Here is a 42,315-nt window from a genome sequence, read left to right as displayed (position 1 = left end):
CCAGCCTCCCCCCGTTGGGGGGAGGAGCCGGACTCCCTCCCCCAGCGGGGGAGGGTTGGGGAGGGGGCGAGGGTGTAGCGCAAGACTGTGTTTACAGAGGGTGGAACAAAACGGAGGTCTGCGCCCGCCCCCCAACAGGTGCGCAAGAGGCTGCGCAGCGCAACCATATGCCTGCTTGCTACACCGGTAACACCCGCTTGCTACAATGCCTCCGGTAAACCATCGCGCAGAAGGGAGCCTCGATCGTGTGCGGCATCTGCGGCATCTGGCGAAATGACGGGCAGCCGGTCGAGCGCGCGGCGCTGGAGCGCATGAACGCCGCGCTGCGCCACCGCGGCCCGGACAGCGCCGGGGTCTTCCTGGCCGGGCCCCTGGGCATGGCCATGCGCCGCCTGGCGATCATTGACCTGAGCGGCGGCGATCAGCCGATCTTCAATGAAGACGGCAGCATAGCCGTGGTCTTCAACGGCGAGATCTACAACTTCCGCGATCTGCGCGCCGAGCTTGAGCGCCTGGGCCACCGCTTCGCCACCCACAGCGACACCGAGGTGCTCGTCCACGCCTACGAGCAGTGGGGCGACGCCATGCTCCTCCGGCTCAACGGCATGTTCGCCTTCGCCCTCTGGGACGCGCCGCGCCGGCGCCTGCTGCTCGCCCGCGACCGCATGGGTGAAAAGCCGCTCTACTGGAGCCACGGACCCCGGGGCCTGGTCTGGGGCTCCGAGGCCAAGGCCCTGCTGGCCGTGCCCTGGGTCGAGCGCGAGGTGGACCTGCTGGCCCTGCACCACTATCTGACCCTCCAGTATATTCCCGACCCGTTGACGATCTACGCTGGCATCCGGCGCCTGCCGGCAGCGCACAAACTGGTGCTCGAAGCCGGCAAGGCCCCCGTGGTCGAGCGCTGGTGGCAACTGGCCTTCGAGCCGAAATGGAACCTGAGCGATGAGGAGGCAATTGAACAGGCGCGCCTGCTGCTGCCTGCCGCGGTCGAGCGGCAACTGGTCAGCGACGTGCCCCTGGGGGCCTTCCTCAGCGGCGGGATCGACTCGTCCATCATCGTGGCCCTGATGGCTGAACGGACGAGCGCGCCGGTGCGCACCTTCTCCATCGGCTTCGAGGAGCGCCACTTCTCCGAAACCGGGTACGCCCGGCAGGTCGCCGTCCGTTACGGTACGGAGCACCACGAGTTCATCTTCCGACCTGCCGATCTCACAGCGGTGATCGAAGGCGTGGCGCGCGCGGTGGACGAACCCTTCGCCGACCCGGCGGCTCTGCCGCTCTACGAACTGGCCCGGCAGACTCGCCAGCACGTGACGGTGGCCCTCAGCGGCGACGGCGGCGACGAGACCCTGGCGGGCTACCGGCGCTACGTGCTCGACGGCTGGCTGCGCCCCTACGCCGCCCTGCCGCGCTGGGTGACTCAGCAGGCCGTGCCGGCTGCGGCGGCCCTGCTCCCTGAGCCGGCCTGGCTGCCCGAGGATCGCAACCCGCTCACCGGCCTTAAGCGCCTGGGGCAATTCTCGGCCACCACCCACAAAGCCTCGCTGGCCCGCTGGGGGTCGTACTTTACCCATACCGAGAAACTGGACCTCTACCAGCCCGAGTTGCGCGCGGCGCTGGCCGGGGTGGACAGCGCCGACTGGATCGCCGCGGCCTACGACGGCGCGCGGGCCGAGAGCCTGCTCGACCGCACCCTGGCCGCCGACCACGTTACCTACCTGGCGGGCGACCTGCTGCCGAAGACCGACCGCATGACCATGGCCCACTCGCTGGAGGCGCGGGCGCCCTTCCTCGACGCCGAGTGGGTGGAATGGACCGCACGGCTGCCGGCGCGCTTCAAGGTGCGCGGACGGCGCGGGAAGTGGCTGCTGCGGGCGGCCTTTGGCGACAAACTGCCCCCGGCGGTGGCGGCGCGGGGCAAGCAAGGCTTCGGCGTGCCGGTGGGCCAGTGGCTGCGCGGCGAGTTGCGCGACTGGGCGGAGGAGCGGCTGCGGAGCGAGGCGCTGCGCACCTGGCTGCGCCCCGAAGCGGTGCAGGCCCTCCTCGCCGCGCACCAGAGCGGGCGCGCCAACCACGGCAAGAAGCTCTGGGCGCTGCTGATGCTGGAGGTGTGGAGGTGTGGAGGTGTGGAGATGTAGAGGTGTGGAGGTGCGGGACCGGGCAATATTTCTACAGCTCCACATCTCCACACCTCCACAGTTCCACAACCTAGAACCAGGGAGCCATGGGTTACTCGCATTCATCAACCACCACGCCATCTGTGCCGGGCTTCGACTTCGGGGCCAACTGGCAGGCGTTCTCGGATGCCCTGATCAACGAGCAACGGCTCACGACGGCCATGCAGTCGCTCCGGGAGTTATTGCAGCGGGATCGTCTGGACGGCGCCTCGGTCCTTGATATTGGTTGCGGCAGCGGTCTCTTCACCATCGCGGCGCACTGTCTTGGCGCCAGGCAGGTAGTGGGCATTGACATCAACCCGCGCTCGATTGCGGCATCGGAAGCGAACCGCGCCCGGCTGCGCCCGGAGGCGCCCATCACCTTTCTGCAAATATCGATTCTGGATCAGCAGGCGCTCGAAAAACTCGGACGTTTCGATCTGGTCTACGCCTGGGGCTCGCTGCACCACACGGGGGCTATGTGGGACGCCATTCGCAACACGACGCGCCTGGTGGCGCCGGGGGGCGTCCTGGTCCTGGGGATCTACAAACGGCACATGACGTCGCCAATCTGGCGCATTATCAAGCGATCCTACAATCAGGCTCCCGCCTGGGTGCAGCGAGGGGTGATCCCGCCGTTTGCGGCGCTGATCTACATTGCCGAGCTGCTCGTAACCCGGCGCAATCCGCTGGAAAAGCAACGGGGGATGGACTTCTGGTACGACGTGATTGACTGGGTGGGCGGCTATCCCTACGAGTACGCGACCGCCGACGAAGTTGCAGCGTTTGTCACCCCCCTGGGCTTTCGCCTGCTGCGGGTCGTGCCGGACGCGACGCCGACGGGGATCAACGAGTTTGTGTTCGAACGTGGGGAAGATAAATCAGTTTTTTAGAACCATAGGACTGAACCGATATGGATATCGACATTCAAAACTGCATGGACGCAAAAGATTACAATGATCTATGGCAAGTCTGGGATGAAATGAAGCGTTATGGTCCTATGTCTCGCCACATTCGGCGCAACATCCTCTCTCTGGTGAGGCCGCTACAGTTTGATACAGTGCTGGATGTTGGCTGTGGACAGGGATCATTGCTTGCTGAGATGCGTCGAGAATTTCCCCGGGCCAGGTTGTACGGCGCTGACTTCTCGACCTCTGCGATACGCATGGCGCGCTGGCAAGTACCCGGCGGCACGTATCTGGTTTTTGACCTGGAGCGTGGGAACCTGAACCATCAATTTGATCTAGTTATTTGCAGCGAAGTGCTGGAACACATTCCTGACGATCGAGCGGCGCTACGCCACCTGGCTGCAATGACTGGCAAATACCTTGTGATATCAACAGTTCAGGGGCGAATGCGTCGTTTTGAAACTAAAGCGGTTGGCCACGTGCGCAACTATGCTTATGGCGAGCTAGTTGGCAAAGTTGAGGCAACAGGCTTACAGGTGCGCAAGGTTGTCGAATGGGGATTCCCCTTCTATTCACCGCTTTATCGTGACGTTCTCAATCTTACGGGAGGTCGCGGAACATCCGGATCTTTTGGACCGACCCGGAGACTGATTGCCAACTTGATCTACGTCTTATTCACACTTAATTCCTCACGTATTGGCGACGAAATTTTCGTTCTTGCCGAAAGGAAATAGTTCATCCCAGGATCATCCTGCAGCCCTCGGAGATCGTTTTAAACAGGCATTTGCATGATCAATAAAACATCCTTAATCCGGGCAATCCAGATTATCCTGACATCTGGACTATTACTTTGGTTAAGCGCAACAACCGATTGGTCCTCTCTCGAGAAAACGGCCCGCAGTGCAAACTGGAATTGGCTATTCATCGCTATATTGTGTGTATTATTTAGTCATTTGATCAATACGCTTCGCTGGAAACTACTAATTCCGCCAAGATGTTTATCTTTTGCGGTTATACTCAGCTACTACGGCGCCGGTATTTTTAGTAATAACTTTCTGCCTACAGGCATCGGAGGAGATGGCATTCGCGCAGCGCTCCTGAGCAAACATTTATCATTCTGGCAGGCTATCTGGTCTGTTACACTTGACAGAATATTGGGCTTGCTTGGTCTTTTGATATTTATTGTGCCAGGACTTGCTCTTGGTCTTCCGCCTTTAGCAAAGGATATATTTAATAGCATGTCATCGGAGCGATTAAAAATTCTTACACATATATTTCTACTGACTGGCATGATCATATTAATCCTGATCTGGAAGCGAGATTCGGATATTATAAGAAGCTGGATACAGAATTATCGCTCTAAACTAATCCCCAATTCTGTAACAATACAAGAACTAGCAAGAACTGAACGGTTGCGCCTCATCCTGGCATCCTATGGCCTCTCAGTTCTATCGGCCTTATTCCTGGTTCTAGCTCATGCCAGCACTCTTTGTGCTTTAACACTATATTATGCACCGGAAATGGCTATCTGGCTTGTTATCGGCGGGTCATTAACTTTGCTTATTCCGATCAGCATAAATGGCCTGGGAGCAATGGAAGGCGCTTACGTCTTGATCCTCACCAGCTACGGTGTGCCAATGGCGGGCGCCCTATCAGTTGCATTAATAATTAGATTTTTGATCATCTTCTACAGCCTCCTCGGCGGCGTCCTGTCCCTGCGCCTGCGCTGGTGGGACACGTCGATCGCCAAACCGACAGGGTAATACGATTTTGGATTGGGGATTTTGGATTTTGGATTGCCGGATATGGCATCCCGGTGAGCGCTGGCGCTGATGTGCGCGCACGGCGTTCAACGGACGTTGGTATAAGCGGCCCCTCACGGCGCCGGCGCCATTGCATAGACGAGGAGCCATCCGACCTCGCCCGCCGCCATCTCCCGCTCCTCTACCACGCGCCCGTGAGCGTCCAGCCAGGACGTGACGGCGTTCCACGTCTCCGGATAGGTATAGGGCGTGCCCAGAACCCAGATCCGCCGGACACGCCCGGCGTAGGCTGCGGGCGGGCCGACCTGGTCCGGGGTGTGCCAGCCCATGAACGCCATCCGGCGTTGCCAGTAGGCGATGTCGGCTTCCGATGAGCCGACATAGACATCCGGCGCGTCGGGGTACAGCAGGGCTGTAAGGTCGAAACTCTGCCAGTCGAGCACGATAACTGCGTCGCCGGGTTGACGCTCGCGGAAGACGGTTTCGATGAGTGGTTGGAGCGAGTGGGGTCGGGGGCTCACCGGGTACGTCAGGGTCAACCCGATGAGCACGCTGCTCAACGTGGCGACCGCAGTGATGCGGGTCAGGGGACGCGCCCAGCCACGAACGGCGGTCCAGCCTAGCAGGACGAAGAGCGGCCCGCTGACGCCGATCAGCGAGCGGTCGAGGAGGATTGGCCGCACCGTCAGCGAGAGCAGCGTGGCCGTCAGGCAGGGCGTGAGGATGGCGAAGAGCAGCAAACTCCAGCCGCGCCAGGCGGGATCGGCCCGCCGGCAGCCGCGCAAAGCCACGCTGGCCGCCAGCACCAGGGCGCCGGCGGCTGCCACGTAGAGGAACAGCAACACTCCATATGGCGCGCGCCCATCGAGGGCGGTTGCGTTGTTCAGGATGGCGATCAAGGCGAATAACCAGTCGAGCGGCGTGTTGGCGCGGATCCAGAAGTTGCTGACCACGCCGCCGGTCAGCGCGAGCATGGTCGGCAGGAAGGGGACAAACAGGAGCACGGCCACGCAAGTCGCGAGGATCAGGCCCGTCCAGGCCCGCTGGTCAATCCGCCGCTGGCGGGCGCTGACGTAGATCGCCCACAGGCCCAGGCCCAGCGCCGAGAAGCTGAAGTAGACGTGCGTGTAGAAGCCGGCAGCCGTCGCCAGGGCGAAGAGCGCCCAGCGCCACACGGCTCCTTTCTCCCAGGCATGCCAGAAACTGAGCAACGCCAGTAGCGCTGCGAGGGTGAGCAGCGGGTACATCCGCGCCTGCTGGCCATGAAAGATCTGAAAGGGGGAGAGCGCCATCAGCGCGGCGGCCAGCAGGCCCGCTCCGGGACCGGCGAGAGCGCGACCCAGCAGCCAGGTGACCGGAATGCACAGCGTGCTGAGCACGACCGAAAAGAGCCGCGCGGCTATCAATTCATAGCCGAACAGGCGACCCCAGAAGTGCAGGAGGATGTGGTAGAGGGGCGGATGGGTGTCACTGGCGGTGATTGAGCGGTAGATCTCACCCGCGGAGGCCCGAGCGGCGAAGATGGAGATCACTTCGTCGTGCCAGTAGCCAGCGTAATGCAGACGAAACAGGCGCAAGCCCATGCCCAGGAGGGTCAGCCCCGCCAGTAAGGCAAGGCTGCGCCAGGCGGGCCGCAGGCGGCTCAGAGCGGGAACGGTGGGGGCAGAGCGTATGTCCGTGAGCATCCCCTGGACTCCGCTATCAGGCATCGGTTCTATTATAGTGGAAGGATGTTTCCAGGGATGATCCACACGCGACTTCGGAGGCAGGCAGGTTACGCCTGATCTTCCTCCGTCTTCCACTGTTCCGCTTCGGCGATGAAGCGGAGCCGGGCCAGTTTGCGCGCCAGCACCTCACGTGACACGCCGCACCTCCTCGGCGTAGCGCCGCAGGGACTCCTCCAGAGCGCGGCGGAAGGGCAGCGCGTCGTTGTAGGCGTGCCAGAGCCGGGCGCGCCAGGCCGCCCAGTCCCCCGGGCGGGCCTCGTAGAGCAGGCGGCCATTGCGGGCGATCTCCCAGCCCAGCACCGGGTCGGTTTCGGGTGACAGGAAGACCAGATCCACGTCCCGGTCGAGGATGGCCTCCAGCTCCGCCTGCCAGTCCAGCCGTTCGGCGGGAGGGGGGGCGGGGGTGAGCGCCAGGTCGTAGTCGCTCTGCTCGCTCGCGCGCCCGGTGGCGCGCGAGCCGAAGAGCGCCGCGACCACGATCCCACGCTGCGCGCACCAGGCACGCAGGGCCGCCAGCCGCTCCGGGGCAATCGCGTCGGTCATCGTGCCTGCCTCCCAGAACTCACAGATCTGGCAAGCCGGTGAGGTCCGAAGAAGTTTTCTCCTGGGAGGGTTTCCCCCTCCCGGACCCTCCCTGCGGGCGGGAGCACGGGGAAACCGGGTTTCCCCGCGCCCTCCCCAACCCTCGCTTCCGGCACTATACCACAATCGCAGCGCACACCAAGCCGGAGAATGCTACAATACGCATCGCATTCGATCTTCCGTTTGAAGGGCGCCGGTACGCCTGCATCAGCAGCGCCGGAGGAACCATTGATGCGCCGCGCTCCCTTCCCGGACCTGGAACATCCGGCGAACATCTTCGCGCGGTATCATGATCCGGCCTGAGATCATCTGATGATCTTTAAGCATTAGACTCCGGTACCGCCGAACGCTGCGGGCTAATTACTCTGTGAACGAAGTTTTTCGGCGCCTCCGCCCCCTCCCCAACCCTCCCCCGCTGGGGGAGGGAGTCCGGTTCCTCCCCCGACAGGGGGAGGTTGGGAAGGGGGGCGGAAAGGCAAGCAAACTTCGCTCACAGACTACTAATGAAGATTAAGAATATAAACCGGTATTCGCCCTATAGCCCGGCGGCTGAAGCCGCAGGCTACCGCTGAAGCCCGCCTGCGCGGGGGCTATACCGGATTTAATTCTTAATCTTCATAAGCCCTGGCTGATTTCAGAAAAGTCCCTGAGGGCGTTAGCCCGCAGCAGGCCGGAGAAGCCGGAAGAGCATCTGGTGATCCCGCGCCAGTCGCAACGGTGCTCGTATGACGAATTCGCTACACCTCCACACCTCCACACCTCCACACCCCATTATCCAGCGCGCCCCTTTAGCTTGCTGGTACGCTCCGTAGGGTACACTGCGGGTAAAGGATGTCGCTTTCGCGCAAGCACGGGAACGTTATGGCCCCCTCATCGCCGCCTGCCACTGAGTCGTCGGCTCTTGAAGCATCGCCTGCGACGCCCTCATCCGGGCGCCCACGCCGCCGGCGGATGCCGGTCGCCATCACCCTGGCTCTCGCCGGACTGAGCGGCGGGTTTTACGCTATGCTCCTGACCGGCCTCCTGGCCGACCCCTGGCTGCGCGGCGTCGATTTTTTGAGTTTCTATACCGCCGGACGGCTGGCCAATACGGCGCCGCTCAGCGAGTTGTACGACCTGGACCGGCAACGGGCCATCCAGCATGCCCTCGTCGGCGGCGCCTTCTTTGCGAATGGTCTGTTGCCGTTCAATCATCCACCATTTCTCGCGCCGATCCTTGGCCTGTGCATTGACGGTGATTATCGGGCCTCGTACCTGCGCTGGGTGGGGATGATGACGGTAGTGGCGGCCATCGCGGCCCTCATTCTCGCCAGAATGCACCTTCAGGAAAGCGCGCCCGCCAATGCTGCGCCTGATCCATCGAGACGCGCCCGACGACCAGCATCAGGCGATGCGCTTCTGGTGCTCGTCGGGCTGCTGATCTTCTACCCAACCTTCATCAGCCTATTGAAAGGTCAGGACACCGCCCTGATTCTGCTGGGAATGGCCGGCTGGATGGCGGCACTGCGCGCCCAACGCCCCCTGCTGGCGGGGCTGGCCCTGGGTCTCACGGTGATCAAACCGCATCTGACCCTGGCCCTGGGCGTGCCGATGCTGCTTGCCCGCCCCCGCGCCGCGCCAGGGTTGCTGCTTTCGGCGGGGGGCCTGGGGGCGCTTAGCGTGGCCCTTGTCGGCGTGGAGGGCGTGCGGGACTACCTGGCGCTCATCGCCTTGAGCAATGCGGGCGAGGGTTTTGGCCTGAACCAGGATGCAATGTACAACCTCACCGGCGCGCTAGCACGCGCGGCGCCCGGCCTGGACCCGACGGCGCGAAACGTGATCAAATGGGGCGCATTCCTGCTGGGGATCACGGCCATCACATGGCTCTGGCAACGAGGTGATGCGCGTATGGAGATGACCAGCGTCGGAGCGGCCGTTGTGCTGACCCTGCTGGTCGCGCCCCATCTACACGCCCACGACCTCAGCCTCCTGGCGCTGCCGGCGGTGGCGCTGGCAGCCTGTGGTCGCTTCTCCAGGGGCGCGTTCGGCGCCTGGGCGCCGGTACTGCCGGCGATCCTCTCGGCGGCGCTGTTGAGCGCGATGCTTCTTCCGGAACCATGGTCATACCGGGGCGTCTACCTGATTATGGGCCTGTTGCTGGTCGGGTTGATGCGCTGTACATCTCACACCTGGTTCACACCTACGTTCCCGTCGGATGGGGGCGGGGAGGCGCCGCCCGCCCGCAACCCCTGTTGCGCCTGCGGCGGGCGCGCGCCATGGCACAGCCAGGACGAGTCTGCCGCCGCGAACGGAACCAATGGATCGCAGAGGGCTGCGCCCTTCACAGCGCCCTCGGACTGTTACTAAAACAGCCCCGCAGCGAAACCGGGTCTCAATGGAACATTCAACACCGGCATACATAGAACGGGACGACATCGCGGTCAGGGCGCGGCCGTTGCTGGCATGGGCCGCTCTGGCCCTCGCGCTGCTGGTGGCAGGACTGTGGAACCTTGATGGCCCGCCGATCTGGTGGGACGAGGGCTGGACACTCTCGGTGGCGCGCACCTGGGTCGAAACGGGGCACTACGGTCGCCTGCGCAATGGGCAACCCGCCGCCCCCGGGCTGGAGGCGGCCTTCACTACGACGCTGCCCGTCGGAATGAGCATGCGCCTGTTCGGTGTCGGGCTGTGGCAGGGCCGACTGTTTGGCGTGCTGTGCGCCGTGGCGTCCATCCTGCTCCTGGCCGCCCTCGGCGCGCGCCTCAACCAGGGGCGCCTGGCCTGGGCAACCGTCGGCGCCGCGCTGCTGCTGACCATCCACCCTCAGATCCAGCCGCTGTTGCAGGGGCGGCAGGTGCTGGCCGAGCTGCCCATGCTGTTCTACCTGCTGGCCGGCTACCTGGGCCTGTGGGCGACGCTGGGCGGTTCGCGGGTCGCGTTGCCGCCCACGGTGCTGCTCCTCGGGGCGGCCTGGATCAGCAAAGGGCAGACCGCGCCGTTCCTGCTGGCTTCGTTACTTGTGCCGGGACTGGCGGCGCTTTTAGCCCGCCGGTGGCGCGTGGCGAGCGTCTTCGCCCTGGCGGCGGGCGGCGCATTCCTGAGCGCGAACCTGCTGCGCTGGCTGGGCGCGGCGCTGCTCTTCGACCCGGCGCTCTCGCCCCAGCCGGTTGAGGGGCTGCTAAGCATGCTCGCCATCGTGCCGACTGCGTTTCACCGCCTCTATGCCTTGCAGAACCTGGTGTTCTTCGGCTTCCCGGCCCTGTGCGGGCTGCTGTGGGGAACATGGCGGCTGTGGGGCGAACGAGCGTCAGCCCGCGCCGGGGCGCCGGCCTGGTACATGCGGCTGACCCTGCTGGCCTTCTGCGGGAGCTGGCTGGCCTGGTTCCTGGGTCTCTCCGTGGGCGTGCCACGCTACATGGCCGTCCCCGGCGTGGTCGCCAGCCTCTTCGTGGCGGAGTTGCTCTTCGCCCTGAGCGGCGGATTCGCGCTTCGCGAGCGCCTGCTTGCCCTGGGCGACCTGCTGACGCTGCGCCGCCCGACCCGCGCCGGCGGCGCGGCGTTGCTGGCCGTGCTGCTGATCGCCGCCGCCGCGCCGCTCACCATGCTCAGCCTTGCCAGAAATTACGCCGCCGATGACCGCTCGGCGCAGCGCATCGCGGCCTGGCTCAACGCCCGGCCGCCCGGTTCGCGCGTCGAGACCTATGAGAGCGAACTGCACTTCCTCTTGAACCAGCCCTATACCTTTCCGCCTGACCAGATCCACGTGGCCCTGGGTAAACGCTCCTTGCAGGTTGACCCGGAGGCGCGCGTGGAGTATGATCCTCTGGCCAGCGATCCCGACTACCTGGTCATCGGCCGTTTCGGGGAGGACCTGTACCTGCCTGTTCTGGCCACGGGGCAGTTCCGCCTGGTGGCGCGGGAGGGCATCTACCGGCTCTACGCGCGGGTGCGGTGACGGAGGACCCGTGATGCTCCAACGGCTGACGGTGCGCACGCCGGCACAGGCGTGTCTGGTGGATATTACCGGCGAGGTGCGAGACCTCGCGCGGGCGGCGGGGGTGACCGAGGGCACCGTGCTGCTCTATGTGCCCCATACCACCTGCGCAATCACCATCCAGGAGAACGCCGACCCCGGCGTGCAGCACGATATGCTGATGGTGCTGCGCCGGCTCATTCCGCGTAACGACCCGGCCTACCGCCACATTGAGGACAACTCGGCCTCCCACCTCCAGGCCAGCGCCATGGGCTTCTCGCATTTCGTCTTCGTGAGCGGCGGGCGGCTGGTGCTGGGGCGCTGGCAGGCGATCTACCTGGCCGAGTTCGACGGCCCGCGCACCCGCGAGGTGCTGGTCAAGGTGCTGCGCGATGCTTGAATGGTGTGGCAGGGCGACGCCGGGCTATGTAGCGCAACCCTCCAGGTTGCGCTATATGGTCAGGCAGCTTCCCCTGCCAGAATCCTTGCGCGCGCCCATTCGTAGCGCGCGATGCGTTCCAGCACCTCCGGGGTGGACGGAAGGCGGGCGCTGTTGGCCAGGTTATCGGCGAGATCGAGGAGCTTGACGGCGCGCGCCAGCGGGTCGGCGCTGAGACGGGCGATGTACTCCTCATACGGCTCGCCCTCGCGGCGCGTCAGGTGGTCCACTGCGGTGATGATGCGTTCATCGTAGCCAGCGCGCCGCAGATCGTCAAGGGTGAGGTGGGTATCCTCGACGACGTCGTGCAGGGCGGCGACGATCCGCTCCTCCTCGGAGCTTGCCTGGACCACCAGGCGGAGCGGGTGCAGGATGTAGGGCTGGGGCGGCACGCTCGGGTAGACCTGGCCGGCATGCGCCGTCGCCGCCAGACAGATGGCGTCCTCCAGCCCCGGTTGCGCATTCTGGTTCATAAGAGAGGTTCTCATCAATGGCAAAACCCGCCGGGACGCATGGCGGGTTTCGTCCTCAGAAGCCAGAAGAATGGAGCGGGCGACGCGACTCGAACGCGCGACCATCTGCTTGGAAGGCAGATGCTCTACCAACTGAGCTACGCCCGCACTACCGCAACTGTACCACACTCTGCCCCGGTGCGCAAGGGCAGCCCTGGCGGCAACGGTTCACACTTCTCCTGGGAGCGAGGGCTTCCAGCCCTCGTTATGGCTTCGAGGGCGAGACGCCCTCGCTCCCAGGCTCTACTGTTACCCCAGGTGTGAACACGCACCCCTGGCGCACGTTCAGGTCTACCGCAGAGAGGCGCGGAGGACGGGCAGGCGGGAACCCTCTGCTCTCCTCCGCGCCCTCGGCGGTAAAAACGTGTTCGGCAGGTGTGAACGCTATCGCTGGCGCCTGCTGGCACGCATCGCGCCATCGCGCCACCCCCTTGCCAGCCCCTGGTATAATCAGGGAAAGGCACGGTTCAGAGACGGGCGTTCCAACCTGGCCGCTGCTCTCCGGCTCCAGATGACCGGTCCGTAGAGGTGTGGAACTGTGGGCTTGCAGGCAAACCCCATTTCTACATCTCTACACCTCTACACCTCCACACCTCCACACAACTGAGAGGATACAGCGGGGCGCAAAGGTCAATGTGTTGAGCGGATTTGAACCGTAGTTCAGGAACCGGACGTTCCAGTGCACACGTGAGGAGGGCCGGATGGTTGCTCCCGCCTCCACTCCCGGGGCTGCGCCCGACCGGCCAGCCATTCTGATCGTTGACGATGAGCCCAACGTCACCCGCTCGCTCGCCCGCAGCCTCCGTGATCGGTTTACCGTCTTCACTGCCACCACTGCCACTGCGGCGCTCGACATTGTCGCCCGCGAGCGCATTGCGGTGATCCTCACTGACCAGCGCATGCCCGACATCAGCGGCGTGCAGTTGCTCGAACGCGCCCGCGATATTCGCCCCGAAACCCTCGGCATTCTGATCTCAGGCTACACCGATGTGGCCGCGCTGGTGGATGCGCTGAACCTGGGCAATGTCCGCGGCTTTCTCCCCAAGCCGTGGGACATCCACCAGTTGCGCCGCCAGTTGGAACAGGCCGTCCGCGATTATCAGGCCGGCTTCCTCGAACGCGACGTGCTGCGCAACACGGCCGAGGCCGTGACGCGGGCCCAGGAACAGGTGGCCGAGTTGCGCAAGGCGCTCGACGAGATCGCCTCAGGTCATGGCGATGCGCTCTTCGCCCAGTGGGAGCGCACTAATGCCCGAGCCCACCACGAGCCTGCGGGCATGTTCAATCACCCATTTTATAACGGCCCGTCCTCCGAAGCGCCGATCAGCCAGTACGATCCAACCACCTTTAACGGGCTGGTCGCCGAATACGGCGACCTGCTGGACCAGGCCGTCGAGCAGCGCTTTTTCCAGGGCCAGTCGGCGGTGCCCGACCACCTGCGCGCCCTGAGTGAGCGCCTGGGCACCCACTGGGCTGGCCCCCGCGATGCTGTCGAGATCCATACCACTGCGCTCAAGCGCCGTATCGCCGCCGCCCCCGCCGCCAGGGTGACGGTGTACGTGGAGGAGGCGCGCCTGCTGCTGCCGGAACTGCTCGGCAACCTGGTCGTGTTCTACCGCGCCTGGCTCGCCACGACCCTCGCCGGACGCCGGCCACCCTCGCCATCGCCATGAGCAGTCGCCCGCGTTCCCTTGACCCGATGCTTGCCCAGGCGACGCTGCCCTTCGTCGCGCTTGACGGCGCGGGGATGGTGCTGGCGCTGAACCTGGCTGCCGCGCGGCTCTACGGCCGTCCCGCGGACGCGCTCATCGGCCTGCCCTTCGTAGAAGTCGTTGACCCCTTCAGCCGCGAGAAGGCTGCGCTGATGATCGCCGAGGCGCTCACCCAGGGAGCCGCCCATGACTGGGAGTTGTATCACCCCCAGACCGACGCCCCGCCGCTGCCGGTAAGTTACACTGCCTGGCGCTGGCGTTCCGAACCCGCCGCGCGCTTCGCCGTCGCGGCCATCGGCCAGCCGCTGACCGCAGCAGTATCGCTGGCCGCGCAACTCGCCGCTGCCAATCAGCAACTGGAGGGCGCCCTGCTGCAACTCGAACGCGCCCACGCCGACCTGAAGAACGCCCAGGCCCAACTGGTGCGCTCGGAGAAGCTACGCGCCATGGGCCAGCTCGTCGCCGGCGTGGCCCACGAACTCAATACGCCCCTGGGCTTTGTCAGCGCCAATCTGGAGTTCCTGGCCGAGCAGTTGCCCGCTCTTGCCGCTGCCAGCCCCGATCCCGATCTGGCTGAGGATCTCGCCGACGCCCTGGCCGAGAGCCGGGAGGGTCTTGAGCGCATCGCCGGCATCGTGCGCGACCTGCGGAGCTTCGCCCGCCCCGATAGCCCGACCGTCCAGGCCGCCGATTTGAATGCCAGCCTGGCCGCCACCGTGCGCATCGCCCGCACCCTCTGCCCGCCCGGAGTGACCATCGTTGAAGACTACGGCCCGCTGCCGCCGGTGGTGTGCGCCCCGGGTCAGATCAACCAGGTCGTGCTCAACCTGCTCACAAATGCCATTCAGGCCATTCCGGAGAGCGGCACGGTCTCGATCAGCACCGCGCGGGAGAACGACCGGGCGGTGATTACGATTGTGGACACGGGAGTAGGCATGGACGAGGCAACCCTGGCGCGCCTGGGGGAGCCATTCTTCACCACCCGGCCGGTTGGCGCCGGCATCGGGCTGGGGATCGCCGTTAGCATGGGCATCGTTGAACGCCACGGCGGACGCCTGGAGTTTGCCAGCACGCCCGGACAGGGCACCACCGCGCGGCTCAGCCTGCCCCTGGGGTGATGGGATTGCTGTTTCCCGACCGGCGCGGGCAGAGAGGAACCGGGTGTGCCTCTACTATTCCAACGAAGCGGGTCAGAGCGCAGGTTGACAGACTCTAGCGCGTCCTAGCGCGACAAAACGCCCCTCGCAGTGGTAGACTGAGGCAGGCTCTGACGCACGGCTCATCGGCGATTGTGGAGGTGATAGAGCACAGAGCGGCGAGAGCGCCAGCGAAGAGGGTATCTTCATGGGCGACGCCCAATTTACCGACAAGGATCCAGAAGCTGAAGGTGACGAAGCAAAGCAGGCGAAGCAACAGACAATGCGCATGCTCCGCTATGCGTCCTCGCCGGATTGTCAGTATGGAATCATCACCTACATGAACTTCAGAGGCCTGAGGCGCCGATTGCATACTTCAGGCCTCTTCGCTCTCGTTGTCAGATCCTACCGACGGATAGTGGGGAAATAGACAGTGCGAGTACTCCCTATCTGGATCCGCACCCTCCAGACGTCGTAATCCAGTGCAGGCCTGCCGGCCAAGGGTTTGGCATACACCGCCATTGCGTCAGCCTGAGTTGGAGCGATGGCTAGCGCTATAGAAACCTGATCACGAGTATCATTGTCTATCGCATCACCCACGCCAGGACTGGATCGCACTGTGCCATTCATCTGGATCAACTGTCCATCTTTACTCACTCTCTGGGCAAGCGCGAAGCTCTTGTATCCCCACACAGTTTCACTATGGATCGTGATCCCTACCAGATACTCTTGAATACCGGCCAGGTACCCGCTTGCCAGAAACCCGGTGGGCGGCTGGTCAGAATGCGCTTCGGCAAAAGGCACTTCTGCTATCGTAAATTGATTGCCTGCAGCTACTCCATCGCTTGAAACGACTCGCCCCCGCACGAACCATACTATCGCGTCCTCTTCCTCCCTACGTTCAAACCAGGATGCCTGGAAGCGTCCCTCGCCCCCGGAAACGACGGGTCTGGGAGTCCAGGTTGTGGTTGTGCCATAATTGGTATAGTCATTGTTTGTTGCCAGCGGAATCTCGTTCCCGATGCGCGTCAGATCTGCATCAAGGATCTGGGCGAACACATCAAAGCGATGCGTTTGTCCACCCGCGTCGCGCCGATCCTCCCACACCACCAGATACCGGTTGGCGCTCAGCGCCAGACGGGGCCGGAAGGCGCCTCTACTGCCAGCGGAAACATCAACAGCAGCTCGCCTGATTACCGGACTCTCCCCCTCACTGCTAAAGTCAAACTCCAGCGCTCGAATGCGACTTGTGCTCGAGGCATTATTGCCGCAGTCGCTCGTCTGAGCGCCCAGGAAGGTCGGCGCCTGGTAATCGTCCCCCTCAACAAAAGCCAGTACATAGCGCTGGTTTGTAGCATTGTATACTAGCGAGGTCGTATGCCGATGCCCTGTGCCTTCAACCAGCGTCCTATCCGGGCGGGACGAACTGTCGGCGATACGCTGGACAGCGATCCGACACGGGTTGCCACGCACTGTCCATACAACTGCAAATTCATTGTTGCCAGCGGCAACAGAGGGAGGTGCACTGCGCGCCACGGTGTTGCTGTCGGAGATCCGGAACTCATTGCCAACCGGACTGCCATTCTGATCGAGGAATACACCGTACACATCCAGACCGTCTGAAGATGACCAGGCATTGCGCGGCGAAAGCCATACTACTAGATAGCGCCTTCCATCATGCGCAATCGCAGGATAAATGTCAGTGTCACGCTGGTCGTTTTTGTCGCTCCCCCCTCCGATCCGCAGAGTTTCGCTAAGGATCGCTGGACGAGCAGTGGACGAAGTCAGGGTTACTTCCTGGGCCAACCCCACTACCGCCATGAGGAGACCTGGCAGGACGACGCAGAGCCAGGCGATCCAATTCAGGTATCGCTTCATGGGTTTTGTCCTTATTTTGACTGCCGTACAGAAAACATGTTCGGAAAGGAGGGGTGAAAGGAGTACGTGCCAACCATGACAGAATAGCCATCGTCGAACACACGCCTGGTGGTCGAGCCTGTGATAAGAGCGCGGTGATGCGCTTACGGCGCTTCCTCAAGCACGATGAGATGACGGTGAAGCGCTAGATGTTGCCAGTTACTCAGGTGCTCTTCAGCCTGCTCGTGCGTAAAGGGCTAGTGTTCGTCATCGCTGGCAGCACCGCCAGACGTGGCCGGATATGCCTGATGCTTAGCGTGCTCTACTAGCGGCGAGCACCGCCGCTCGTTTGGATGGCAGTCAAAGCGAACCGAGGCCATGTGCCGCAGACGCTGCACTGCGAGTTGCTTGGTCAGCTTACTCCCCTGGTTCCAGTTGAGGCCGACGTAACGACCTTGGGCAGTGACGAGTTCAACGGAACGTTTAGGCAAGCCGCTATCATAGCTCAAGGCTCGCACTGCGTGTGTCGTACTGCGCGAGACGTTCTACTCACTCGCAACAGCGAAACCAGCGGCAATCCGCGACCTGACACTCAAACGAGGTGAAACGGTCACATGCAACCGGGTTTGTATGACCGCGGCGTACTTTTATAGAGACGACCTCCTCAATCCTTCTGGGAGCAGTCCTCCTGAGAGGGAGTTTGATCGCCCGTAACGGAAACTATAGAGTTTCGTAGTCACAGGCGATCGCATCAGCGCTAACGCATCACGAGTGGCAGATATACGCTGCCTGCCATTCGTGTCTGAATATACTGCCAGGCTTCCTCATAGGTCATGCCGATCAGTCGGTTCCAATCAATCACTGCCCGTTCGCGCTCGATAGTATTAGCCAGTTGACCGCCGCCTGCCTCGCGATCCGCCTGGGCCAGCCGGTGGAGGAACGCCAGGGTATCCTTGACCAGTTGTGGCGTCACGATCTGTTGATCGCCCCGTCCGTCCATCAGACCGTTCAGTCCTGGCAGCACCGCCTGCACCAGGTGGGCGCTGTCCGTCCACAGATCCGGGTTCCGCATCAGCAGCTCGCTGATCCGCCCGGTATGTTCCTCATACAGCACGCGGTAATGTTCGCCCGCCTCCGTCGCATTTAGCATATGATCACGGAACCGATACAGCGTAGAGGCGGCCTCCAGGGCGGCCAGAGGCCCGCTAAACACGGCCTGGTTCGTTAGCGCGACAGACGCTGCACAGGTGCAATTGTTACGCCGCGGACTCCATTGCCCGTTCAGACCCACTGCGCTGAAGCCATCACGAACTTTGGGGTACTCAGCGCTATCTATTCTGTAAAGATCCTGCGTCGCCCGTAATGCAGCAGCGCGGGCATCCTCCAGGCTGGAGTTCGGGCGCAGGTAGACTGTCAGAGCCCGGTAAAAGATCCGCTCGGCCTTGTCCTTGCCGATGGCCTGAGCGATATTAAAGTAAGCCTTGTTCACGATGCCGGAGTTGGTATGCACGCCTTCACTGTCGGCGCATGTTTCTAACCAATGGCGGGTATGGTCGGGTTGCCCGAAGCGTGGGGGGTTGGCGAGATCGCGGACGCCCTCGCGTCCGCCCAGAATGAATGGTGGCAGATCCTCACCTATCAGCCAGTCATTCCGATCCACCATTGCCGCGAAAATGTCCGAAAAGCTCTCGTTGAGCGCTCCTGACTGCCAGCGGTATTCGAGATCGGCCGAGTGATCGGTTACGGCGTGGGTCCACTCATGGGCAACAATATCCAGGACTGCCATATAGTCACCATAGACCGTTTGCTCGCCGTTCCAGAAGGCGTTCCGGTAACCTCGACCATAATTTGCAGTCGAGATCATTCGTGCGCCCCGGTTATTGAAGCTGTCACGGTTATGGGTGTTGCGGTAGTAATCGTAGGTGGCGCCGGCAAAGTCGTGCGCGTGATCCACATCAGCATCCCCTGTTGGATTCTGTCCCTCGTTGCGCACCAGCGTACCTGGCAAACTGCGCCGATTTCTAGCATCATATGTATTCCGGATGCGGCCTTCAAACAAGCGACTCCGAACTTCAACAATGGTCCCGTTGAGCGCATCAATCACATACAGGTTGCGCGCTGGGAGATCATCGTCGCGGAGTTCGACCAGCCAGGCCAGAACCGCCGGAGCGCCAGCAAGATGATCAGCAGTGGGGTAGACTGCTAGCCGCACTTCTGAAGCGAGCACTCCATTCGGCAGAGCCTTACGGGCGGCTGCCAGCGCCTGATCAGCCGTAATACGCGCCTGAGTGTCGGTCAAATGAATGTCAGGCACGAACTGATTGCTAAGGGCTACTACCGTCTCACCATCGGCGCCAAAGTGGACCGCCACCGTCCCGCCGTAGACGTTAATGCCACGATATACCTGTTGGAAGAGGAAGTGGTGCATCCCTAACTCGTCAGTCTCTTCCTTCACAACGGTGAGATCGCGCTCGGCATCCGCGATGCCCAGGAGATCAGCGTACCGCTCGACCACAGCCAGCGCCTTAAGCGTCGGTGTTGCCTGCTCCTGCGCTCCCGTCACAGCCGGAGCAATGTTCCCGCGAATAAAGCTTGGCGTACCTGTCTCGGGATTCCAGGTGATCTCCAACTCGGCGCCATGGGCGTCCTGACTGAGGCGTTGAAGCGCTGAATCCCGAGGCGATTGGGACTGCGCCGGCACAGCGGTGATCAACACCGCCGATGCCATCAGCGTGGCAGCGATGAGGGCGACCCTCTTCATAGTTGCCTCCTCGCACTACTGGTGACTCTCGACGATCTGATCGAGTTGCTCCAGAATTGGATCGAGCGCGGGTGGAATAGCACCGTCCATGGTTCGCACTGTATGACCTCGGTAGGTCACCACGTAAGTGAAAAGATCGGGACCTGCACGCTGAGGCATGTACTCCTTACGGAGTTGCATGAAACCGGCGGTGGTAAAGAGGTCGGCAAGTTGGTTCACGGTGGCGCGATCAAGTGTGAAGCTAAAACGCCGTTCCTTACGGGTCAGGCTTGTTTCACCATCCTCTCTGATGATGAGACGATCATCGAGGCCGACAAACCCGCCGCTTCGGTGATACTCAATCAGAACACGTGATCGGCTAGATGCAGATTGCATGCACCCACCCAGTCCGCTTGCCAGCGAGATGGCGATAATGGTTACCCAGAGGTAACTGATCTTTATTGTCATGGTTGGTCTTCTGCTTTCAGCAGGTCTCTAGCGATCTTACCAGCTTGATTGAGCAGGATAGAACCTCAGTTAGAATATCATACAGAAATACATCCTTCAAGCGGATCTTTGACTTGACTCTATAAATATATATTCATCGTATTAGTTAAAAGTTAATAGTTTCACCAATTTGTTCAGTAACAGGCCATCGGGTAACCTCCCCCTTACGTGTTGAGCGGTTTGGGGGCAACAACGGTGGAGAGGATGAGGAGTTCCGTGATCGTCCGACGGTGGACGGTCCGACCCGTCTCCATCGCCAGCTTCTGCCGCCGTTAGCGGCGACGTCCCTGCTCGTCCCGATCGGGGATCGAGAGGGTGTCGACAGTGCGGGTGAGGTTGTAGACCCAATCCTTCCAGGCGCAGGCCGCCCCCAGCGCTTCTTGCCGCTTGGAGTAGGAGAGAGTCTTGCGTACACGCCGCCCGTTCATCGGTTGCGCCGTCAGGCTAGTTGAGGCCCGGTCATAAATGCTTAGGCGGCTCTGAGAAACGCTTTCACGCCGACGCGGAGGTTCAGGCCATGCTGGTGGCAGCGCCACACCGTCAACTGGCAGACAAACACTGCGCCGAGCGCCCGGCGGCGAGGGTTGCGCAGGCCCTCGGTCGGCGTCTACCCATGGCCATCGAAGATGCCCTTAAACTGCTCGTTCAGGTTCTCGATAGCCTAAGAGCGCACCGCATGCAAGATGCGATGTACGTCCACTTCCAGGTCAGTGTGAAGGTATGCGCCACGCCGCATCGTCACGACTACCTGGCCCTGCGCTGCACCCAGGGCTGGCTGCCCAACGCGAAGCGCATCTCGGCCGGCAGTTTCCGCGGCAGGCCTGGAGCCGGCGTGTTGTCAGCCGCATTGGCAGCGGTCAGCTCAGCCGCCAGAGGAATCCAGACCGCAGCACATGGTGGTGACCAGATGCGGTTTCCGGCCGTAGATCCAGCCATGCCAGTCCAACCTAGTCTAGTGGGCTTCCGTATCCATTGAGGTGTGGGGCACAACCTGCGCTTCGCGGTCTTGCTTATGCCACACGCCGCCGCGGACGCGCAACACTGTGCTATGATCGCTGCTGCGCGCCCATATGCGGCCCACGGCTAGAGCAGGGCGACCCGGGGTGCGCTCCGGGCAGCCAATCTGGGCCGGCGAGCCGGCAGGGATGGCGGCCGGGCGTCATTACCATGTACGCCGGCCAGGAAAACGCGCATCCACGAGACGCAACGCGCACAGCCGCCGCATCTCAGCGGTCGGCTGCGCCAGGATGCTGAACAGTTCGTGGGGCATGTGCAGGTGGCGGACGATATATGATCACCAGTGCTTGCAGGAACAGATTTTCGGGCATCCACGGCCACGCCTGGGCGGCAGTAGAATCGGAATGCGGCTAACCAGCTTGACCGGGGTGACACGCAGCGACTCCTGTCCCATCATTTAAGGTTGCCTCCGTGTTAGCTGGTGTGGCAACCACAATGAATCGGCGGTGGCCGCGTTATGGTCAAGCCCTATACGGCCTTCTGATTTACGATCAGGCCTCAGTAAATTCTCATAAGACGCAGGCCAGGGGATGCGAAACGCGCTAGCGCGGGCTGGAGCGGATTAATGTCTCAAAGAACTTCAAGCATCCTCGGCGACCACCTGGTTGCGACCGCTGCTTTTCGCCGCGTAGAGGCGTCGATCCGCCACACCCACGCCCTCCTCAGCCGAGTCGCCTCTGACATCCGCCACACCCAGGCTAATTGTGACCCGCAAGCGCCGGGCGAGGCTGTTCCAGTCGTAGCGTTCAACCGCCAGGCGCAGGCGTTCGGCAAAGGACGCCGCCTCGGTGAGGGGCGTGTTGGGAAGGGCGATCAAAAAGGCATCGGGGCCGTAGCGGGCCGCCACATCGCTGGGCCGGCAGGTCGCTCGTATAACCCCGGCGACGATACGCAAGACCTGCTCGGCCGTACTTTCCCCGCACCGTCGGTGGATCTCGGCAAAATGGTCCAGATCCGCGCGGAGCACCGACAGGGGTTGGCCCGCGAGACGGGCCTGAGTCGCCAGTTCCGGCAGGCGCTGGTCAATATACTGGCGGCTGGCGAGATGCGTGAGAGGATCCTCGTTCGACGCCCGTGCAGCCTGAACCGGCTGCGCCGGGACACTGGCAGCGTCGGATGGAGCAGGCTCCTCGGCCGCCTCGTGGAAATCGGCCCGGGGCAGGTGCACCCGGAGCTGATCGGTAAAATCCTCGAGATTGTCGGTCGCGATGACGGCATCGGTTGCGCCGCGCTCACGGGCGGCCCGGGCGGCCGGCTCATCAGCCACCACGGCGATAAAGCGGGCAGGTGCAGGCAATGTCCGCCAGAGATCCCAGACCGCCGGGTTGGACGTGTCGGCGATGAGCAGAGCCGGGTCGGGCGTGCGGGCCAGTTGGTCCTGGGCCTGTACCACATCGGCGGCGATGAGCAGGCGGTAGCCTTGCAAGCGCAAGCTGGTGGCGATTGAGGCCCGCAGCCCCTCATGGGGATAGATCAACAGCGCGGCGGGACGCGGCTGCCCACGCCGTTCGTGCGCATACGGCTTCGTCGTCAGACGCCGGTCGAGCACATAACTGCTGCCGGCGATGCTCTTGGCCGCGCTCTTCACTTCAGCGGCCACCTTGCTAATCTCGTCCACGCTGCGAAACCGCCCGCCCTCGGAGGTGACAATTGAAATCGAAAGGCTCAGCAGACCAAACTGCCGGGGCACTCCATGGCGGTCAACTCCCTGCAAGTACCCGCGCTGCAGATCCTCGGGATCGTAGAGGGCGCGCACCCGTTCGTCGAACGTGCTAATGATCTGTTGGGCCAGGACCTCAGGGAAACCCCCATAGTGGATGATAGCAAAGTCGTCGCCGCCGATGTGGCCGAGGAAATCATCGCGCGGGGCGGTACCGGCGAGAACGCTGGCCAGAGTGTGGATGGCCCGGTCGCCGCGGGCGAAGCCGTAGGCGTCATTGAAAGCCTTGAAATTGTCGAGATCGACATAGAGCAGGGCAAAGGGGGTCTGCTGGGCGATCTGACGTTCCAGTTCGGCCTGGAGCAGCACATTGCCCGGCAACCCGGTAAGGGGGTTGCGCACAGGCAGCTTGGCGGCGCGCCGGAGGTGGCTGCGGATGCGCGCCAGCAGCACATCAATATCGTATGGTTTGACAATGTAGTCATCGGCGCCGCTGTCAAACCCGATCACCACTTCGGCCGAGGTGCTGCGGGCGGTCAGTATGAGCATCGGCAGATGCGACGTGCGCGTATCGTTACGCAACTGGCGAATGGCCTCAAAACCGTCCATCAACGGCATGATGAGATCGATCAGCAGCAGATCCGGCGGATGGTCCTGAGCCATGCGGATGAGCTGATCGCCATCATTGGCAATGAGCACCTCGTACCCGGCCTCTTGCAGCGTCTCGCGCAGCAGGAGACACATTGCTGGATCATCATCCGCCACCAGAATGCGAGGTTGGGATGTCATCGCCCGCTCTGTCAGGATGTCGTCGTAAATACGGGTTGGCGAAGGACGATAGTCTCGAGGATCGCCGGACGCCAGACCGCCAACTATGGTACAGAATACCATACTGTGTCTACCACCGACTACCAGATAATTAGATTCAGGAGAAGGCCGAACAAACCGGTTTCCCGACGCCCCGGCCCGATGTGCACGGCTGTCCGGGCTATGCCCTTTCGAACCGTCGCTGGATAACTTTAGTCATCCAGGCAGGCTCGACGCCAGCGTCACTTGCGTAGTGGTAATAAATATAAACGACGACGGAGCGACGATTTGCATCTTCTGAACGTAAAGAACCGTCCGGTTCAGGGCCTGGTCACCCGGCTGCAATAGCTCGTGCTATAATTAATAAGCGAACGCTGACGTAACTCGGTTGTTCGCGCAGTTGCGCCAGAGCATACAGAAAGGTTCCTGTTCCGCTCATGACCACCTTTGAAGCCCTTGGGCTGAGTGAGACGCTGCTGGCTTCGCTCCGCGAGCTTGGCTACGACGAGCCGACGCCGATCCAGGCGCAGGCCATTCCCGCCATGCTTTCAGGGCGCGACGTCATCGCCCAGGCCCAGACCGGCACCGGCAAGACCGCCGCTTTTGCCCTGCCCATTATCGAGCGGTTGCAGCCCACGCGGGCGCCCCAGGCGCTGGTGCTGGCTCCCACTCGCGAGCTGGCCATGCAGGTAGCCGAGGCGGTCTACCGGTATGGCAAGAGCCGCGAGGCTCGCGTGCTGCCGGTCTACGGCGGGCAGCCCATCGAACGGCAGTTGCGCGCCCTGGAGCGAGGGGTGCAGGTGGTGGTAGGCACTCCCGGCCGCATCATGGACCACATGCGCCGCGGCACGCTGGTGCTCGACGCGATTCGCACGGTTGTGCTCGACGAGGCCGATGAGATGCTCGATATGGGCTTCGCCGAGGACATCGAGTACATTTTGCAGTACACTCCTCCGGAACGGCAGACCGCCCTCTTCTCGGCCACAATGCCCGAAGCCGTACAGAGTCTGGCCCGGCGCTACACACGCGATCCGCTGCACATCAGCGTGGTCAGCGAGACCCTGAGCGCTCCGCGCATCAAACAGGTTTACTACGATATTCTGCCGCGTGAAAAGCTCGACGCCCTCTGCCGCGTGCTCGATGTCGAAACGCCCGCCTCGGCGATCATCTTTTGCCGCACCCGCGCCGAGGCCGACCAGCTCGGCGAGAGCCTGCAGGGTCGGGGCTACCTGGCCGAGGTGATCCACGGCGACCTGAGCCAGGCCATGCGCGACCGGGTGATGAAACGCTTCCGTGAGGGACAGATCGAACTGCTGGTAGCCACCGATGTAGCCGCTCGCGGGCTGGACATCCCCGATGTGAGCCACGTGATCAACTACGATGTGCCGGGCGACCCTGAGAGCTACGTCCACCGCATCGGTCGCACCGGGCGCGCCGGGCGCGCCGGCGTCGCCATCACGCTGATCACTCCCCGCGAGCGCCGCCAGCTCCAGCTTATCGAACGAGCCACCCGCACGCGCATCCAGCCGGCGAAATTACCCACCCTGGCCGACGTGGCCGCCCGACGGCGCGAGGCCTTCCGCGAGGCCCTCCGCGAGGTGCTCGCCAATGACAATCTTGACCCCTACGTGCTGATGGTCGAGGAGATGACCGAAGAGCACGATGTCACCGAACTGGCTGCCGCGGCCTTCAAACTGCTGCTCAACGAAGTCGAACAGGAGGATACGCTGGTTAGCGTCGAGGGCGACAGCGCTGGCACCGAGGCCGGTATGACGCGCCTGTTCCTAGATGTTGGCCGCTTTGATCGCATCCGCCCCGCCGATATCGTGGGCGCGATTGCCAATGAGGTGGGCCTCTCCGGCAAGCAGATCGGCGCGATTGATATTTACGACCGCTTCGCCTTCGTCGAGGTGCCTTCGGATCAGGCCCAGCGCGTGCTCCACGGCCTCGCCGGAGTAACCCTGCGCGGCCGGCGCGTGCGGGTGTCGCTGGCCAAGCCGAAACGCTGACGCCCGCGCTGCGCCGGGCCCCGCTAGGGGCAAGCCCGTTTCTCCGGCGCCTCCTGACCGGCGTCAGGACGAGGCGCCCGCCCGGTGGGCGCAGCCTGGCGAAACCCGGCGTTATGAGCAGAACGAGTGCCTATGGATGACGGCCAGCCAACTGGCGCGAATACCCCGCCGCTGTACATTGTCTCAGGGGGTGCGGGAGGCGTGGCAGCCGAGGTTGCACGCCTGGTGCTGACCCAGTTCGAGGGCGTTGACGTGCCCCTGATCGTGGTGCCAAACGTGCACGATCCGGCCCAGCTTACCCAGGTGGTAGCCCAGGCGGAAGCCACCAACGGCACCATCCTGCACACCCTGATGGAGCCGGACTTGCGACGCGACCTGGTGCGCAAGGCTCGTGAGCGCCATGTCTACGAGATTGACCTGGTGGGGAGCGTGCTCTCGCGTCTGGCAACGGTGCTCGGTCGCGAGCCGGTGGGCAAGGGCGGTCTCTACCGGCAGCGCCGCTCGGCCTACTTCGAACGCCTGGAAGCCATCGAGTATGCTATGCAGCACGACGATGGCGCGCGCCTCAGTGATCTGAGCGACGCCGAAATCGTACTGGTCGGGATCTCGCGGGTGGGCAAGACGCCCCTGAGCATGTACCTGGCCGTGCTGGGCTGGAAGGTGGCGAATGTACCGCTGGTGAAGGAGGTCGCGCTGCCCCAGGCCCTCCTCGACATAGACCGCCGCCGGGTCATCGGCCTGATTGTTGACGCCGAGCAGATCGCCGCCCGGCGCCGCTGGCGCCAGCGGCGCTTCGGCGCTTCAATGGGCCAGAGCTACATTGACTTCCAGGGCGCCGAAGAAGAGGTCGAATGGGCCCGGCGCCTCTTCCGCAGTCATGGCTGGGCCACTGTTAATCTGACCAACAAGTCAATTGAAGAAGGCGCTGACGAGATTATCGCCCTCGTCACGCGCTGGTTCAAGCATGACGGCGCTACCTCCAATCCGTTCTAATGGCGAATACCGGATTATCTTCTTAATCTCCATTAGCCGCCGGGCAAGGGGTGTCGGCAGAATGTTCCGTGGCCCCGCCGCCGAGCCTCTCCCCTCCCTCCTGCCCCGTGAGCATGCTATACTTCTAAGGTGAAAATAGGCCCCGCACGGGAGACGTTGCGAGCGTTGCATCTGCCCGCGAACATCCTCCCCTTTCCACCGGGGTCGTTCATCTGACCTGTCGCTGCACGAGAGAAACGATGAGCGAGACCCTGAGCGCTGAGCCGATACTCATCGTCGGCGGCTTCGGCAGCAGCGCCCCTCAGTATGAGACCCTGCGGCGCCACCTGGCTACAGCCAGCGGCCGCCCGGTCAGCATCGCGCCGATTGGCCTGCTCGACTGGGCCAGCGTCATCCCCAGCGATAGCTACGGCGCCCTCTTGCGCATCATTGATCGGGCCGTGCGAGCAACCCTCGCCGCGCATCGCGCCCGCCGCCTGACCATCGTCGCCCACAGCGCCGGTGGCATCCTGGCGCGCATTTACCTGGGCGACCGGCCCTACGGCCCCCGCGGGCTGGTCTACAACGGCTTCGAGCGCGTCAGCACCCTGGTGACCCTCGGCACGCCCCACAGCACCACCCGCCGCGGACGTCTGGGCGGTCTGAATCAGATCGCCTTCGCCGAAGCGCAGTACCCCGGCGCCTACTGGCGCTTCATCCGCTATGTCAGCGTAATGGGCAAAGGCGTCTTTGGCAATCGTGACGGCTCCCCGATCGAACGGAGCGCCTGGCAAAGCTATACCCTGATTACCGGCGAAGGCGCCCAGTGGGGCGATGGGGTCGTGCCGCTCTCCAGCGGCTTGCTGGAAGGCTCGCGCCGCGTGATCATCCCCGGCCTGCGGCACGATCAGCGCCCCGGCCAGCCCTGGTACGGCGCCAGCCTGGCTATCGTCCAGACCTGGTGGGAACAGGTAGAGCTTGCGGAACGTGCGCCCACTCCAGGCCGGCGCCAGTGGTCGCCCCGTGAACCATAGCCCGTCCACCTACGTAACAGTTCCACAACTTTTCGGCTACGGTTGTTGCGTGAAGGTGCATCGCCGTGTACTATACGTACACAGTGTGCCCTGGTGCAGTTCGAGGCGCCCTGTTCAGGCATCAGCACGACGCCGACCGCATCCAGATGCGTCGCGCCAGATCCGCGATCGAACGTCCGCGATTGACCATTGCACGAGAGACAGGTCCTGCATGCGTATCTTGTTCTACACAGGTAAGGGCGGTGTCGGCAAGACCAGCGTGGCTGCGGCTACAGCCCTGCGCTGTGCGCAACGCGGCTATCGGACGATTGTCCTGAGCACCGACGCGGCCCATTCGCTCGGCGACTCCCTGGGCGTTGACCTGCGGGCCGAACCCATGCCGGTGCTGCCCAACCTCTGGGCCCAGGAGATTAACGCCCTCCACGAACTTGAATCGAGCTGGGGGGAGGTCTCGCGCTACCTGTCTGAACTCCTCGCCTGGCAGGGGGTCGAAACCATCGCTCAGGGCGAGTTGTCGGTCATCCCCGGAACGGAAGAGCTGTTCAGCCTGCTCCAGATCAAGCGCCATTATGACGAGCAGAAATACGACGTGATTGTCGTTGACGCCGCGCCCACCGGTGAAACCTTGCGGCTCCTGTCGCTGCCCGACATTATGCGCTGGTGGATCTCGCGCCTTTTCCCTATCGCGCGGGCCTTGCTCAAGGTGGTGCGCCCGGTGGCCAAGCGCGTCACCGATATGCCCATCGCCGAGGATGAAGTGCTGGCCTCGGCCCAGCAGGCCATTGACGCCCTGGTTGATGTGCGCCACATCCTTACCGATCAGCAGGTGACGACGGCGCGCATTGTAATGAACCTGGAGAAAATGGTCATCCGCGAGGCGCAGCGAAGCCTCACCTACCTCTCGCTGTTTGGCTACGCTGTGGACGCGGTCGTGATCAACCGCATCCTGCCCGCCGATGTGGATCGCCACTTTGCCGCCTGGCGCGCTATGCAACAGGAGTACGCTCCCCAGGTCGAGGAGATGTTTGAGCCGTTGCCCATCCTGCGCGCCCCCCACTTTGACCGCGAGATTATCGGCCCCGATCTGCTTGACCAGCTCGCTGATCGCCTCTTCCACGATCGCGATCCCGCCGAGTTTTTCTACCGCGGTCCTGTGCAGCGCGTTGAAAAGATGCACGACGGCTACGATCTGATCGTGCCCCTGCCGTTCGCCTCGGAGGACCAGATCCATCTCGCTCAGAGCGAAGACGAACTGCTGATCTCCGTGGGCTGGCACCGCCATCGCATCGTGTTGCCGCAATCCCTGGCGCGGCTGCGCGCGCGAGACGCCTACTTCGAGAACAGCGCCCTGCGCGTGGCCTTTCGCAAAGATAGGGCGTGATACGCAACAGGGCCGTGAGCTGCCCCCTTGCTTGATGCTGGCCAGTGTGCTACAATTTCGGCCAGTGCGCCGCTCGGGCGGCGTTTTGCTATGTTAAGAAGGATTGAAGGGTATGGCTTCGAAGAAAGGTAATCGCATTATTATCAAACTTAAGAGCACCGAGAGCGGCCACACCTACACGACGATGAAGAATCGCCGCAACGATCCGAGCCGTCTCGAGCTGCGCAAGTATGACCCGATCGTGCGCCGCCACGTGATCTATCGCGAGACCAAATAGCCCTCTCACGGAACCTTGCGTCGGCGCATCAGCGCCAGCTCCCCCTGCAGGCGGTCCCGCTCGGCGAGCAACTCACGATAGGCCGCTTCGGCTGCGAGTTGCGCCGCGCGGGCCGCATCGCGTTCGGCGATCAGCACTATCATCCGCCGTCGCAGCGCCAGCAGATCCTGTTCGGAGCGAAAAGCCTGGCTACGGGCCTCAACCGCTTCCCCGCGCCGGGCGACAAGCTCGCCCTGCAGCCGATCTCGTTCGCGGCGCAGGAGAGCCAGTTCATTGAGCATCAGGCTAAGCCGCGGAACCACTATCCCTCCAGCAATAAGCACCCCCAGGAACACTCCCAGAAGCACAGCGATAACCGCAAGCACGTCCCCCCCTTTCTCTCTGCGGCGGCCACCGCGACATATTGCCGTGCCAGAAAGGTGCTGCTTGTCGAAGTGCGAAGCATGGTAAGAACGTTGCGCAGAACACCAATGCAAATATGAACGCGATTGTACTATTTTACGCAAGAAAAGCGAACATGAAACCATGCTAAAGCAAAATTTTTGCCAATTACTGTTGAAAACTGCCCATGCGTCCCCGCTCTCGTTGAGACACCATATCTCGAAAATGTAAAATCCAACATCCGCAATGCTACTATCCCCGCCCTGCCGCAACCGTCTTTTTCGCCGGCGCTGTCTGCGCGGCCGGCTGAAGGGCGGCCTTCTGGCTGCTGGCGCGTTCGGCCAGCATCACCAGCGAGCGGGGCTGGATGTGATAGATTTCGCTGCTCGGCACTCGCTTGCCGTTCTGCTCAAGGTCGGCAGTGTCAACCAGCACCTCCCAGAGCGGATCATCGGGCCAGTCGGGCAGGATGAAGGCGATCGGCTCATGACCGGCGTTGAAGAGGATGAGAAAGACATCATCGTGGATTGCCGCGCCCTGCTCGTTCTGCTCACGCATCACGCGGCCGTTGAGCAACAACCCGAAGCAGCGCAACTCGGGGTTGTTCCACAGGGCGGGGCCAATCTCCTGCCCGTCAGGACTGAGCCACTCTACATCGTATTCCACTCCGGCGGGCGTCAGCGGCCCCTGGAAGAAATTGCGCCGACGCAGCAGCGGATGCCGCCGCCGCAGCGCGATCATGTTCCGGGTGAAGGCCAGCAACTCCTCGGCCTCCGGATCGGGTGACCAGTCAATCCACGAGAGGCTGTTATCCTGGCAGTAGGCATTGTTGTTGCCCTGCTGGGTGCGGCCGCGCTCATCGCCCGCCAGCAACATCGGCGTGCCCTGCGAGAGGAACAGGGTTGCCAGAAAGTTACGCATCTGCCGCAGGCGCAACTCGCGGATGGCCGGGTCGTCCGTCGGCCCCTCGACGCCGCAGTTCCACGAGTTGTTGTGCTCGTCTCCGTCGCGGTTGTCTTCGCCGTTGGCCTCGTTGTGCTTCGTGTTGTAACTTACCAGGTCGCGCAGGGTGAAGCCGTCGTGCGAGGTGACATAGTTGATGCTGTGGTAGGGCCGGCGACCGTTGTGCCGGTACAGATCCATCGAACCCATGATCCGCGAGGCAAACTCGGCCGCCTGACCGGCATCCCCCTTCCAGAACTTGCGCACATTGTCGCGATAGCGGCCGTTCCACTCCGCCCATGGCGAGGGAAAGCGCCCCACCCAGTAGCCGTCGGGGCCCAGATCCCACGGTTCGGCGATCAGTTTGACCTGGCAGAGCACCGGGTCCTGTTTGATCATATCGAAAAAGGCGCTGGGACGGTCGCCTTCGGCAACCCCGCGGATAAGGGCGCGCGCCAGGTCAAAGCGAAAACCGTCCACATGCATCTCCTGCACCCAGTAGCGCAGGCTGTCCATCACCAACTGCAACACGCGCGGGTAGGCGGTGTTCAGACTGTTGCCGGTGCCGGTGTAATCGAGGTAGTAGCGCGGATTGTCGGGCACGAGCCGGTAGTAGGCGGCGTTGTCAATCCCTCGAAAGCACAATGTCGGCCCCAGTTGATTGCCCTCGGCAGTGTGGTTATAGACTACATCGAGGATCACTTCGATGCCTGCGGCGTGCAGGTTTTTGACCATCTGCTTGAACTCGTTGACCTGCGCGCCCGGTTCGCTCACACTGGCGTAGCGCGAATCGGGCGCGAAGTAGCCCAGAGTCTGGTATCCCCAGTAGTTGACCAACCCCCTGTCAATCAGGTGCTGATCATCAATAAAATGATGCACCGGCAGCAACTCGACCGCCGTCACCCCCAACTGCTGCAAATAGGCGATCACCGGCGCTGACCCCAGAGCAGCGTAGGTGCCCTGGAGCTGGGGCGGCACGTCGGGGTGGCGACGCGTAAAACCCTTGACGTGCAGTTCGTAGATCACCGATTCGTGCAGCGGAGTATTTGGACGCCGATCATCGGCCCAATCAAAGCGCGGGTCAATGACCACCGAGCGCAAGGTATAGGGGGCGCTGTCGCGCTTGCCGATCGTCAGGTCGGTGTATGGGCTGCCGATGCGGTAGCCGTAGAGCGCATTGTCCCAGCTCAGGCGCCCATGGAACGCGCGGGCGTAGGGGTCTACCAGCAACTTGTAGGGATTGAAACGATGCCCGTGCGAGGGGTTGTATGGGCCATACACTCGATAGCCGTACAACTGCCCCGGCCCAAGGCCGGGCACGTAGCCGTGCCAGACATCCTCGCTGCGTTCTGGAAGCGCCAGACGCACCGACTCACGTTCAGCGGCCGGGCCATCGAAGAGACACAATTCAACCCGCGTGGCATGGGCCGAGAAGAGCGCGAAGTTCACCCCCTGTCCATCCCAGGTGGCGCCCAGGGGGTATGGCTTACCAGGCCAGATTGCGGACATGCTCGGCTCCGATCAAGAAAATACCGCTGACTGGAGGCGACGGGGCAGCAGAGTTTCCCTATGACCCCCGTCTGATGGAAGGGTTAGAGACCGCTTCGCTCTCGCTTACCCTCCTTTGTTTGCCAGACCTGGCATGGCGGCCTCGCGCTCACGTCGGATATGATACCATAGGCGGGCGGAGGTCATCCGAGCATACAGCGGTAGAAGAGCCATGCCCCCGATCCGCATCACCTCCTGGAATGTGAACGGCATCCGGTCAGTTGCGCGCAAGGGTCTGCTGGAATGGCTGGCGCGCTGCTCCGCTGACATCGTGGCCTTCCAGGAGATCAAGGCTGCACCGAAGCAACTTCCAGCGCCGCTGCGCGAGCCACGGGGCTATCATGCCTACTGGCTGCCCGCTGAACGTCCGGGCTATAGCGGTGTCGCCACCCTTACTCGCGTCGAGCCTGAGGAGGTGCGCGCCGGGTTAGGCGATCCGGCCTTCGATAGCGAGGGCCGGGTACTGGTCACGCGCTTTCCGGCCTTCACTCTCTACAATGTCTATGTGCCCAGCGGCACCAGCGGCCCGGAACGGGTGGCCCATAAACTCGCCTTCACCGAACGCCTGAGCGCGGTTCTAGGGGCCGAACTCGCCACCGGTACGCCCCTGGTTGTCGTTGGCGACCTCAATACCGCCCACGAAGCGATTGACCTGGCCCGCCCGCGCGAAAATCAGCGCACCTCGGGCTTCCTGCCCGAGGAACGGGCCGCCCTGAGCGCCCTGCTGGCGCGCGGGCTGGTGGATAGCTTTCGCCACCTGCATCCCGATACCGTTGCTTACTCGTGGTGGACGCTGCGGGCCGGAGCCCGCCAGCGCAACATCGGCTGGCGCATTGACTACGCCCTGGTCTCAACCAGTCTGGCGCCGCGGCTGCTCGCCGCAGAGATCCACACCGAGGTTGAAGGGTCGGACCACTGTCCGGTCAGTGTGGTGCTGGATGTGTGACGCGGCTCGCTTCCTCACCCGGACGCCCCGGTTTGACCGTCACGCTACACGTTCGCCTGCTTGAGGTGGGGAGGTGGGGAGGTGTGGAGATGTGGAGGTGTGGAGGTAAAGGCCGGATTATCTAGCTCGTTTGAACCGTGCGGCCAGGAGGCGCCATCTGGGCCCTTGCCCCCGACGCCGGGCAACACGGCGCCCTTCCGACCATCGTCGCCACAACGCGAGTGATGGCCAGTACTGCTACCGAGTGGCGGCAGACGCGCCATTGGTCAGGCGCAACGCGCCAGAGTCGGGTTCCACGCGGGCAGATGCGAGGTCTGCTCGGGCGGCAGGGACCGATCGGCGATCAGCGCCGCGGCAAGCGCCACGGCTGCCGACACGCCGATGCGCTCGGCGAGAGCCTGGGTCGCCAGGCGCGCGGCGAGCGGGTCATCCTGCTCGATCGCGAGGAACAGATCGGCGACGAGCTGGGCGGTGAGCGGTACGTGATGCCCCATAACCTCCATCCTTCCACAACAGCATGTGCTGTTCCTACAGCATACTCGATGGCGTCGTTGATCGGGTCGCTTGCTGGTTGGAGATCCGGCTACTACGCGTAACGGTTTTTCCACGCGCTATTGTGCAACGGGCGCTGAGGGCGCCTCCGGCCTCCACAATGGCAGGCGCACGGTGAAGGTGCTGCCGCTTCCCTCCACACTCCGCACCTCGACCGTCCCGCCATGGCTTTCGACAATCTCTCGCACGATGAAGAGACCGAAGCCCATGCCTCTGATCTGGCGCGCCTCGGCATTGGAGGCCCGGAAGTAGCGCTGAAAGAGGCGCGGCAACTCGGCCTCCGGGATGCCGATGCCCTGATCAGAAACGCTCAGCAGCGCTTCGTTCTCGCCGCGCTGAACGATAATGCGGATTTCACCGCCTCGCGGGCTGTACTTGACCGCATTATGCAAGAGATTCTGCACCACCTGCTCCAGCCGCAGTTCATCGCCGGCCACCAGCACCGGTTCATCGGGCAGATCCAGACTGATCACGTGGCGAATGAGAGTCGGGGTCAGTTCTTCGGCTAACTGGCTGGCGATGCGGCACAGATCGACCGGCAGCCGCGGGATCACCAGACGACCGCGCTCCAGACGGGACACGTCAAGCAGCATAGCGACCAGCCGGTTGAGGCGCTGGGCCTGCGCCAGGATGATGCGCAGATTGCGGCGATTAACCGCGTCCAACGTGAAATCCTGCTCGGCGCGGCGCAGCAGCAGTTGGGCGTTGCCCAGCAGCACCGCCAGAGGGGTCTTGAGTTCATGGGCCGCCGTCGAGATGAAGCGGTCGCGCTGTTCCACTGCCGTCTCAGCGGCCGCGCGCGCCTGCCGGACCTCCTCGTAGGAGCGCGCGGCTGCGATAAGCATGGCGCAGCGTCGCGCCATTTCCTCGATCACCGCCACCTCTTCGCTGATGTAGCGCCGTCCTTCTTCCACTGAAACCGCCGTCATCGCGCCGATGCAGCGCCCCTGGGCGATCAGCGGCGCGATCACGCTGGTCGCCGGCCGTAACTGTTCGGGAAGCGTTCCCTCGTCGGCGGCGGAGAAAAGGGAGGCGTCAAGAAGAGTCCGGGCCTCTGCCACCGCCTTGGCGACGGGGTGCGCGTCGCCGGATCTTGCCAGGGCTTCAGGACCGAACCAGATCGCCAGTTGCGCTTCAAGCGCCTGGTCGCGATGGGCCGCCGCGACCAGACGCAACCCCTCGCGCTCGTCCTGAAGATGGATCATGCCGTAATCGGCCAGATCAGGGAAGAGCGTGCGCACCACGTCACCAAGCACGCCCGCATCCGGCGAGGCGGCCAGCAGGCTTCCCGCCGCGGCCAGCACTCGCTGGCCAATCTCGCTGCGCTTGCGCTGCGAAATGTCCGTCACCACGGTTCCCACGCCGAGCAGGTTGCCGTCAGCGTCACGGACGGGATAGTAGTTCACCAGCGCGTACTCGCGCCGACCAGAGACCATCACGCTGATCTCCAGGTTGACGATCGGTTCGCCAGTAGTCAGCGCCATCTGCCACCAGCGCTCCCACTCGGCGCCAATGTCGCCAAAGATCTCTGAGGGGCGGCGGCCAAGATGCTCTTCGACCGCGCGGCCGTTCATCGCTGCCAGGGCGCTGTTTACGCGCACGTAGCGGAGATCGCGGTCGGCGAAGGCCAACCCCACCGGCGCAGATTCGATGACCGTGTCGAGGAGCGCCAGAGCCTCGTACATCAGGCGTCGGGTCTCGCCCTCTTTCCGGGTCAGTTCCTCGCGTTCGGCCACGAGGCGGGAGTATTGCGCGGCGCTTTCTTCGAGCGCCTGGCGCTGTTGCGCCAGGCTTGCGCGCAGATCGGCGACCTCGATAGCATTACGCACCGTTAACCATACCCGTCGCGGCAAGCTGCCGCGCACCACATAGTCATACGCGCCGCGTTGCAGCGCTTCGCAAACGAGAGGCGAGGACTCTTGATCAACCAGCAGCAGAATCGCGGGCGCCGGGGGCGCCACCGTCTGAAAGGCGCCTGCCAGCGCCACCCAATCCGTATCAGGAAGCGCGTCGCTGATTACGACACAGTCCGGACGGAGATCGCGGCACCGCTCCAGAGCCTGGTCGCTGCGCTCGGAAAGCACGATGGCATACGTCTGATCTGGATCATCGGCCAGATCCTGCTGGAGCGCGTCACGGTCGGCCACGCTGGCGCTAACGAGGAGGAGAGTGCGCGGTCGAAACGTTGTCATGGATCACCTGCTGGTTTTGCCCCTATCGGGCAGGCGTGGCAAGCGGCATGCTGCACGGAGCGCCGGTCTATCGGGGTTGTTTTGGGAACCCTGCAGGCACACAAACGAAGCCTTTCTAGAGGTCAAAAGAAGCCCGTCGCTCCGGTGGGCCGCCAGGCGCCTCCCCGGTGGTGACGAGCTCCATATCACGGTACGAAGCCAATGCCTGGCGTAGTTCCAGGCAACCTGTTGGGTCATCAGCGCTACGCTGGCCAAGCTTCGATAAGCCATGCGCACGCTGGAATTGAGCTGGGGAAAAGGTTTACGGCTATTTTACGTCGGAGAGGTGCAAGGAGATGCACCTGTGCAGGCTCCCGCCAGACTGGTTTGCTGGAATGCTTTCTCTGAACCATCTCTAACGGATGGTATAAACGAGCCCGACAGCCTGAATCGCACCTCCACTGCTCCCCACCTGCGACGGACTGGTTATGCGGAACCCCGGAGCAGGGGTTAACTCTGAACACCCGAGTCTGAAGCATGCGCTACATCGTCCCTGCTCGCCACAGGCAACGTAAAATGGAACGTGCTGCCCTTGCCGGGAGCGCTTTCAACCCAGATCCGCCCGCCGTGGGCCTCAACCACGAGCTTGCAGAAGGTCAGACCCAGACCACTGCCCTTCTGGCGCTGATTGCCGGCCTGCGCGAACTTGACAAAGATCGTCTCCAGATCACTTGCTTTAATGCCGATACCATTATCCCTTATGCTAAACCGCACCAGCGACGGCTCATGGAGGCTGACAGTGAGCAGCACCCGTTCGTCGGCGGGGCTGTATTTTACCGCATTATCAAGAAGATTTTGCAACACACGCAAGATCAACTCCGCATCGGCGCAGACGCGAGGCATGTCAGGATCGCACAGGACCTCAATGGTGATGCGTTTGTCCTGCGCGATGGGGCGAACCGTTTCCAACGCCCGCTGGACAAGAGGAGCGACCTCTATGCTGGACAACTCGATCGGCATGGCGCCATCTTCGAGCCGGCTAATATCCAGCAGCATACTGATCAAATTAAGCAGGTTCTGCGCGCTGGCAAGACAGATCTTCAGAATCTCGCGCTGTTTATCCGAAACTCCGCCAACGACGCCGCGGAGAATCATATCAATCGAGGTAATGATGCTGGTCAGCGGGCTACGCAGATCGTGAACCATCATGCTGGCCAGATCCTGACGCAAGCGTTCGGCCACTTTTGCCGCGGTAATATCGCGCACGGTGAGGAGAATTGGCCAGCCTGGACCAGGTGCAGCCATTTCGCGATGCGCCAGATCTCCCTCATTGGTTACGCGCAGCACCGTCCACTCCAGGGCCTGGAGGCCCGGCCCCGGGCCATTGAACTGGCCCACCACAAAGCTGTCACGCCCGCCGGCCACTGCGGCGAGGCCATCGGCCAGCAGCGCAAACTCGTGGGGCGGAAACGGCGCCGTCGCCTGCCAACGCTCTAGAATCTCGGCCATGGGCATGCCTGTCAGATCGGTCGGAACGCTGGCCCACGTCTCGACAGAAGCCAGATGGTAGAACGCGCTATTGACCACGGCGACCTGCCCGGTCTCATCTACCAGGAGCATACCCTCGCGGGTAGAAGCCATAATCGAGGCAAGTTGATCGTGGCCCCGACGGACCTGGGCGAGCAAATGCAGACCATCAATCGCGGAAGCGGCCTGACTGGCAAAGAGCGCCAGACTTTCGACATCGCCCGTGTCGGGCAGGCCGGCCTCGAAGCCGATGCAGATGGCGCCAAGGGTGGTTCCCGCGCCACGCAGGGGCACGGCCAGCATCCCCTCATGATCCGGGGCCGGCAGGCGGCTGAGGGGCCGGCGGGCCATGCTGGCCTGGCGCGCGAGCTGTTCCGCCTCGGCAACCGCGGTGCACGGCGCCCCGGTATGAAAGGCCCGTTCGAGCGCCGGAGCCGCAGGATCGGGCAGAAAGACCGTCGCCCAACGGGCGCCGCTCATCTCCAGCATGCCGCTGGCGGTAAGGGCAAGGATCTGCTGGGGCGAACGCAGGGTGGTGCTCAGGGCGCGCGCGAAGCCGTTGAGCGCAGTCATGCGGCTCAGATTGTGCTGTTGGGCCGCGTACAGGTAGGCGTTCTCGATAGCCGAAGCGGCCTGGTTAGCAAGGATCTCGAGGATCTGCACCTGCTCGGGACTGGGACGTAGACCGTCCTCAGGGTCGCCAAGGGCCAGCGCGCCGAGCAACTCGTTACGGCTATTCCGCAACAGACAGACCAGCACATCGCCGTTCCGCCAGATTTCGCGGGGAGGCGTCTCTGCCGTAGCCGCGACGGCGCTCACCGGCGTCGGAAATGGCCACAGCTCGAGCTCGGCGCCGGTTCCATCCTCGATCAAGTAGGTCAGACTGCCCCGCGCGTTCTCTGCGCGGAGGAGGGCGCTGAACTGCGCCAGCGTCACGAACGGCGCCGACGACGGCTTAGCAAAGCCAGCGACCGCAGCGAGGCGCAGTGCCGGCTCAGTAGTGCGCTGCCGCTGCACGAGGGCCACACTTGCCAGCCGAAAGCCGGAACTGGCGCTCACAATCTCGGCAATCTGGCTGGCCAGCACATCCGCCTGCTGCTCCACGCGGAGCATATTCGAGGCGCGCAGAATGGCCCGTAAACGTTCATTGCTGCGATCCAGCTCCTGGGCGCGCCGGGCGAGGGCGCGATCAACCGAGGCAAAGCGCCGCGCGTTCTCCAGGGCGATCATCGCGTGATCGGCCAGCGCCTCCAGCAGGACGCGGTCGTCCTCAACGAAGGGTGCGTTGTCGTGGCGATTGAGCACCTCGATCACACCCTTGACCCCATCAATCCCATGCAACGGCACGGCCAGGATCGAACGGGTCTGAAACCCGCTGTCGCCATCCATCGCCCGGTAAAACCGGCCGTCGCTCTGCGTATCGTTCACGATGGTTGGCTGTCCGCTGCTGACCACGTAACCGGCCACCCCCTTGCCCGCCGGCAGGCGCTGCCCTAGAAGCCGGTGCCCGGCAGGGCCGGCCGCGTAGCGGAACTCAAGTTCGCCGGTTTGCTCATCGAGGAGCAACAGGCTGCTCTCTTCGGCATCGAGCAAGACCGGCGCCTGTTCCACGATCAGCTCGATGACGCGCTCGGGATCGAGACTGGAGGTAAGGCGGCGGGTAATCTGGTTCAGGGCCTGGCGTCGCCGCACTTCCTCAACGGCGCGTTCGTGGCGCAGGGCCACATGGACGATGCCCGCGGCTTCACCGGCCAACCAGTGCAACAGTTCACGATCCTCAGGGGCCAGGCGCAACTCGGGGCGATCGCTAAACACCACCAGCACTCCCAGCACCGTGCCGCGATCCTGCAACGGTAGCGCGTGCCAGGCATATGACGTCGGCAGACCGGGATGAATAACCGGAGTTACCCCCAGTTCGTTGCACGCATACAGGTAATTATCAGTCTCGATGGCCTGACCCATCTCGATGGCCTTGCTGCTGAGACCGGCCTGAATGCGCCAGAAAAGCCTCGGGCGCTCGGCGCGAGTAGGGGTGAGCAGGTAGCGCATCTCGACCCATTCGTTCCCCCGGTAGCGCAAAGCCCAGTACACCACCGGCATACCGCAGGTCTGCTGCACCAGGGCTGTCAGGTCCGCCAGGAGCGCATCGGTGTCCCCTTCGCCGCGTAGCAGGTGCAGCCGTTCACGCAGGCTCGCTCGCCGTTGTTCCAGCGACGGGGGCGCTATATGCTGCGCGCCCTGCAGGGCCAGAAAGGCGGAGGCGAGCAGGGCTGCGAACAGCTTAAGCCACTGTTCTCGCTCCGGGCTGAGATATTCGGGGCGCACGATCAACCGGCCAACGACCTGGCCGGCAGCTTGCAGGGGCAACGCCACCTCGATGAACGTTCTTTCCGATCCGAGCGCTCCGTGACGGGTGCGTACCAGCAATGCGTCATTCACCTCGGCCTTCACCGGGACGTCAGCCCAGACCAGGCTGCTCGTGGCCTCGGGAAAAGCCTCAGCCAGCAGCATCTCCGCCCGCCGCTCCAGATCGCGCAGATTAGCGGCATGGGTCAACTCTACCAGCCGGGCAGTGTTGAGAGGCGGATACGGGTATGGCGCTGCGGGGATCTGGCTCATTATTAGATAGCTACAACCACTTAGCGGCTCGTCCGGCAGTTTCGTCGAATAGCGCACCGGATGCAGCGGGTGATAACCTGATTTTAACTCATCCTTTTTGCCTCGTCTACGTGAGTAAATTGTGAAATCAGGACACGTACGGCTTTCGCCTCTGGTAGTCGGTGCGGCATAGCCGCCGACAAAGGTGGTTTTTTGCGCTATGCCGCCAAAATCAACACCCTGGCTCGTGAGGCCTGCGCGGCAGATTCTGCGCTGTTCCTGCAATGAGATCTGACGGTTATGTCATATCCCTCACGGTTGACGCGCGGAGAGGCGACTGTTATAATCGCCGTCGCTTCCGCATCCTTGCCGCTCCTTCGGAGGCGCATCGCCATATGGGGATCTTCAGCTATCTCACCACGCCTGATCCTGCCTTTGGCCCCCTCGCCTGGACGTTCTTTATCATCCAGATCCTGGGGGTAGGCGCTGGCGCGTATCTGACCTTCCGGCATACCGAACGCAACCCCGCCCGCCAGACGTTCATGCGCCAGCTCGGGATCGCCCTGATGATCCTTGGTGGGGTAGGCGTGCTCATCGGCGCTCTGCGCCTGCTGAACGTCCCTGTGTTCAATCAGCGGATCTGGTTCTGGATCCAGGCGCTGATCGAAGCTAGCGTCGCTGGATATGTCGTCTACTATATGCGCAGCGTGCTGCCGGGCCTTGAACGCGCAGCTGTTGCCAGGGGCCGCGGCGCGCGTCCCACGCCAAAGGTCACTACCGGTGATACCAGCGCCGAGGCGCCACGGCCGGTTGCCACTACCGGACGGCGCGAGGCGCGCCGCGAACGGAAGCGTAAGAGCCGTTAGCCAATCGAACCTCCAGGTTGCCGCGGGTCGGTTACCAACATAGTAAAGTGCGGGGCTGGAAGCGTTTCTTGCACTTCCGGCCCTTTCCTGTTTTCCTGTAGACAGGCAGGGGTGCGGGGAAACCGGGTTTCCCCACACCCCTTGCCAGTCCAGCAACCGGATCCCTCACCGTCTCAACAGTGGCAGGTAGACCTGGAAGCCTCCGCTGAGACCGCCAGCGAGCCGTACCGGACCGTAGACGGTCTCGTCGCCGTCGGTCTCCACCTCCACGAGCCAGTACCAGTAATTTCGGCCCGCTTCGGCGTCAGTGTCAACCACGCGGTAGCTTGCGCCGCCGGTCGCGTTGCCCCGGCTCACCACCTCGGCAATCTGGATCGCCCCGGCGCGCGTCGCCGTCTCGCTGCGGTAGATCCGGAAGTGAGCCGTGTCAATCTCGATCCCTGTGGTCCAGCGCACCACCACGCCCTCATCGGCGCGCGTGGCGCTGAAGTGCACCAGGGTGACGGCCGTGGGGCTGAACGGCGAGTTCACCGTCGCGCTGTTGTTATCGGGCGTCGGATCGCCGCCGTTGGCCCCATCATCGCTGATGCTGGCCATGTTCACGATCACGGTCACACCGGGAGGCACGGGATCGTCCACAACGACGGTGAAGGTCACGTCGCCGCCGGTTCCCGCGGGCACGCTGCCCAGATTGAAGAGGCAGGTGCTGCCCGCCGGAGCGCCATCCCGGCAACTCCAGCCTGCGCTGCTGCCTGCGGCGCTAAAGCTGGTATTGTCCGGCACGGTCTCGCGGATGACCACTCCTGTGGCCTCCTGGTTGCCCACATTGCGGTAATCCAGCCGGTAGGGCAGGGGGCGCCCCGGCATTGGCGCGACGCCGCCCGTGCTCTTGCTCAGGCGCAAGTCGGGCGCCGCAGACACCGGCGTGGAGTCGCTGGCCTGATTATCGGCGGAGTCGCGGTCGGGTCCCCGCGCGCCATCGTCGCTGATACGCGCCGCGTTGACCACCTCGGTCACCCCCGCTGGCAGCGGGTTGTTCACCCGCACCACGAAGCTGACCGTGTCCGAAGCGCCCGCAGGGAGGTCGCCCACGGTGTAGACGCACTCGCTGCCCGCGCTGGCATCAGGGGCGCAGGTCCAGCCGGCATTCTCGGCCAGACTGGCGTCGAAACTGGTGTTCAGCGGCACCCGCTCGCGCAGGGTCACTCCGGTGACATTAATGCCACCGGTGTTGGTATAGGAGAGCAGGAAGCGGATCAGGCCACCTGGCTCGGCGCTGGCCCCGCCGTCGCTCTTGGTCAGCGCCAGGTCGGGCCGCACGTAGTCGGTGTCGCTGGCTGTATTGTTGGCCGGGGTCGGGTCAGCGCCATTGGCCCCGTCGTCGCCAGCGGCGGCGACGTTGATGATTGCTCCACCGGGGTCAACGAAAGGATTGGCTACCTGCACGGTGACGGTGCGAACAACCTCCGCGCCGCCAGGCAGGTCGAAGGGCGGCCAGGCAACTACCCCCCCACTCTCCGTGCCGCCGTCGCTGGCCTCCACGAAGCTCACACCAGCGGGCAGCGTATCACGCACCTCCACTCCCGTGGCCCCGCGGTTGCCCACGTTGCGCACGCGCAGGGTGTAGGTCAGCCTT

Annotated in this window: 30 protein-coding genes and 1 tRNA gene; 17 read left to right on the top strand and 14 right to left on the bottom strand. The window is 63.2% G+C overall.

The window, feature by feature from the left end:
* Positions 1-245: 245 nt before the first annotated feature.
* From asnB to NZU74_19170, 4 genes are all read left to right on the top strand, one after another.
* On the top strand, positions 246-2,138 hold the full coding sequence (gene asnB / locus NZU74_19185; GenBank protein ID MCS6883458.1) for an asparagine synthase (glutamine-hydrolyzing): 1,893 nt from the start codon (positions 246-248) through the stop codon (positions 2,136-2,138).
* Between the two features lie 86 nt (positions 2,139-2,224).
* Positions 2,225-3,049, top strand: coding sequence for a class I SAM-dependent methyltransferase (locus tag NZU74_19180; GenBank protein MCS6883457.1), 825 nt, complete (start codon positions 2,225-2,227; stop codon positions 3,047-3,049).
* A 20-nt stretch (positions 3,050-3,069) separates the two neighbouring features.
* A complete protein-coding gene (locus tag NZU74_19175; GenBank protein MCS6883456.1) occupies positions 3,070-3,798 on the top strand; it encodes a class I SAM-dependent methyltransferase in 729 nt (242 codons plus the stop codon).
* Between the two features lie 54 nt (positions 3,799-3,852).
* On the top strand, positions 3,853-4,827 hold the full coding sequence (locus NZU74_19170; protein ID MCS6883455.1) for a flippase-like domain-containing protein: 975 nt from the start codon (positions 3,853-3,855) through the stop codon (positions 4,825-4,827).
* Between the two features lie 113 nt (positions 4,828-4,940).
* Here NZU74_19170 and NZU74_19165 read toward each other — a convergent pair whose 3' ends face one another.
* Both NZU74_19165 and NZU74_19160 read right to left on the bottom strand, forming a co-directional pair.
* Positions 4,941-6,512, bottom strand: a complete 1,572-nt coding sequence (locus NZU74_19165; GenBank protein ID MCS6883454.1) for a glycosyltransferase family 39 protein — start codon at positions 6,510-6,512, stop codon at positions 4,941-4,943.
* Between the two features lie 168 nt (positions 6,513-6,680).
* Positions 6,681-7,097, bottom strand: a complete 417-nt coding sequence (locus NZU74_19160) for a nucleotidyltransferase domain-containing protein (GenBank protein ID MCS6883453.1) — start codon at positions 7,095-7,097, stop codon at positions 6,681-6,683.
* 900 nt (positions 7,098-7,997) lie between these two features.
* On the opposite strand from NZU74_19160, the gene NZU74_19155 reads away from it, so the two are divergent.
* The 3 genes from NZU74_19155 to NZU74_19145 are packed head-to-tail and all read left to right on the top strand — an operon-like array spanning position 7,998 to position 11,488.
* Complete coding sequence (locus tag NZU74_19155; GenBank protein ID MCS6883452.1) at positions 7,998-9,482, top strand: DUF2029 domain-containing protein; 1,485 nt, start codon at positions 7,998-8,000, stop codon at positions 9,480-9,482.
* Between the two features lie 28 nt (positions 9,483-9,510).
* Positions 9,511-11,070, top strand: a complete 1,560-nt coding sequence (locus NZU74_19150) for a hypothetical protein (protein ID MCS6883451.1) — start codon at positions 9,511-9,513, stop codon at positions 11,068-11,070.
* 13 nt (positions 11,071-11,083) lie between these two features.
* Positions 11,084-11,488, top strand: coding sequence for a secondary thiamine-phosphate synthase enzyme YjbQ (locus tag NZU74_19145; protein ID MCS6883450.1), 405 nt, complete (start codon positions 11,084-11,086; stop codon positions 11,486-11,488).
* Positions 11,489-11,547: 59 nt separating this feature from the next.
* Here the strand turns inward: NZU74_19145 and NZU74_19140 are convergent, their stop codons facing one another.
* Entirely contained in the window at positions 11,548-12,000 is a 453-nt protein-coding gene (locus tag NZU74_19140) for a hypothetical protein (protein MCS6883449.1), read from the bottom strand.
* A gap of 71 nt (positions 12,001-12,071) precedes the next feature.
* Positions 12,072-12,147: transfer RNA gene (locus tag NZU74_19135), tRNA-Gly, on the bottom strand.
* A 593-nt stretch (positions 12,148-12,740) separates the two neighbouring features.
* Between NZU74_19135 and NZU74_19130 the strand changes: the two genes are divergently transcribed.
* Positions 12,741-13,712 carry a response regulator gene (locus tag NZU74_19130; GenBank protein ID MCS6883448.1) on the top strand — a complete coding sequence of 324 codons (972 nt, stop codon included), beginning with the start codon at positions 12,741-12,743 and terminating at the stop codon, positions 13,710-13,712.
* A complete protein-coding gene (locus NZU74_19125) occupies positions 13,709-14,869 on the top strand; it encodes an ATP-binding protein (GenBank protein ID MCS6883447.1) in 1,161 nt (386 codons plus the stop codon). Before NZU74_19130 ends, NZU74_19125 begins: the two co-directional genes overlap by 4 nt.
* A 423-nt stretch (positions 14,870-15,292) precedes the next feature.
* Here NZU74_19125 and NZU74_19120 read toward each other — a convergent pair whose 3' ends face one another.
* From NZU74_19120 to NZU74_19110, 3 genes are all read right to left on the bottom strand, one after another.
* Complete coding sequence (locus tag NZU74_19120; protein MCS6883446.1) at positions 15,293-16,765, bottom strand: hypothetical protein; 1,473 nt, start codon at positions 16,763-16,765, stop codon at positions 15,293-15,295.
* Positions 16,766-17,501: 736 nt separating this feature from the next.
* On the bottom strand, positions 17,502-19,505 hold the full coding sequence (locus tag NZU74_19115) for a M4 family metallopeptidase (protein MCS6883445.1): 2,004 nt from the start codon (positions 19,503-19,505) through the stop codon (positions 17,502-17,504).
* Between the two features lie 15 nt (positions 19,506-19,520).
* Complete coding sequence (locus NZU74_19110; GenBank protein MCS6883444.1) at positions 19,521-19,952, bottom strand: hypothetical protein; 432 nt, start codon at positions 19,950-19,952, stop codon at positions 19,521-19,523.
* Positions 19,953-20,604: 652 nt separating this feature from the next.
* On the opposite strand from NZU74_19110, the gene NZU74_19105 reads away from it, so the two are divergent.
* Complete coding sequence (locus NZU74_19105) at positions 20,605-20,967, top strand: hypothetical protein (protein ID MCS6883443.1); 363 nt, start codon at positions 20,605-20,607, stop codon at positions 20,965-20,967.
* Between the two features lie 621 nt (positions 20,968-21,588).
* Here the strand turns inward: NZU74_19105 and NZU74_19100 are convergent.
* Positions 21,589-23,457 carry a diguanylate cyclase gene (locus NZU74_19100; GenBank protein MCS6883442.1) on the bottom strand — a complete coding sequence of 623 codons (1,869 nt, stop codon included), beginning with the start codon at positions 23,455-23,457 and terminating at the stop codon, positions 21,589-21,591.
* 455 nt (positions 23,458-23,912) lie between these two features.
* On the opposite strand from NZU74_19100, the gene NZU74_19095 reads away from it, so the two are divergent.
* The 5 genes from NZU74_19095 (at position 23,913) to rpmG (ending at position 29,148) form a co-directional block, all read left to right on the top strand.
* The gene (locus NZU74_19095; GenBank protein ID MCS6883441.1) at positions 23,913-25,484 is read left to right on the top strand and encodes a DEAD/DEAH box helicase; all 1,572 of its coding nucleotides are present in this window, start codon (positions 23,913-23,915) and stop codon (positions 25,482-25,484) included.
* A gap of 132 nt (positions 25,485-25,616) precedes the next feature.
* A complete protein-coding gene (locus tag NZU74_19090) occupies positions 25,617-26,477 on the top strand; it encodes a kinase/pyrophosphorylase (protein ID MCS6883440.1) in 861 nt (286 codons plus the stop codon).
* A 239-nt stretch (positions 26,478-26,716) separates the two neighbouring features.
* Entirely contained in the window at positions 26,717-27,490 is a 774-nt protein-coding gene (locus NZU74_19085) for a lipase (protein ID MCS6883439.1), read from the top strand.
* A gap of 211 nt (positions 27,491-27,701) precedes the next feature.
* Complete coding sequence (locus NZU74_19080; GenBank protein ID MCS6883438.1) at positions 27,702-28,871, top strand: TRC40/GET3/ArsA family transport-energizing ATPase; 1,170 nt, start codon at positions 27,702-27,704, stop codon at positions 28,869-28,871.
* A 112-nt stretch (positions 28,872-28,983) separates the two neighbouring features.
* Positions 28,984-29,148, top strand: coding sequence for a 50S ribosomal protein L33 (gene rpmG, locus NZU74_19075; GenBank protein ID MCS6883437.1), 165 nt, complete (start codon positions 28,984-28,986; stop codon positions 29,146-29,148).
* Positions 29,149-29,153: 5 nt separating this feature from the next.
* On the opposite strand, the gene NZU74_19070 is transcribed toward rpmG, so the two are convergent.
* Together NZU74_19070 and glgX are read right to left on the bottom strand one after the other, a co-directional pair.
* The gene (locus tag NZU74_19070) at positions 29,154-29,513 is read right to left on the bottom strand and encodes a hypothetical protein (protein ID MCS6883436.1); all 360 of its coding nucleotides are present in this window, start codon (positions 29,511-29,513) and stop codon (positions 29,154-29,156) included.
* Between the two features lie 268 nt (positions 29,514-29,781).
* On the bottom strand, positions 29,782-31,980 hold the full coding sequence (gene glgX, locus NZU74_19065; protein ID MCS6883435.1) for a glycogen debranching protein GlgX: 2,199 nt from the start codon (positions 31,978-31,980) through the stop codon (positions 29,782-29,784).
* A gap of 211 nt (positions 31,981-32,191) precedes the next feature.
* Here glgX and NZU74_19060 point away from each other — a divergent pair, with 211 nt between their 5' ends.
* Positions 32,192-32,965 carry an exodeoxyribonuclease III gene (locus NZU74_19060; GenBank protein MCS6883434.1) on the top strand — a complete coding sequence of 258 codons (774 nt, stop codon included), beginning with the start codon at positions 32,192-32,194 and terminating at the stop codon, positions 32,963-32,965.
* A 266-nt stretch (positions 32,966-33,231) separates the two neighbouring features.
* Here NZU74_19060 and NZU74_19055 read toward each other — a convergent pair whose 3' ends face one another.
* The 3 genes from NZU74_19055 to NZU74_19045 form a co-directional block, all read right to left on the bottom strand.
* Positions 33,232-33,459 (bottom strand): hypothetical protein, encoded by a 228-nt coding sequence (locus tag NZU74_19055; protein MCS6883433.1) that lies wholly within the window; start codon positions 33,457-33,459, stop codon positions 33,232-33,234.
* A 117-nt stretch (positions 33,460-33,576) separates the two neighbouring features.
* Positions 33,577-35,709 (bottom strand): ATP-binding protein, encoded by a 2,133-nt coding sequence (locus NZU74_19050; protein ID MCS6883432.1) that lies wholly within the window; start codon positions 35,707-35,709, stop codon positions 33,577-33,579.
* A gap of 489 nt (positions 35,710-36,198) precedes the next feature.
* Positions 36,199-39,834 (bottom strand): GAF domain-containing protein, encoded by a 3,636-nt coding sequence (locus tag NZU74_19045; protein MCS6883431.1) that lies wholly within the window; start codon positions 39,832-39,834, stop codon positions 36,199-36,201.
* A gap of 374 nt (positions 39,835-40,208) precedes the next feature.
* On the opposite strand from NZU74_19045, the gene NZU74_19040 reads away from it, so the two are divergent.
* Entirely contained in the window at positions 40,209-40,679 is a 471-nt protein-coding gene (locus NZU74_19040) for a hypothetical protein (GenBank protein MCS6883430.1), read from the top strand.
* Positions 40,680-40,844: 165 nt separating this feature from the next.
* Here NZU74_19040 and NZU74_19035 read toward each other — a convergent pair.
* Positions 40,845-42,315, bottom strand: a 1,471-nt coding sequence (locus tag NZU74_19035; GenBank protein MCS6883429.1) for a DUF11 domain-containing protein, incomplete at its 5' end; no start/stop codon positions are given.

The organism is Chloroflexaceae bacterium, assembly GCA_025057155.1.
In the GTDB taxonomy this organism is placed as follows: domain Bacteria; phylum Chloroflexota; class Chloroflexia; order Chloroflexales; family Chloroflexaceae; genus JACAEO01.
Note: the sequence above shows the minus strand (reverse complement) of the source record. Positions and strands in the feature narration are given on the sequence as shown.

Excerpts from the sequence above, each read along its gene's own strand:
- NZU74_19080 (MCS6883438.1), top strand. The coding sequence starts at position 27,702 with ATGCGTATCTTGTTCTACACAGGTAAGGGCGGTGTCGGCAAGACCAGC.
- NZU74_19115 (MCS6883445.1), bottom strand. The coding sequence starts at position 19,505 with ATGAAGAGGGTCGCCCTCATCGCTGCCACGCTGATGGCATCGGCGGTG.
- NZU74_19050 (MCS6883432.1), bottom strand. The coding sequence starts at position 35,709 with ATGACAACGTTTCGACCGCGCACTCTCCTCCTCGTTAGCGCCAGCGTG.
- NZU74_19160 (MCS6883453.1), bottom strand. The coding sequence starts at position 7,097 with ATGACCGACGCGATTGCCCCGGAGCGGCTGGCGGCCCTGCGTGCCTGG.
- NZU74_19095 (MCS6883441.1), top strand. The coding sequence starts at position 23,913 with ATGACCACCTTTGAAGCCCTTGGGCTGAGTGAGACGCTGCTGGCTTCG.
- NZU74_19125 (MCS6883447.1), top strand. The coding sequence starts at position 13,709 with ATGAGCAGTCGCCCGCGTTCCCTTGACCCGATGCTTGCCCAGGCGACG.
- NZU74_19155 (MCS6883452.1), top strand. The coding sequence starts at position 7,998 with ATGGCCCCCTCATCGCCGCCTGCCACTGAGTCGTCGGCTCTTGAAGCA.
- rpmG (MCS6883437.1), top strand. The coding sequence starts at position 28,984 with ATGGCTTCGAAGAAAGGTAATCGCATTATTATCAAACTTAAGAGCACC.
- NZU74_19110 (MCS6883444.1), bottom strand. The coding sequence starts at position 19,952 with ATGACAATAAAGATCAGTTACCTCTGGGTAACCATTATCGCCATCTCG.
- NZU74_19085 (MCS6883439.1), top strand. The coding sequence starts at position 26,717 with ATGAGCGAGACCCTGAGCGCTGAGCCGATACTCATCGTCGGCGGCTTC.
- NZU74_19165 (MCS6883454.1), bottom strand. The coding sequence starts at position 6,512 with ATGCTCACGGACATACGCTCTGCCCCCACCGTTCCCGCTCTGAGCCGC.
- NZU74_19100 (MCS6883442.1), bottom strand. The coding sequence starts at position 23,457 with ATGACATCCCAACCTCGCATTCTGGTGGCGGATGATGATCCAGCAATG.
- NZU74_19170 (MCS6883455.1), top strand. The coding sequence starts at position 3,853 with ATGATCAATAAAACATCCTTAATCCGGGCAATCCAGATTATCCTGACA.
- NZU74_19060 (MCS6883434.1), top strand. The coding sequence starts at position 32,192 with ATGCCCCCGATCCGCATCACCTCCTGGAATGTGAACGGCATCCGGTCA.
- NZU74_19040 (MCS6883430.1), top strand. The coding sequence starts at position 40,209 with ATGGGGATCTTCAGCTATCTCACCACGCCTGATCCTGCCTTTGGCCCC.
- NZU74_19130 (MCS6883448.1), top strand. The coding sequence starts at position 12,741 with ATGGTTGCTCCCGCCTCCACTCCCGGGGCTGCGCCCGACCGGCCAGCC.
- NZU74_19055 (MCS6883433.1), bottom strand. The coding sequence starts at position 33,459 with ATGGGGCATCACGTACCGCTCACCGCCCAGCTCGTCGCCGATCTGTTC.
- NZU74_19150 (MCS6883451.1), top strand. The coding sequence starts at position 9,511 with ATGGAACATTCAACACCGGCATACATAGAACGGGACGACATCGCGGTC.
- NZU74_19090 (MCS6883440.1), top strand. The coding sequence starts at position 25,617 with ATGGATGACGGCCAGCCAACTGGCGCGAATACCCCGCCGCTGTACATT.
- NZU74_19140 (MCS6883449.1), bottom strand. The coding sequence starts at position 12,000 with ATGAACCAGAATGCGCAACCGGGGCTGGAGGACGCCATCTGTCTGGCG.
- NZU74_19180 (MCS6883457.1), top strand. The coding sequence starts at position 2,225 with ATGGGTTACTCGCATTCATCAACCACCACGCCATCTGTGCCGGGCTTC.
- glgX (MCS6883435.1), bottom strand. The coding sequence starts at position 31,980 with ATGTCCGCAATCTGGCCTGGTAAGCCATACCCCCTGGGCGCCACCTGG.
- NZU74_19105 (MCS6883443.1), top strand. The coding sequence starts at position 20,605 with ATGGCCATCGAAGATGCCCTTAAACTGCTCGTTCAGGTTCTCGATAGC.
- NZU74_19145 (MCS6883450.1), top strand. The coding sequence starts at position 11,084 with ATGCTCCAACGGCTGACGGTGCGCACGCCGGCACAGGCGTGTCTGGTG.
- NZU74_19175 (MCS6883456.1), top strand. The coding sequence starts at position 3,070 with ATGGATATCGACATTCAAAACTGCATGGACGCAAAAGATTACAATGAT.
- NZU74_19045 (MCS6883431.1), bottom strand. The coding sequence starts at position 39,834 with ATGAGCCAGATCCCCGCAGCGCCATACCCGTATCCGCCTCTCAACACT.
- NZU74_19120 (MCS6883446.1), bottom strand. The coding sequence starts at position 16,765 with ATGAAGCGATACCTGAATTGGATCGCCTGGCTCTGCGTCGTCCTGCCA.